This window comes from Streptosporangium sp. 'caverna' (assembly GCF_003203775.1).
Taxonomy (GTDB): Bacteria; Actinomycetota; Actinomycetes; order Streptosporangiales; family Streptosporangiaceae; genus Streptosporangium; species Streptosporangium subroseum.
On sequence record NZ_CP029711.1, the window covers coordinates 8874708 to 8932378 of the forward strand.

A 57671-nucleotide genomic window follows, 5' to 3' on the forward strand; every position below is an offset into this window, starting at 1 on the left:
GGTGGCTCTGTGGATGCTCCGAGCCGCGGAGCGGTCGATCGCGGCCTTGACCACGCCGAAGATCGCACCTTGGATGGCCGAGGCGACCAGTACCTCGCCCCAGCCGTACTCATCGGATGTCGCCTGGGGCGCGTCGTCCTTGCCCGCTGCGAACTTCCAGACCTGCTTGAAGATGGCTCCGGCGATGGCACCACCGAGCATTCCGCTCACGGCGCTCGCCCCTCGGGATACGACCCTGCTCAACGTTCCATCCTCCATTCGCATCTGTCTGTGGGGCCCGCCTACCCGTCGCGGCCGGACCCTAACGGACCTGTCCGCGACAAAACCATCAGGCGGTGCCTGCGAAAGACGCCCATGAAGGCTCTCTCGCCGGGAGATGAGCCCGGGTCACACGACCGGGGGGTCGGTGGGGCGACGCTCCTCGTACACACGACGCTGGGTCACCGGGTCCTCGATGATGGTCGTGGTGGGCGCGACGGCTCGGCGGGCGACGCTGATGCGGTAAATGCCGAACAGCAGTCCCGCGAGACCGCCGAGCATCAGGATGACGCCGACGACGTTGATGTCGAGGCCTGCGATGTCGAACTCGACCGCCCAGGTAAGAATTGCCCCGAGCATGATGAGAATGATTCCGCCTGCAATGGTCATGAGATTCCCTCCTTCGAGCCAACGTTTCACCATCTATCCCTCACACAGTTCTCAAACGTCGTCGCGTGAAGGTCATGGTGAGGCGCGTCCGTCGTATCGGGGAATCCCAGCTCACGGCGGTTCCCGTTCGGCCCGTGGCCGGCCGTTCCCGGCGACGTGGGCGGCAGGCCGTCCTTGCGACGTGGGCGGCAGACCGGCGGGAGTCATCGCGAGGAGGCCGTACGCGGCCCGAACACGCCGTCCGGCCGCGAGAGTGGAGCGAGGCGAGATCGGGCTCAGGTCCCGGACGGATCCGTCACTGACCGAGAAGCGCCAGCATCTGCTTGATCTGTGCCGTACGCGAGGCGTCGATCCGCCCGGCCAGCTCCTTGACCTGGGGGTTCAGGCCGGTGGCCGTCTCCACCCTGGCCATCTGGATGGCGTCGTCCTGCTCGGCGATCATCATGTTGAGGAGCTTCTCCTCGAAGTCGGCCGGTGCGGCGTTCGCGACGGCGGCGATCTCCTTCTCGCTCGCCCCCGGCATCCCGCCGTGGGCGGCGTGCTCGTCGGGCGCGGCGGTCGCGGGCTGCTTCCACTCACTCAGCCAGGCGGACATCGACGCCGCCTCCGTCTCCTGGGTGGCGGCGATCGCCGCGGCCAGCGTCTTGACCTCCTGGCGGGTGGCCCGATCCGCCGCCAGCCGTGCCAGCTCAACGCCCTGGTTGTTGTGGGGCGCCATCATCTGCAGGAACATCACGTCGGCGGGATTGAAATCCGCGCCGATCGCGCCGACCGCTGCACCGGGCACGGCAGACGCGGCGCCGTGTCCCATGTGGCCGCCGCCATTGAGCTCCTGGATGCTGTGGGCGCCGCAGCCGGTGAGAAGGAAGACGCCCAGGAGGATCGGGACCGCGCGCTTCATGGGGGAACTCCTTTGGGGGGTGGTGCTCGGGCCGGGGCGGTGGTGACCGCCCCGGCCCTGCCGGATCAGACGCGCCGCTCCCGCCGGATCGGATGCGCTCGCTCTCACTGGATCGAACGCACATGCTCCCGCCGGACCGGTCACGCTTGGTTCCGCCGGTTCAGACGCGCCGCTCCCACCGGATCGGACGCGTCTGCTCCCGCCGGGTCAGACGCGCTGCCACAACGCGGGGACGTTCGGCGGCTCCCAGCCCGTTATCGCGGTGTGCGGCTGCAGGCATCGGTAGGTCAGGCCGCCGTAGGTCACCTGCGAGCCGGCCGTATAAGCGGTGCCCGCCTTCCAGGTCCCGCCCGGCTGGGCCGTCGGGGTGGGCGTCGGGGTCGGCCTGGGGGTCGGCGTCACGGTGGGGGTGGGCGTCGGAGTCGGGTTGGGGTTGGTGGTGCCGCCGCCGAAGTCCACGTCTGAGCAGGTGTAGAAGGCCTCCGTGCTGCCCACTATGCGCTGCCAGATCGAGTAGATGAGCTGGCGCCCGCTCCGCTGCGGGATGTTGATCGTCCAGTTGGTGAACGTGGTGGGGTTCTGGTTGTTGAAGGTCTTGATGAGCTCCAGGTCCGACCAGCGCAGCGGCTGGCTCGGGTTCCAGCTCTGCTTCGTGATGTAGAACTCGAAGTTGCTGTTCGCGTGGGGTGCGGTCGCGTGGTAGGTCACCGTCAGCGGTCCCGGGGAGATCCGCGTGGCGGGCCAGTCGGTCCTGGCGAGGTCGAGCCCGCGATACTTGTCCCGCCCGGCACTGCACAGCTTGCCGTCCGGGATGATCTGGCGGTGCTGCCCGCCCGCATCGAGCCGGGACACCTCGTTCCAGTCGTAGAACGCCTGGGTGCCACCGGCCGCGACAGCCGCCTTGCAGGCCGCCGACGTGGGGTTCTCCGGGTTCTCGTTCTTGCAGACGTAGACGCGGCTGGGGGGATTCGACAGGGTTCCGTGAGAGATCGCCGGAGTGGACGGCAGCAGAGCCAGCAATGACCCGACCATGAGCGTGGCGGCCGTGGCGGCCACCTTGTGTCGCATGTGCACGTGGACTCCTCCTGATGGGGGGAAAGGGAGGTGGTACTGTCCAACGGCCGACGGATAGCACGTTATTAATAGGAAACCTTACTAAGAATTCGCTCGCTGAGGCCATACATACCGAGACATATTCGGATCCAGGCCCCGAGAGGCATGGCGTCGCCCTCCGCCGGGGTCCCGGTAGTAATGGCGCGGGATCCAACGGATATGCCTTTCACCTGCGCTTATGCAGAGGTCTCAGGCTGATGGGCCGGACCTGATCCCTGTTGTCTATGGCAGGCCAGAGGCATATCTGGTGGATTTCCGGCCAAAGCTACGGGGACCCCTACGTGATCAGCCCAGTCACTGGGTGTCAACTTCCTCGTTCGCCGACGCGGGTGCGCCCTCTGCGGTGTTCGCGCCGGCGTCCTGCTCCCCGGCGATCGTGGTCACGTCCGAGCTGGCCTTCGCCGCATCCGGCGCGGCCCTCCGCAGCACCCCACCGCCCTGCCCGTCCGGGTTGGCCGACGGGCTGCTCGGTGGTCGGCGCGGCCGCGGTGGGCAGTACCTTCGTCGCCCGCGCCAGGCTGTCCTTTCTGGTCGAACCGCTCGGCGACGTCAACGGCACGGTAAAATACGCGGTCAACGCCGTGATACTCGGCGATGTCGCCGTCCTTCTCCTCGTGGCCGCCTGCCGCCTGAACCGACGGGAGCCGAGCGCATGCTGACCGTCCGCGGCATCTCTTACCTCATCAGTGAGACGAGCACCGATGAGGTGCGGCGGGACCTGGAGGTCATCGCCCGGGACCTGCACTGCACCACCGTGATGCTCATCGGCAGCGACAGGGGACGGTTGATCGATGCCGCCCACACCGCCCTGAACACCGGTCTCGACGTCTACATCCGGCCCCACGTTCCCGAGCTGCGTCAGCCCAGGCTGCTGGAGCATCTGGACGCCGTCGCCGAGGCGGCCGAAGGGCTTCGCCGCGAGTACCCGGACCGGGTGACGCTCTTGGTCGGCAGCGAGTTCTCCCACACCGCGCCCGGCATCGTCCCCGGACCTCGATCGTTCCTGCGCCTGAAGCTCATCCTGCGGTTCCACCGCGTGCTGCGGCGCCGGATCGACCGGCGGCTCCAACGGCTGCTCACCGCCGCCGTGACCACCGCGCGCCGCCGTTTCCATGGGCCGCTGACCTATGCCATGGCGGGATGGGAGAACGTCGACTGGTCGCTGTTCGACGTGGTCGGTGTCAGCCTCTACCGCTCCCGGCGCAATCACGCCGCCTACGAGGACCGCCTGCGCGGCCTGGTTCGCGACCACGACAAGCCCGTCGTCATCACCGAGTTCGGGTGTGGTGCCTTCACCGGAGCCGACCAGCGGGGAGCCGGTTCCTTTCAGATCGTCAACTGGTTCGCCGAACCGCCACACATCCCCGGCGACCACCCCCGCGACGAGGCGGTCCAGGCCCGTTACCTCGGTGAACTCATCGACCAGTACAACGCGGAAGGAGTGCACGGCTGCTTCGTGTTCACCTTCGCCATGCCCGGCTTCCCGCGTCACGACGATCCCCGTCTCGATCTCGACAAGGCCGGCTTCGGGATTCTGGCGGTGAGCGGCGACGGCACACGCGCCCCCAAGGAGGCGTTCCACGAGGTCGCGCGCCGCTACGGCGACATGGCGACATGGCGACTACGCCGCGGACACCGAAGGTGAACTGCTATGCCGAGCGCTAAATTCGAACGGTGCGAGCCGGGAAGGCCGGGCGCCATGGGTGTGACGCCCGGCCTCCGTGACGGGTTCAGCCGATCGGGTACGGGATCTAACCGATCAGATGCTTCATGATCTTCTTGATGGTCGCGGCCCGCTCGGCCGCACTGGCCACCTGTTCCAGGCCGAAGCCGAGGAACACGCTGTCCTTCGTCGACACGGCGGCCGTCTTGTCGGCCTGCGCCCTGGCGAAGTCACCGGCGCCCGCCGGGCTGCCCGTGGGCGGTCCGGGGATCGCCCAGACGCCGAGGCCGGATTCGAAGCCCTCCGCATCGGGCGCGCCGCCGGTGGTGGTGACCCTGGTGTCGTCGACGAACGCGCCGACGCCGCCGGTGCCAGGGTCGGTCACGTAGCTGATCGACACCTCGACCCGCTGGCCCGCGTACGCGGACAGGTCGAAGGCCACCTGCTGCCAGCCGCCGGAGTTACCGGTGAAGCTGTTCCACGAACCACTGGTTCCGGTCGCCGCGCAGGTGGCGCCCGGCGTCAGGTAGTGCAGCAGCCACGGGTGCTCCTCCAGCAGGAACCCGGCCTCGCACTCGGCCGGAACCGTGGTGCCGGTCCCGCCGTTCAGGTCGGGCAGCGTCGTCCAGTTGTCCTGGCCGGCCGTGTGCGCCTCGACGATGACGTTGTCGTATCCCTCCTCGGTGTCATAGGAGAGCTGGAATTCCAGCCTGGGCCGCTGGGCGGCGGGCACCGCGGCCAGGTCGACCGTACGCGTCAGCCTCATGTAGGCGTCGTCGGTGTGCCCTCCGGCGACGTACCAGTTGCCCTCGACCGGGTCGAACGGCCCGTTCCCTCCGACGTAGGTGGCCGAGGCCGAGCTCTTGAACTGCGGGAATCTCGCCGGTGGCAGGGTGTCGCTGGTCACCTGGAGGCTTCCGGCCTCGTCCAGCGGGTTGGCGACGGTCGCCGGGCCGCCGAAGGTCCCGCTCGCGCCGTTCAGCCCGGTGCCGGTGCCGGCGAATCCGGTCGGCCCGCTGCGCGGGTTGCGGCCGTTGACGCCGAGATAGTACTGGGCGAAGTCGTCGGCGAGGATCAGGCACTCCTCGAAGAAGCCGTCCTGGCTGGTGATGACGCAGTCGGCGTCCGGCGCGCCGTCCAGGCCGTAGTAGATGCCGCCGAGCGAGGTGCCGAAGAAACCGTAGTACGCGGCGGTCTCCCCGGTGTGCAGCAGCTTGCCGCCCTCGTTGAGATAGTCGCGGACCGCGATGGTCAGGTCCTGCTGCGACCGCTTGACGTCCATGTCCGGCAGCGGGCCGAAGGGGGTCTGGGTGACCACGTCCTGCGCGTCCATCGCGAGCCGGTCGTCACCGAGATACCAGGCCACCGCCTTGAAGTGGCCGAGCACCCCGAGGTGGTGCGGCACGCCCTGGGCGTCGACGTCCCACGTCTCGGAGGAGTAGCCGGCGCTCTGCAGCGCCTGCCTGTACTGCGCGGCGTACTTCGGCGCGGTCACCGACGCCGGGTAGTCGGGGTTGAAGCCCGTGTAGTCCTCGTTCGCGACCACCAGCACCTTGGCGTTGGACTTCTTCTCCAGTTTGTACGTGAAGTGCTTGCTCTCCACGGTGCCGGTGCCGCTCTTGAACCCGGCGAACCAGACCTCGACCCTGTCCCCCGGCCTGGCGCCCTCCACCTTGGCGCGGTACTCGGCGAAGTACTCGTCGTTCTCGTCGCCGTAGCGCTCGCCGCCGTTCCACTCGGTGAGCCCGCGGAGCCGTACGGGACCCCCGTTGATACGGAAGCGCATCTGCTTGGTCGACAGGGACCGCCGGGCGACCACGGCCACCGGCTGCGGGTCACCGTAGGAGACGGTGAAGGTGTCGGGTTTGAAATCGGGGACGGTACGGCCCACCGGGGAGACCGGGTTCTCGGGGGTCTTCACCGACTTGGCCAGGTCGATCGCGAGCGGGATGTTCTTGGCGAACTCCGCCTGGATCAGCGCCTCGCTGTCGGGGAAGGTGAAGCCCGAGCCGCCCGCGCAGTCGGCCTGCGTCCACTCGTCGTCCGGGACGCTCGCCACCGCGGACTCGCAGGTGCCCATCTCCGGAGTGATCGCCAGGGTGCCGTACTTCTTGCTCATGTGGCCGTCGGTCTCACCGTTGGTGGTGTAGAGCTCGGCCGAGATGTCGGGGTCATAACCGGGTACGGCGGGCGTCGCGTCGTCGCCGAGCAGCGCCTCGAAGATCAGATCGTCGGGAGAAGGGGTCGCCTGCTGCCAGCCGACGCCGTAGAGCAGGAGCTGGGCGGCCGAGTGGTAGTTGAGCAGGTAGGTGAACTTCACCTTCTTGGCGAGGTTGTCGACCGCCCTGGTCTCGGGCTCCGACTGGGGGCTCGCCCCGCGGTAGGTCTCGCTCGCCGGGTTGTCCGAGGAGCCCTCGTTGTCGTAGCCCCACTTGTGCTCGAAGTTACGGTTCAGGTCGACGCCGTCGCCGGAGGTGATCTGACCGTCGCCGTTGTTGTCGCGCATGTTCTTGCGCCAGAGCCGGTTGTCCCCGGTGAAGGTGTGGTCGTAGCCGTCAGGGTTGGACACGGGGATGAACCACAGCTCGGTCGTGTTCACCAGCTGGGTGATCTCGGGGTTGGTGCCGTAGCCGTTGAGGAAGTGGAGCAGGAGCCTGCGGGTCATCTCCGGGGTGATCCACTCGCGGGCGTGCTGGGCGGCCATGTAGAGCACCGCCTTGCGCGTCCCGTCCCTGAGCTGCCGGGCGTCCTTGGTGACCTTGATCGCAGTGAGGGGCTGACCGCCGACGGTCGTGCCGATGTCCACGACCTTCGCGATGCCCGGCTTGCCGTTCGCCGCCTTGACGATCTGCTCGCGGATCCCGCCCGCGCCGCTGTACGGCTTGTAGACGCCGTCCCCCTTGGCCGCGACCCTCTTGTCCTTGTCGGCGGCGAGCGGTTGTTCCTTCAGGCCGAGGCCGGCCTTGCGGAGCTCCTCGGCCTGGGCCTCGCCGAGGATCGCCTCGACCACGACCTTCTTGCCGTCGGCGGACTTGCCGAGCCGCATCTCCTCCCGGTCGACGCCCGACTTCAGCAGGGTGTCCATCTGCTGCGACGTGAGCTCACCGGTGTAGACGTGTACGCCGTCATTCCCGCCCGGCGGGCTCGGCACCGCCGCCGCGGGGGGAGCCACGATCGTGCCCAATACCAGTGCCGTGATAGCGAGAATGGCCCATCTCGCACGTTTCATTGCAACCTCCGCCTAGTCCCCCGAAAAACAGGAACGTCCGAAATCTGCGCGGCTGCCTGATCGGTGTCAACGCCAATCGTCGCTGCTGTCACGCCGTGGCCACATGTGGTCAGAGCGACCTTTGGGTCTTCACGACTGCTGCCGGACGTGCAGGCGTGCGTCGCCTGAGAACGGACCGAAACCGGCTCCGCCACCGCTCACGGCTTCAGCGTGAACCTCTTCCTCGACGCGCCCGGGAACACGACGACCAGGTGCTCCTCCCCCGCATCGCCGACTCGTACGTAGATACGGAGCCGGTAGCGGCCCTTCCCCGCGATCGCCAGGTTCGGCATCGGGGCACCCGCGCCGACATCCCCGCCGTCCATCTCCGGCACGGTGAGCCGGCCGCTGCGGCTGACGATCGGTACCTCGTTGACCTGCTGCCACCCGGCCGTCCGCTGCGGCGGCGCGGTGCGGAAGGCCTTCACCGTGAGGCACAGATCGATGACGTCCTCGACGTGCCCGATGAGCACCGAGGTGCGGGTCACCCCGATGAGGGTGCCGTCGTCGTACATCTTGTCGATCGCCTGCTCCGACGCCTCCTCGGTCACTTCGGCCTCGGGGTCGTGGACCAGATAGCCGTGATCGCCGTCGGCGAAAAGGAAGTAGTTGGCCGTGGCCTGGACGACACCCTTCGTCCGGGGCCACGGGTCGCGGCACTGCGCGTTCTTCTCGGCGATGTAGGCGGTGTTCGCCGCCTTCGTCTCCGTGGCCGACCGCAGCAGCTCGGGATGGGTCGCGCCGACGATCTCCGGACAGACGTAGACGAGGTCCCACGGGTCCGCGCCCCAGGCGGGCCGCGCGCTCCCGGCCCGCGTCAGGATCGCCTCCTGCTCCTCGCGGTCCTTCGTACGACACAGCGCCCGCCCGGACGCAAGGATCTGCTGGTCCGACAGGCTGTCCGGGAACATGGGCGGGACACCGCCATCTGTGCTCCGCGCCCGGCACAGGAACGCGGCGTCGCGTTCCGCGGGTTTCAGGTCACCGAAGCTGGGCCGGTCGTAGCAGTCCATCGACCAGCCGGTGTAGGTGAGGTGCGGGGTCTGCTCCGGGTGGATGAGTGCGATGATCGGCAGTACGGCCACGGCCGCCACCGCGACGCGGGTCACGCGCCGCCGGGCGGGCGGAAGGTCCGCCGGGCGGTCCTCGGTGGGCAGTTCACGGGCGGTCGCCGCGAGCCACACGAGGTTGATGAGCCCCACCGCGTCCATCATGACCAGTATCGCCAGACTGCCGCTGGAGATCCATCCGAGGAGAATGTCGAGCGGGATCACCAGCGCGTAGACGCTCACCGACAACCACCCGGCGACCTGCGTGCCGCGGCTCCACCGGCCGTCGCGCCGCTGCCCGACGATCGTGATGATGGTCGCCGCCACCCCGGCCAGCATCAAGCCCAGTGCGACGATGCCGCCCGATCCAAGCTCTGCGAGGTCGAGTTCGTCGAGCAGTTCGCCGGCCATCCCGGCCAGCCCGACCGCGAACATCGCTCCGGCCGCCGCGCGCAGCATGCGGGACCGCCAGCGGATGACGAGCAGGTAGAGGATGTCGATCGCGGCCCACAGCGCGAGCTGCAATGCCGCGTCGACCGCGTCGGGGAGCAGCGCGATCGGGTACCACAGCACGAGGGTGTACGCCACCGCCAGATACAGCAGTCGGCGCAGCGCCTTCGCCCGGCGGTCCAGCGGTCCCGGCGCGGGGGCACGCAGGATCAGCCACAGGAGCGCGACCTTCACCAGGGCGGCCACGAGCAGCGCCACAGTCGTCAGGGTGTCGAACCCGTCGGGCGCGTAGAACTCCACATAGGCCGGCGGCGACCATTCGACGGCCACCCAGAGCCAGGCGTCGTCGAGCACCAGGCCCGCGATCGCCGCCGCAAGAATCAGGCCTACTAATCCGGTCCTGATAATTCGCCAGAAACCATCCGAAAGCACGGGACGTGATCTTAGTGCGGCACCGCCGTACAGGCGGACACAGCGGAACAAGCGGTCCCGCCCCGCCGATCGGACTCCAGCCGCTGAAAAGAACGCGAAAACAATTTCTTCAGCGGCTGCCGGATTCGCCATTGGCGAGCAACCGGCGTACGGCGTCCACGACCGTATATCTGCGGCGGTCGCGATCAACCGGGGCGTTCACCCCCAGTTCGGGGGTCATCGACGCCCAGGCCGTGGATATCGACAGGACCAGCGTCAGGAGCTCGACCGGGGTGTAGTGGCCCGGCAGAACGCCCTCTCGCTGGGCGTGCTCCAGCTTCTCCAGTTTCCCCTGGTTGGACGAGACGACGGCCTGCAGGGAGGCTCCCCGCGGTCGCTCCAGCCGATACCAGGTGGCCAGGCGCAGGGTCTCGGGATGATCCTCGTAGCGATCGAACAGCCGTCCGGCGTAACCCGGCAGGTCGGGGGCGTCGAACGGTACCTCGTCGATGAAGGCCGCGACGTGCGCGCTGAAGACCGCGTCGAACAGCTGATCCTTGTTTCCGAAGTAGGCGTAGATCATCGCCTTGTTGCATCCGGCGGCCTCGGCGATGCGATCCACCCGGGCTCCCGCGATGCCCAGCGCGGAGAACTCCACGCCCGCGGCCTCCAGTAGTCGCTTCCTGGTCCGATCCGCGTCCCGTGCCATCTCCCCACCCTACTCGCAACCAACCGGTCAGTTGACACGAACCACGCGGGGGTGTTCCATGAGAAACGTTGCAACCAACCAGTCAGTTAATTCGGGTCGACAGAGATCGACCGGGCAAGCAGAGAGAGAACCACAGTGATCGTCTACGACAGGCTCTTCATCGGCGGCCGGTGGGCCGAGCCCGCCACGACCGAGTTGCTCGACATCCGCTCGCCCCACGACCGGTCACTGGTCGGGCGTGCCGCCCAGGCCTCCCCCGCCGACGTCGACCGGGCGGTCGCCGCCGCCAGGGAGGCCTTCGACCGCGGGCCCTGGCCCAGGATGACCCCGGGCGAGCGCCAGGCCGTCATCGCCCGGTTCGGCGAACTGCACGCGGCGCGGACCGAGGAACTCGCCGCCCTGGTCACCTCGGAGAACGGCTCCGCGATCTGGTTCACCCGCTGGACGCACACCGCTCTCGCCGAGCAGACCGCCGCCTATCTGCGGGCCGCCGAGTCCTTCGGATGGGAGGAACGCCTGGACCCCTCCGGTGCGTCCGGCACCGTGGTGCGCCGCGAACCGGTCGGCGTGGTCGCCGCGGTCATTCCGTGGAACGCCCCGCACCAGTCGGCCCTGGTGAAGATGGTCCCGGCGCTGCTCGCGGGCTGCACCGTCGTCCTCAAGGCGTCGCCCGAGACCGCGCTGGACGCGCTGGTGCTGGGTGAGATCTTCGCCGAGGCGGGGTTCCCCGACGGCGTGGTCAGCATCCTGCCCGCGGACCGGGAGACCAGCGAGTATCTCGTGTCACACCCCGGCGTCGACAAGATCGCCTTCACCGGGTCGACGGCCGTCGGGCGCCGCATCGCGTCGCTCGCGGGGCAGCAGCTCAAGCGAGTGAGCCTGGAGCTGGGTGGCAAGTCCGCCTCGATCATCCTTGAGGACGCGGATCTCCCTGCGGTGGTCGAGGGACTGAAATGGGCGTCTTTCGCCAACAACGGGGAGAGCTGCGTCGCCCACACCCGCATCCTCGCCCCGCGGAGCCGTTACGACGAGGTCGTCGCGGCGTTGAAGACCATGGTCGAGGGACTCAAGGTGGGAGATCCCTCGGACGCGTCGACGTTCGTCGGGCCGATGGTCAGGGCCGACCAGCAGGAGCGGGTCCGGTCCTACATCGAGCTCGGCGTCAAGGAAGGCGCCCGCCTCGTCACCGGCGGCTCCGACGTCCCGGAGGGACTGGAGGGGGGCTTCTACGTGCGGCCCACGCTGTTCGCCGACGTCGACAACGCCATGCGCATCGCTCAGGAGGAGATCTTCGGGCCGGTGCTCGTCGTCATCCCCTTCGAGGACGAGGAGGACGCGGTACGGATCGCCAACGACTCCCCGTACGGCCTCGGCGGCGGAGTGTGGACCACCGACCCCGAGCACGGCCTGGAGGTCGCCCGCCGCATCCGCGCCGGTTTCTGCACGGTGAACAACGCCGATCCCGGATTCGAGGGGCCCTTCGGGGGCTACAAGGCCAGCGGCATCGGCCGCGAGTTCGGGGCCGTGGGCCTGGCCCAGTACGTCGAGCACAAGACGATCGCGGTCTGAGGGAAGATCACGGCCAGTAACGGGGTGGCCGGCGGCCTTCGACAAGTGGGCCATCGGCACGCCCGGGGATCGGACGAGATGGCCCGCGGCCTTCACGTAAGCGGGCTGCCCGCATGCCCCGAGGATCGAACGAGATGCCCGACGGCTCTCACGCAAGCGGACCACCGGCACGCCCGAAGGCGGACGATGGAGATCAAGACTCGATGCACTCCCTTTAAAGTGTCGACACTTTTAGGGCGATCGCGGCGATCAGCGCCACCCGCTTCCCGGGAGAATCACCCGGCCATACCGATCCTGACCAGGATTGGGAGGATCGCCATCCGATACAGATCCGACCTTTGCCTACCATTTCTGGACATCGAAATCAAGTGCTGTTTCAATGGAAGTGTCGACACTTTGCGGTGGATCACAGTGAATGCATCCCGATGAGGCGCCTGTGAGCCCCTTCCGCACGTGAGGCCGGCACGGGGCCGGACGGTCCCGAAACGATGAGGAGGTAAGAGGGGGTAAGGGATGTGGCATCCCTTGAAGAGGTCAACGACCTTCGCAGCTGGCTCGACCTCGCGGGCGAACTCGGCGAAGTCAGGACCGTCACCGGCGCCCACTGGGACGAGGAGATCGGCGCCGCTTCCGAGGTGAACTACAGGCGCCCGTCACCGCCGGCCCTGCTGTTCGACGACATCGTGGGCTACAAACGGGGACAGCGTGTCCTCACGGCCAGTATGGCGAATGCCCGCAGGCTGGGCATGACCCTCCGGCTGGGCACCTCGCTCGACGACCGCGGGCTGGTCGAGGCGCTGCGCACCCGCCCGAACGAATGGGTGGCGAACGCGGCCGGATACCCCGTCCGGGAGGTCGGTTCCGGCCCGATCTGCGAGAACGTCCTCGTCGCGGGTGACGCGAACCTGCTCGACTTCCCCGTACCGAAATGGCACGAGGCGGACGGCGGCCGCTACGTCGGCACCGGGTGCGCCGTGTTCACGACCGACCCGGCCACCGGAACGCTCAACGCGGGCACCTACCGGATGCAGGTGCAGAGCGACGGGCGGGCCGCGAGCGTCAACATCGAGGCGGGCAAGCACGGGGCCGCGCACCTCCGGGACTGGTTCGCCAGGGAGGGGCGCGCTCCCGTCACCGCGTCGTTCGGGCACGATCCGCTGCTGCTCGTCGTCGCCGGCACCGAGGTGCCGACCGGCCTGTCGGAGCTCGAGTACGCCGGTGCGGTGATGGGGCGGCCGTTCGAGGTGATCCGCGGCGAGGTGACCGGGCTGCCGATCCCCGCGCGCGGCGAGCTCGCGGTCGAGGGCTGGCTGTATCCGGACCGGCGGGAGCCGGAGGGTCCCTTCGGGGAGTGGACCGGCTACTACAGCGGCGGGACCGAGGCGGTGCTCACCATGGACGTCGAGCGGCTGTACCACCGCGATGATCCGATACAGCTCGGCGCCCCTCCCGGCAAGCCGCCGCACGACTACTCCTACATGCGCAGCGTGATGAAGTCGGCGATGATCCAGGACGCGCTCGTCAGGTCGGGGCTGCCGGGTGTGGAGGGGGTGTGGGCGCACGAGGCCGGAGGCGGCCGCCAGCTGCTCGCGGTGGCCATCCACCAGCAGTACGCGGGCCACGCGCGCCAGGCCGCGTACCTCACCTCGCAACTGCCGTCCGCCGCCTACATGAACAAGTTCGTGGTCGTCGTGGACGCCGACATCGACTTCCGCAGCCTCAACGACGTGATGTGGGCCGTCTGCACCCGCGCCGATCCGGCCGAGGACATCGAGATCATGCGCCGGACGTGGGGCAGCCGGGTCGACCCGCTCCGCGCGCCCGGCCTCCCGCCGTTCAACACGCGTGCCGTGATCGACGCGTGCCGCCCCTGGACCCGCCTGCCGGATTTCCCCCGCGTGGCCGAGGCGGGCCGGGACCTGGTCGACCGCGTCGTCCGGCGCTGGCCCGACCTGCTCGGCGGCTCCCGATGACGGCGAACCCCAGGTCACGTTCCGTACGCCCCCCGGCCGGCGACGCCACCCGACGGCCCGAACCGATGAGGATGCGGAGAGCGAGATCATGACGGTCTGCCTGCGCTTCAGGCTCAATCACGAGGACGTGGAGATCCACGTCCGGGATCCGGCCTCGACGCTGCTCGACGTGCTGCGCGACGACCTCGGCCTCACGGGTACGAAGTCGGGCTGCGCCATCGGCTACTGCGGGGCCTGCACGGTCATCGTCGACGGTGAGGCCGTCCCGGCCTGCCTGCGGATGGTCGGCCTGCTCGAAGGCCGTGAGGTGCGGACGATCGAGGACCTGAGCGGCCCGGAAGGTCTCGACCCGGTCCAGGCCGCGTTCGTGAAGTGTGCGGGCCTGCAGTGCGGCTTCTGCACTCCGGGCCACGTGATGGCGCTCCGGGCGCTGCTCGACGAGGAGCCGGAACCTGACGACGAACGGATCCGGCAGACCGTCGACGGCAACTACTGCCGCTGCACCGGATACGTGAAGATCCTCGACGCGGCGCGGGAGGCCGTGGCACTCCAGAAGGCCGCAACCGTCCGGAACTCGCGAGCCGAAGCGGCGACGTCCCGGAAGGAGAAGGCACCAACCGGAGCGGGAACGCCCCAGAAGACACAGACCGGAGCCGCGACGCCCCGGAAGGAGAGGGCACGGACCGGAGTGAGAACGTCCCAGGGGGCGCGGGCCGGAGCGGCGACGTCCCCCGAGGGGAGGCGTTAATGACGGCCGATCTCAACCGGGGGCGGGTGCCGACGACGGCCGGCCTCAGGGAGAGGGCTCCGATGCCGGTCGACGTCGCCCGCGAGGTGCTGACACCGGCCAGGGAGCTTCCCGCCACCGATCTGCCGTCCGGACGTGTCCTGCCGCCGTTGATCGGAAGCGCGGTCGAGCGGATCGACGCGGCGGAGAAGGTCTCCGGCGAGGCCGTCTACGCCGGTGACGTGCGGCTGCCCCGGATGCTTCACGGGGCCGTGCTCCGTTCGCCGCACGCGAGTGCCCGGGTCGTGCGGATCGACACCTCGCGCGCCGAGCGCCTGCCCGGCGTCCACGCCGTCATCACGGGCGCCGACACCGCGCGGATCAGGTGGGGGGCGTTCCGCCCGGACCTCTACCCGCTGGCGATCGACCGGGTCCGCTACGTCGGCGACGAGGTCGCGGCCGTCGCGGCGACCGATGCCGAGACCGCCCGGCGCGCGGCCGAACTCATCTCCGTGGAGTACGAGGTGCTGCCCGCCGTACTCGGCCTGGACGAGGCGCTCGCCGAGGGCGCGCCGCTCGTCCACGACGACGCGCCGGGCAACGTCGCGCACGAGTTCGCGTTCGACCGGGGCGGAGCCGACGAGTGGTTCGAGCGCAGCGACGTGATCGTCGAGGGCGTCTGGCAGAGCGCTCGCCAGTGGCACGGATCGATCGAGACGATCGGCTGCACCGCCGAATGGTCGCGGGACCGGGTCACCCTGTGGGTGAACACCCAGACGCCGTTCCTCGCCCGCCGGCGCTACGCGACCGCGCTCGGCCTGCCGTCGCGCAGCGTGCGCGTCATCCAGACCGAGGTCGGCGGAGGCTTCGGCGGCAAGTCGGGCGACGACAACACCTCGGTGATCTGCGCGATCCTGGCGAGGAGGGCGGGCCGCCCGGTACAGCTCCTCAACACCCGCGAGGAGGAGTTTCTCGCGAGCCGTCCCCGCACGCCGATGCGCTGCCGGGTCCGTCTCGGGTTCACCTCGGACGGTCTGGTGACCGCGAAGGACATCGACCTCATCGCCGACAACGGCGCCTACACCGGCAAGTCGCAGGCCGTCCTCGGCGCGGCGACCGTACGGCACGACGCGCTCTTCGCCTACCGCGCGGTGCGGGCGCGCTCGCGGCTGGTCTACACCAACCTCGTTCCCACGGGCGCGTTCCGGGGCTTCGGCAACCCCTCAGCGGACTGGGCCGTCGGCCAGGCGTGGGACCTCGCGGCGGCCAGGCTCGGCATCGAGATGCCCGACCTGCTCCTGCTCAACGCCGTCGAGGAGGGCGGCGTCTCCCTCCACAACCACAGGATCGGCAGCTGCGAGCTCAAGCAGTGCATCCGCAAGGCGGCCACGGCGATCGGCTGGTACGAGAAACGGTCCAACCCCACGCCCCACCGCGGCCTCGCGATGGGGGTCAGCGTCCACGTCTCCGGCCGGCGCAGTTTCGGTGACTACGACGGAAGCTCGGCGATCGTCCGGCTGACCGAGGACGGGCGCGCCGTCGTCATCACCGGTGAGGGCGAGATCGGCACGGGAGCGCGCACCACCCTCGCGCAGATCGCGGCCGCGGAGCTCGGGCTCGCGGTCGCGGACGTCACGGTCACGCGCCCCGACACCGACCTGACGACGCACGCGCTGGGCGCACTGGCGAGCCGCGTGACGTACGTCGCCGGCAACGCGGTGAAGCGCGCCGCCGCGCAGGCGTGCGAGCGGCTGCTGGCCGCCGCGTCGCGACAGCTCGGGCGGCCGGTGTCGGAGCTCCGGGTCGAGGACGGCCTCGTGCACGCTCCGCCCGCGCCGGGCGAGGACGGACCCGTCCGGCTACCGGTCGGGGTGGTCGTGCGCGCCGAGCTCTACCGGCCGAACGGCGAACCGATCATCGGCCTCGGCTCGTTCGACAACCCGTCGGAGTTTCCCGACGGGGTCAGGTACGGCAACGAGTCCGGTGCCTACAACTTCGCCGCCGAGGCCGCCGAGGTCGAGGTCGATCCCGCCACCGGCGCCGTGACCGTGCTGGAGCTCGCCGCGGTGGTCGACTGCGGGACCGTCCTCAACCCGCCCCTCGCCGAGGGTCAGGTCGAGGGCGCGATCGCCCAGGGAATCGGGATGGCTCTCACCGAACGCTTCGACTGGGCCGGCGGCGCGCCGACGCGCCCGAACTTCGTCGACTACAAGCTGCCGACCTCGCAGATCATGCCGAGGCTCCACGTCGAGTTCGCCGACTCGTACGAGCCGACGGGACCGTTCGGCGCGAAGGGCGTCGGCGAGATCGCCCTGGACCCGGTCGCGTCGATCGTGGCGAGCGCCGTGGCCGACGCCGTGGGGGTGCGCGTCCACGAGCTCCCGATCACCGCCGAGAAGATCTTCTGGGGCATCCAGGCCGCTCACGGACAAGGAGATCCGCCAGGGGCGTTCAGCCCGCCGACGAACGAGGACGTCCGGGACGGTCGGTCCGCTCACGAACGAGAAGACCGAGACCACCCACGCGAGGAAATCCGGGGCCTTCGATCCGCTCACGGCCGGGGGAGGCCGCCGGACCCTCCGTTCCGCACGGACCGGCGGGACGGTGATCGGCGATGACGATCCTCGACCGTGGCCTTCCGTCCCCCGGGGTCTCCCCCGATCCGGTGGCCCTGCTGACGCCGCGCTCCCTCGACGAGGCGCTCCACCTGCTCGCCGCCGAGGGCGCGGCCGTGCTCGGCGGGGGTGTGGGGCACACGCTGCGCCGCCACGACCGGCATCGCCGCGACCCGGCCTCGTCCGGCGCATCTCACGAAAGCGACGCGACCTCGTCCGATTCGCCCTCCGAGCGCGACGCGACCTCGCTGGTCTCGGTCGGTTCGCTTACCGAGCTCCGTACGATCTCGTGGTCCGGCGAGCACGTCACGATCGGCGCCGGCGTCCGGCTCGGCGAGATCGAGGCCGACGACCGGCTCGCCCGGACGTGGCCGATCGTGACGGAGGCGGCCGGCTCGGTGGCGACGGGCCGGATCCGGAGGCTGGTCACGCTCGGCGGAAACGTCGCCGCCGGCGACGACAGTCACGATCTTCCCGTGGCGCTCGCCGCCGCGGGCGCCGTCCTGACGGTGCGGAGCGTCTCCTCGACGAGGACCCTCCGCATCGGGGAGGTGAACGACCTGGGCGGGGACGAGCTCATCCAGGAGGTCCGGCTCCCGATCCCCTCGGGTCGTGCCGGCTCGGCGTACGAGAAGTTCCTGTCGCGCGGCGTGTGGGAGTACGCCTGCGTGAACGTGGGGGCGGTCGTCCGGCTCGACGACGCCGGAGCGGCGCGGCGGCTCTCGCTCGCCGTCGGATCGGTGACGGGCGGGCCGGTCGTGGTCGATCCGGCCGACCTGCGGGGTGCGGTGGCCGGCGGTGCGCTCATCGACGAGGTCGCCCGGCGCGCGGCGGCCTCCACCCACCCGTACGGCGACGTCAAGGGCTCCGCGGAGTACAAGTCACGCATGATCGCCGAGTTCGCGCGCCGCGCCATGACCAGGGCGGTTCGCCGCGCCGAAGGGACACCGCGTTCGGGAGGAGAGAGCACATGAGCGATCCACGGTGAGGCACGCATACGGGACGGCGTCACGCTGTCGTTCACGAGGTATTCCGGAGGAAAGAGCACATGACCACGGAAGCGATTCACGGTGAGGCACGCACGCGGGACGGCGTCACGCTGTCGTTCACGAGGTATCCGGCCGGGAAGGGGACCCCTCGGATCGTCTTCGTGCACAGTCTGGCCCTGGACCGGTCACTGTGGTCCCGTGTGACCGAGGCGCTCGACGGGCGTGCCGACATGGTCGCCTACGACTGCCGCGGGCACGGACGGTCGGGCCGTCCCCGCGGACCGTACACGACCGCGCAGTTCGCCGACGACCTCGCCGACCTGCTCGACCACCTCGGCTGGGCGGACGCCGCCGTCGTCGGGTGCTCGATGGGCGGCTGCGTCGCGCAGGCCTTCGCCTCCCGGCACCGTGGTCGTACGTGTGCGGCGCTGTTCGTGGACACGACGGCGTGGTACGGCGCCGCCGCCGCGCAGAACTGGGCCACCCGCGTCGTGGCGGCGCGGGAGAAGGATCTGCGGTCGCTGGTCCCCTCCCAGCTGGCCCGCTGGTTCGGGGACACGTTCCGCGAGGCCAATCCGGAGCTGATGAGCCGGCTGGCCGACATCTTCGTCGCCAACGACCTCGACTGCTACGACGCGGCGTGCAAGATGCTCGGCGCCGCGGACCTGCGGCGGGCCGCGTCCACGATCGCCCACCCCGCGGCCGTCCTGGTCGGGGAGGACGATCAGGCGACGCCACCGGCGATGGCGAAGGACCTCGCGGAACGCATCGGGGACGGCGCCGCCGTCGTCGTGCCCCACACCAGGCACCTCACCCCCCTGGAGAATCCCGGGGCCGTGGTCGGTGCGCTGACAGATCTGCTGGAACGGGCGGCCGAGAGGAGCCACTCATGAGCACCGGAACCGTCGACGTCCACGCCCACCACGTGGGCGCGGACGCCATCGAGCGCATACGCGACGAGGGCGCCGATCACGGCGTCCGGCTCGTCACCCATGAGGCGGACACCCGGATCGAGGTGGCCGGGCGGCTGAGCGGGCAGCCGCTGTTCTCCCGGCTCGGCGACGTGCGGGCCCGGCTGTCCTGGATGGATGCCGAGGGGATCGACGTCCAGCTGGTCTCGTCGTGGATGGACCTGTCGGGCTACGATCTCGACGGCCCGTCCGGACGATGGCTCGCCGGCATCCAGAACGACTCCGTGTCCGCGCTGGCGGCGGCCCATCCCGACCGGTTCCGGGCGGCCGCGGCGGTGCCGTTGCAGCAGCCCGACCTGGCCGTGCGCGAGCTGCGCCGGGCCGTCACCGACCTCGGCCACGAGGCGGTGCAGATCGGCGCGCGCGTCAACGATCTGGGGCTCGACGACAGCAGCCTGGAGGTCTTCTGGGATGCCGTCGAGGGGTTCGACATCCCGGTGATCGTGCACCCCGCCGGGCTCGACGTGCCCGAGCGCATCAGGCGTCTGTTCCTCTACAACCTCGTCGGCAATCCGTCGGAGACGACGTTCGCGGCGGCGGCCCTCCTGCTCGGAGGGGTCCTGGAACGCCATCCGCGCCTGCGCGTGCTGCTGGTCCACGGGGGAGGTTTCATCCCGTACCAGATCGGCAGGCTCGACCGGGGGTTCGTCGCGGCCCCGCCGGCGATTCGCCCGCGCGGCACCCGCGGTCCCCGCCAACTCCTGGACCAGCTCTACTTCGACTCGGTGCTGCACGACGCCGGCGCCCTGCGCCACCTCGTGAACTTCGCGGGCGCCGGGCATGTCCTGCTGGGGAGCGACTATCCGTTCGCGATGGGCCTCGATCACCCGGTCGAGGCACTCGACGCCGCGGAGCCTGACCGATCGGAGCGCGAGACCATCCTCGGCGGGGCCGGCCCGTTCGGCGGGGTCAGCCTGGCGAACCGGTCCACCCGGAGCGCTCCACCGCGGCGAGTCCCCGGCGAACGATGGACCGCGTGAGGGCGGCCGCCAGCTCGGCCTCTCCCTCGGCGTACGCCCGGACCAGCCGGCGGTGGTCGTCGACCGACCTGTCGATCCTTCCGGGCAGGGAGAGGCTGAAATGGCGCAGCTGGAGGGTGCGGATGCCGAGGGAGTCGAGGACGTTGCGGACGGTCTCGTTCCCGGCGAGCCGTGCCTCCGCGTTGCGGAACTCGACGACGAGCCAGAAGTATCGGTCCAGGTCCCCGGAGGCCGCGGCCTCCTCAAGCCGGCTCTGGATCCGGCCGAGCACCTCGAGGTCCCCCGCCGTGCACCGGGCGACGATCCGCCGGCTCACCAGGCCGTACAACTCCGATCGCAGCTCGTATATCTCACGGACCTCGGCGATCTCCAGGCGACGCACCCGGGGCCGCCTGCGGGCCGCGATCTCGACCAGGCCCTCGCGTTCGAGGGTCATGAGCGCCTCGCGGACGGGGGTGCGGCTGCTGTTGAACCGTCGTGCGAGCTCGACCGAGTTGAGATCGTCTCCGGGCTTCAGCCGGCCTTCGACGATCGCGGTGCCGACCGAGACGAGGATCTGCGCGCCGACGCTGCCGACGTCCTCGGCCCGCCCGAGCACCCTCAGGATCTCGCGTTCGCCCGCGGTCGGCGACGATCCGGCCCGTGGCCGGAGGGCCTGGTCATTCCTCTTGATCGTCATTGCCGCTCACCGCCCCGTCGCTCCCTGAAGGGTCCCGTCATGAATCACCAAATCACACCCCGGGTGCCGTGGGTCGTCGGAATCACCGGAGCCAGCGGGACACCGTACGCGGCGGCGGTCCTCCGGGCGTTGCTCGACGCGGGAGAGGCGATCGACCTCGTCGTCAGCAAGGCCGCTCGCCTGACGATGCTCGACGAGACCGGCCTGTCCTTCCGGGAGGCGCGGTGGCAGACCGACGTGAAGGCGTTCCTCGGGCGGAACCCGGGCGACATGATCGTATGGAAGGCCGCCGACTTCGCCGCGGGACCGGCGAGCGGCACGTACCCGACCCGCGGGATGATCATCGTGCCCGCGACGACCGCCGTCGTCGCCGGCGTCGCGACCGGCATGAGCAAGGATCTGATCCAGCGCGCGGCGGACGTCACGCTGAAGGAACGCCGTCCGCTCGTGCTCGTACCGCGCGAGACGCCCCTGCGGCGCGTCGCGCTGCAGCAGATGGCCAACCTCGCGGGCGAGGGGGCGGTGATCCTGCCCGCGTCACCGGGCTTCTACGCGGGAGCGCGCGACGTCCAGCAACTGATCGACTTCGTGGCCGGGAAGGTCCTCGACGTGATCGGCGTCCCGCACACGCTGTCCGAGCGGTGGAGCGGCCGGCTCGGGTCAGGTCGCACGGCCGAACCCTGAGCGGGGCCGGTGACCTTCACGGAAGAACCGGCTCCGATCTCTCACCCGGTGCCCTTCGACGCGCCGCCTCGGCTCGTACGGTGCCCTGACCCACCCCGGATCGGCAGCGGATCGCAGCGAGGCGAATACTTTGAGTAGCCGGTTCTGCGTCATCCACGCGGACGGGCGGCGATCATCCATCACGGGCAAGGAGGAACCGGTATGCGACCAGCGGTCATCACCGCGGCGGCGGTACTCAGCGCCGCGATCAGCGGCACCGGGGCTCCGGCGGGCGTACGGACGGCATCCCCGGAGACGAGCGAGCACCCCGGCCTCGGACGGCAGGTCGCGCAGCCGTCCGGGCTCGGCCTTCCGGCCGAGGCGAATCGGGACGCCCCCGCCGAACGGCCCGGCTTCGAGATGCCGTTTCCCTGCGGGGAGACGTGGCAGGCGGCGACGAGGCCGGGGCACAGACCGCTGTTCGCCGTCGACTTCAACCAGGGCACCGGAGATGACGACTGGCACCGGCCCGTGGTCGCGAGCTGGGGTGGCACGGTGTCGGTCAAGTACGCCCGCAAGGGCTACGGCAACTATGTGATCATCTCGCACGGTGACGGCTGGTCCACGCTCTACGCCCATCTGGACAAGGTCCAGGTCAGCGCCGGGCAGTCGGTCGAGATGGGCCGGCCGATCGGCACGGTGGGCAAAAGCGGCAGACAGCGCAACCCACACCTGCACTACGAACAGCGCCTCGACGGTGACGATGTGCGCGCCGTACTGCACGGCCAGGAGGTGCCCTACTACGCGAGATTCGATCTCACCAGCCACAACTGCGGCAAGCCGGATCTCGCGGGTCATGACGATCGAACCCGCGCGGAGCCGAATGACGATCACCCGGGAATCACCAAAGCCCAGACCGGATAACCGGCCTGGGCTTTGAGTTGTGCGCCGCCAGGGACTCGAACCCCGGACCCGCTGATTAAGAGTCAGCTGCTCTAACCAACTGAGCTAGCGGCGCTTGCAACGAAGGAAACTCTAGCAGCAGCGCCAGTGCCCTCGCACATCAGATAATCCCCCGGATACGGACTCGGGGCCGGACAGTCTCTCAACTGTCCGGCCCCGGCGTCTTCACGTAATCCCTTGAACACGGACTCGGGGCCGGACAGTCCCCCAACTGTCCGGCCCCGGCCTCTTCACGGGCCTCTCCATCGTCTCCCCCAAGACTCCGGCGGCACCGCTCAGGGACGCGATCCCCCTCGCGTCCTGTATCCGGTGAAAAGTCTCTGCAATGCTCCCCCCGGGCTTCGCAGACCCCCTTGACCTGCCTCAACATTACCGAGCCAAATGTAACGAGCAGCCCATACAACGGTTGATTTTGCGCCTACACCCAAGGTTCGCCCGGTATCACCGAACCGGTCCGGCAAGACCGTCAGATGTCCCCGGCGGCCGGAAGCTCAGGGTAGCTCGAGATTGACCTCGGTCGTCTCCCGCAGCGCCCGGCTCACCGTGCAGTATTTCTCCTCCACCCGCTGAGCCACCGCGCGGAGGACCTCCGCGGCCTTCTCGTCGCCTTCCGGCAGCTCCACGTCATAGGTGATGGTGATCGGCCCGAGCTTCGACGTTTCGACCTTCTCCGCCTGGACGGTCATCGCCAGGCGGACCATCCGATGACCGCGCTGGGCCGTCAGCGGCTCCACCGTGACGATGTTGCAGCCTCCCAGCGCCACGAGCAGCAGCTCCACCGGCGTGAACACGCCCTGCTCGTCACCGGTCCCCATGAGGACCTCGGCTCCACGGTCGTTACGGCCCACAAAACCGTCCTCGGTCCGCTCCACTCTCACCGACGCCATGACATTCCTCCCGTAGTTGTGCCGATCACCCTATCGAGGCAATCGGAACAGGGACGGAACGTGCTCAGGGCGGTGGTCAGAGCGGAGCGGGACCTCAGGCCTCGGGATGTTTGGACAGATAGCGGATGTAGAACGGGCGCAGGGCCTCACCCAGCTCGCCCTGACCCGACGCCATCGCGTCACTGAGCAGAGCCGACAGCCGGCTGAGGTCGTTCGCCGTCTCGTCCTCGTTTCCGCTGGACGCCTGCGCCGGGGGGATCATGCTGAGCAACTCCCACAGGAAGCCGAAGTCCGCGTGGTGCACGGCATAGTGGACTGCACGCTCATGTAGTTCCTGGGCCGACAGCGCCTCAAGATCATCCGTTTCCAACTGACCCACCCCCTCAGGCCCCTTCTGCCCCGAGATTACGTCGATCATGCGCGATCAGGGAGCCAACCGGACGATCATCTTCCCCACGTTGGCCCCGCGGAGCATGTCGATGAAGGCCGCCGGGGCGTTCTCCAGGCCGTCGACGACGGTCTCCTCGAAGGTGATCTTTCCCTCACGCAGGCCCTCTCCCACCTCGGCGATCATGTCGGGCCTGCGCGCGGCATGGTCGGTCACGATGAAACCGCGCAGGGTGAGACGCTCGCCGACGGCCCGGCCCAGGTTCCGCGGGCCGGGCACGGGGGAGGTGGCGTTGTAGGTGGAGATCGATCCGCACATCGCGACCCGGCCGTATCTCCTGAGCGCGCCGATGGCCGCCTCCAGGTGATCGCCGCCGACATTGTCGAAGTAGACGTCGATCCCGTCGGGAGCCGCCTTCGCGAGCTGCTCGTGGACCGGGCCCTTCCTGTAGTTGAAGGCGGCGTCGAAGCCGAGCTCCCCGGTCAGGTGGGCGACCTTCTCGTCCGATCCGGCGCTGCCCACGACCCGGGAGGCGCCCCTCAGCCGGGCGAGCTGCCCGACCAGGCTGCCGACGGCCCCGGCCGCGCCCGACACGAACACCGCCTCGCCCTCCTTGAACGCGGCGATGTCGAGCAGGCCCACGTAGGCGGTGAGACCGGGCATGCCGAGCACTCCGAGATAGGCCGAGAGCGAGACGCCGGGGATCTCCTCGACCGTGCGGGCCTCGCTCGCGTCGAGGACCGCGCGCTCGCGCCAGCCGTGCCCGTGCAGAACGAGATCACCGGCGGCGAGATCGGGGGAACGCGACTCGACGACCCTGCCGATCGCCCGTCCTTCGAGGGGCTTGCCGAGTTCGAAGGGCGGGTTGTACGCCTTGACGTCGTTCATGCGTCCCCGCATGTAGGGGTCGACGCTCATGAAGAGGTTCTGGACGAGGACCTGCCCCTCCCGGGGGTCGGGCAGTTCCACCGCCGCCGGCTCGAAGTTCTCCGGCGTCGGCCATCCGTCGGGCCGTGAGACGAGCCGGATCTCCCGTGTTCTCGTACGGCCTGCGGATCCAGCGTGGTCAGACATGGCAAACCCTCTCAGACGGTGCGCGCTCCCGGAAGGAGCCGTTTCCCTCAGTCGAATCTTCCTCGCCGGAGGCCGCGGGCGCTTGGCTCCTCACCCGCGGACGGCGGCAGGCATCTGGGATCCTCCCCACAAGAGCCGGCGGGCATCGCCCGCGCCTCCTATGGTTTGGGGCTGCGCGACCACCACCCGTCCGGGTCGGGCGCCCCCGGTTTCGGCAGGTAGCCGCCCCGATCGCCCCCAGAGTGATTAGTGTCCGTATATACCTTCTATATCCGCTCTTGGGAGCGGATCTATCGCCCGTCCGACCATCCATGCGAGGATGCCGAAACGTGAAAATCATCATTAAAATCCTGGTTGTGGCAGCCGCCCTGTGGGCGGCGACACAGCTCGTGGACGGCATCACCGTCTCCGCCGCGACCACCACCGAGCAGATCGTCACCCTTGTCGCGGTCGCCTTCGTGTTCGGAATCGTCAACGCGGTCCTCAAGCCGATCATCATGACGCTCGGCTGCGCGTTCTACATCCTCACCCTCGGGCTGTTCGCCCTGGTGGTGAACGCCGGCCTGCTGCTCCTGACCAGCTGGATCGCCGCCCAGCTCCACCTGTCCTTCCACGTGGAGGGCTTCTGGGCCGCGTTCTGGGGCGCGATCATCGTCGGTGTGATCAGCTGGCTGCTCGACCTGGTGCTCGGCGACTGACCCGATGATCGTTGTCCTTGACGGCGCCCATCTGACCTGCGAGCAGGTCCACCGGGCGGCACACGGCTCCGGGATCCTGATGGGCTCCACCCAGCATGCCGAGGTCGCCTGGCGGACGGCCGGTTCGCTCACCGGACCGGTGTACGGCCAGACCACCGGCGTGGGCGCCAACAAGGACGTACCGGTCGAGGCCTCCGGGCTCGACCTGCTCCGCAGCCACGCGGGCGGCGCCGGACCGCTGATCGAGGAGTCCCGCGCCCGCGCCACCCTCGTCGTCCGCCTCAACCAGCTCCTCACCGGCGGCTCCGGGCTCGACCCCGCCCTCCTCCCCGCCCTCGCGAGCGCCGTCAACCGGGGTCTCACTCCCCCGATCCGCACCTACGGCGCCATCGGCACCGGCGACCTCACCGCCCTGGCCACCACCGCCCTCTGCCTCCTCGGCGAGCTGCCCTGGACCCCGGCCTCCGGCGAGGGGCACGCGCGGAGCGCGGACGCCGCGCCCCGGCTCACGCCGGCCTCCGGCGACGTGCCCCGGTCCGAGCCGGTCTCCGGTGACGCACCCTGGTTCGCGCCGATCTCCGATGACGCGCCCCGATTCGCCCTGGCCTCCGGCGACGCGCTGCCCTTCATCAGTTCGGGCGCGGCGACCCTCGCGGACGCGGCCCTGGCCTGCCACCGCCTGAGACTTCTCCTGACCGCCGCCACGGCCGTCGCGGCCCACTCCTTCCGGGCGGTCGACGCCTCGCTCGAACCGCTGGCGCAGGCCGTACAGCGCAGGCCGAACCAGGCCGCGGTCGCGGCCGGGCTGCGTGCCCAGGTCGGCGCCACCAGCCCGCGGCACATCCAGGACCCCTACGGCTACCGCGCCTTCCCGCAGGTCCACGGCGCCGTCCTCGACGCCCTGGACTACGCGGAACAGGCCGTCACCGAGGATCTCAACACGGCCCCCGAGAACCCGCTGATCGCGGACGGCCGGGCCTGGCACAACGGCAACTTCCACTCCGCGCGGGTGGCCCTCGCCCTCGACGCCCTCCGGGCCGCGCTCGTCCAGACCGCGACGCTGAGCGCCACCAGGCTGACCACCCTGACCGACCCCGCCCACACGGGCCTGCTCCCGTTTCTGGCCGAGCGCCCAGGACTGTCCGGGGTGATGATCCTCGAATACGTCGCCCATTCCGCCCTGGCCGCCCTGCGTCAGCTGGCCGTGCCCGTCACCCTCGGCACCGGCGTGCTCTCCCTCGGAACCGAGGACCACGCGAGCTTCACCCCCCAGGCGGCCCGCTCCACCCTCGCCGCGACGGAACCGTTCGAGATCATCCTGGCCTGCGAGCTGGTCGCCGCCGTGCGGGCTCTGCGCCAGCGCGGGCTCCCCTGCGACATCCCCCTCGACCCCGCCATGGCCGACCGCCCCCTGGACGGCGACATCGACGCGGCACGCGGGCTGCTGCCCGGACTCGCGCTCCATCGCCCGCCGCGCCCCCGGGTGGAGGCCGTGGAGATCGCGGCCGGATCAGCCGACCGAACCGCGCGCGCGGAGCTGCGGAGCCTGGACGATACGGCGGCGGCGGGTGTTGCCGTCGGCCGCGGCCACGACCATCCGGACGGCGGCGCGGACGATGCCGTCGATGTCCCAGTCGACCGTGGTGAGCCCGGGGGTGAGCAGACCCGACATGGGATGGTTGTCGTAGCCCATCACGGACACGTCGGCGGGGATCCGGAGGCCCTGCTCGTCCGCCGCCGCGTACACCCCGTAGGCGATCGAGTCGCTGAAGCAGAAGAAGGCCCGGTGCCCGTCGCCGAGCATCCGGCGGGCGACCTCCGTGGCGGCCGTCAGCGCCTGGGGAGCGGTGACCACCTCGATGTCCAGCCCCAGCCGCCCGCCCTCGGCGAGGACGTGCACGTCCGCGGGCCGGTCGGGAGTGCTGGCCAGGGTCGAGGTGAGTAGGACGAGACGCCGGTGTCCCCGGTCGCGCAGGTGCTCCAGTGCCAGGGTCACGCCGGACCGGTTGTCGAACACGACCTCTCCCGCCGTGCGCGCCCCGGCCAGCCCGTCGCCGATCGACACCACCGGCAGGCTCTCGCACAGCTCGGCCCAGAACGGCGCCGCCGGGTTCACCGGCTGCACGATCAGGGCGTCCACCCGCTGGTCACGGAGCTGGCGGGCCATCGTGTGCTCCCGGGCCGGGTCACCGGCGGCGTCCAGGATCAGCGCGTAGCGGTCGTTGTCCTTGAGCGCCCGTCCGATGCCGACGCCCAGGGCCTGCTGCCAGAGATCTTCGAGGGAGCCGCAGAGCAGACCGATCATGCCGGTCCGGCCGCTGGCCAGCGCGCGGGCGATGGGATCGGCCTCGTAGCCGAGCTCATCGGCGGCCTGGCGCACGCGTTCGATGGTCTCCTCGGACACCTGCAGGCCGCGCAGAGCGTACGAGACCGCTGCCGGAGAGAGACCGGTGGCCTTCGCCACCTCACGAATCGTCGCTCGTTTCCTGGGCTGAGGCATCCAACCAGCCTATGGCTCCGGTCTGTCAAGAGTGTGATCTCCGCCTGATCAACGGAATAAGACGCATTGACACATCTGGTGTGAAGCGGTTCACTGAAACGGTTCACTGAACCGTGTCACTCGGAAGTGTTACATGGTCAGGGGTTTTACCTATATTCTAGGTAGGAAATACACCGAAGGGATCGGGCCGTAATGCCGCGAAGGGAGAGACGGGAGATGGCCATCGATGTGCACCAGCATCTGTGGGCGCCCGCGTTCGTGGACGCGCTGCGGCGGCGCACGGCCTCACCCCGCCTTGACGGCTGGACCCTCCACCTGGACGGCGAGCCTCCCTACGAGGTGAATCCCGGCGACCACGACCTCACCGGGCGGCTCGCGCTGAACGAGGGGCTCGATCTGGCCCTGGTGTCGCTGTCCAGCCCGCTCGGCATCGAGTCACTACCGCCCGAGGACGCCTGGCCGATCATCGACGCCTACCACGAGGACGCCCGCGCCCTGCCCGCACCGTTCGGCGCCTGGGCGGCGACCTGCCTCAGCGCCGTCGACCCGGCCCGACTCGCAAGGACCCTCGACGAGGGATTCGCCGGGCTCCAGCTCCCCGCCACGGCTCTGCGCAACGCGGAGGACCTCGCGCGAATCGCCCCGCTGCTCGACGTACTCACCGAACGCGACCTGCCGCTCTTTGTGCACCCCGGCCCGGCCACCGACCCGGAGGGACCCGGCTGGTGGCCCGCCGTCGTGCCGTACGTGCAGCAGATGCACGCCTCCTGGTTCGCCTTCGCCGCCTTCGGCCGCGCCCGCCACCCCGAGCTCAGCGTCTGCTTCTCGCTGCTGGCCGGGCTGGCCCCGCTCCACTCCGAGCGCCTGAAGAACCGGGGCGGCGACAGCCGGGGGTCGGTGGACTCCGGCATGTTCCTGGAGACCTCCTCCTACGGTCCGCGCGCCATCGACACGATCGTCCGCGAGCTCGGCATCGACGTCGTGGTCAACGGTTCTGACCTGCCCTACGCCACCGCCCCGGATCCCGCGCTCGGCGACGCCGCCTGGCACGCCGTCGCGGTCACCAATCCCAGCCGTCTGCTGAACCGAAAGGAGTCGCGAAAGTGAACCAGTCCAAGGGCCGCGAGAGCTGTGCGCCTCCGGGAGGCCGGCCTGCGAGCGAACGAGACAAGCCGCTTACCGTGCTCACCGCGCGGGCGAACGCGGGTTCCCGACCCGCCGGTTGGGAGATTTCATGAGTTACGAGACCCTGCCCGCCCGCGCCCTCGACCGGCGTGAGCTGCTCGACCTGGTCAACGAGCTGGCCGCCGACCCGTCCCGCTGGGCGGACCAGGTGGACTTCCCCGAGGACGGGGACCGCCACTACGCCTCCCTCTACCGGGACTCCTACGTCGACGTCTGGCTCCTGTGCTGGCGGCCCGAGGACGACACCGGCTGGCACGACCACGACATCTCCTCCGGCGCGGTCCGGGTGGTGGCCGGAACGCTGCTGGAGTGCAACCCGCGCATCGGCGGCGAGCACCTGGAATCCGTGATCACGAAGGACGAGTCCTTCTCCTTCGGCCCCGACCACATTCACCGGCTGAGCGGCGTCGAGCACGGCAGCGTCTCGATCCACGCCTACTCGCCGCCGCTATGGCGTCTCGGCCAGTACTCGATCAGCGACACCGGCGTGATGCGCCGCATCTCGGTCAGCTACGCCGACGAACTGCGTCCCGTGGACGAGATCCCGGAGATGGAAGAGGTCGCCTGAGAACGATCGGGCCGGTCTCCGTCGCGTACGGCTCCCGCCGCAAGCGGGAGCCGTACCGTTTGGCCCGGTCGACAGGGGTGATCGCCCAGGGGGCGCCCGCCGTACGGTACGGCGGGCGCCCCCTTTCGAGCGCTTGACCTTCCGGCCAGGACGTCCCTACTGGAACACGCGCTCCCTGACCGCGTTGGCCATGCCCGGGTCGTCGGCGAAGACGCCGTCGAGGCCGAGCCCGTAGAGCTTCTCCAGCCAGCCCATCACGTTGCCCGTGGCACGCGGGAAGGCGGGATTGGCCGTGTTGCCGAGCCGGAAGTCCACCGGGAGCTGGGAGTTCTCGTTCCTGATGGTCCAGGTGTGAACCTTCAGACCGGCCCGGTGTGCGTCCTGGATGAGCGTGGTGGGGGCCGCCGTGCGGCCGTCGGGGCCGAGGGGGACGATCCGCTTGGTGTCGACGCCGACGCCGTACGCGTAGCTCGCCACATCGCGCAATCCCTCGCGGGTGACCATGGTGTCGTAGGTGCGCGGGTCTCCGGCGGCCGCCCAGTCGTACGGCGCGCCGGTGGCGTTGATCAGCTGCATCAGCGGCAGGCGGGTCTTCTTGCTGAGCTCGCGCAGGTTGCCGCTCTCGAACGACTGGATGAAGACCGGGTCGTTCCGTCCGCTCCAGCCGTTCTTGCGGAGCACCTCCAGCAGGGGCTCCTCCAGGGAGAGCCCGATGGAGTCGAAGTAGCTCGGGTGCTTGGTCTCGGGGTAGACGCCGACGCCGCTCCGCCGGGCGAGCTTGACGACCTCGTCGAAGGTCGGGATCTGGGCGAGGCCGTTGAAGGCGGTGTTGTCAGGACGCAGGTCAGGGATGCGCTCCTCGGCCCTGAGCGTCCGCAGCTCGGCGAGGGTGAAGTCCTCGGTGAACCAGCCGGTGATCGCGAGGCCGTCGATGGTCTTGGTCGTACGGCGGGCCGCGAACTCGGGGTGGCTCTCGACGTCGGTGGTGCCGGAGATCTCGTTCTCGTGCCGGGCGACCAGCACGCGGTCCTTGGTCGAGACCAGATCGGGCTCGATGTAGTCGGCGCCGAGCGCGATCGCCGTCTCGTAGGAGAGCAGCGTGTGCTCGGGCCGGTGGGCGCTGGCGCCCCGGTGCCCGACGACGATGGGGGCGGAACCACGGCGGTCGGCGGTCGCGGGTTCGGGTTGCTGCAGCACAACGGCGACGGTGCCGGTCGCGAGGACGGCCAGCGTCACGCTCAGGAGCTTACGGATCATGTCAAGAACCGTAGGAGTCATAGGTAACCGTCAGGTGCCCGGCACACGACGGGCACCGCACACCCAGGTGTCCGAGGCATTGACCCGAGGGCCCCGCGCAAAAGAGGGGCAGCGCCCGCGGGGTGCGGGCGCTGCCGGGGGATGCGAGGTTGTGAAGGTCAGCCGGCGTGAACGGGGCGGCCGGTCCGGGTGATCGGCAGCTTCTTCGCCAGGTCCGTCGCGGCGGGCGGCTGGGTCAGGTATTCGGGGGCGCAACTGGTGCCGCGCGGCGGTGTCCTGAGCTCGATCAGGTATTTCGCGATCTTGTCGTGCGCGCAGACGCTGTTGCGGAACTGGCCGTGCCCGACACCCTCGTACTCAAGCACCACCGATCGCGGGATCTGCTGCGCGGCCGCGTGGTTCCACGCCGCCGGGGTGCCGACGTCATGGCGGGCCGTGACCACCAGAACGGGCGGGTTTCCACTGATCTTGAGCCGGTGCTGCGGGTTGGACACGGGGCCCTGCCAGTTGAGGCAGCTCGTCACGTCGGACCAGAACGGCGAGAGCTTCGTGTGCGGGGCGACCTTTTCGAGCTGCCGCCTGTACTGGTCGAGCTGGGAGAAGCTCCTGACGTCCCACGTCCAGTCGGAGCACCAGATGGCGGGGTAGGGGTTGCCGACCACCTCCGCCTTGGTGATGGCCGCCCTCGCCGAGGGCGAGCCGTCGGCGAGATCCCTCAGCCAGCCGGCGGCGTCGAACCAGGTGCTCGGGTCGTACATGTAGTCGAACAGCCCCAGCCGCAGTTCCTCGGCGGAGATCGGGGTGCCGTCGGCGTCCGTCAGGTCGCCGGCCGTCGCCTTCGCGTGCAACCCGTCCCACACGTCGACGACGTTCCGGCCGTACAGCGGGCAGGCCGCGGTCTCACCGCACCATTTGGCGAATTCGAGGAAGCTGCCCTCGAAGTCCTCCGTCGTGGTCTTCAGGTACTGCCACGCGGAGGTGATGCTGTGGTCCATGTTGGAGTCGATCGCCATCGCGCGGAGGTTCCCCGGGAACAGCTCGGCGTACTGCTGGCCGACCTGCGTGCCGTAGGAGATCGCGAAAAAGCTGATCTTGCGCTCGCCGAGCGCCACCCGGATCGCGTCGATGTCGCGGGCCGCACTGGTGGTGTCCACGTGGTCGAACAGCGGGCCGGTCTGCTCGCGGCAGTCCTTCGACAGGTCCGCGTTGAACTGCAGGAGCGCCCGGTATTCGGCCTCGTCTGCCGGATAGGTGGTCGGCGTGCGGTTGACCAGGTCCTCGCTGCACACCGCCTGGGTGCTGCGGCCGACGCCGCGTGGGTCGAGGCTGACGAGGTCGAAGTACTGCCGGATCGGATCGCTCTCCGGGATGGCCCCGTTGAGGATGAACGGACTGATCCCCGAGCCGCCGGGGCCGCCCGGGTGGACGACCAGCACGCCGATCCGCTTGGCCGGGTCCAGTGCCTTGAGCCGGCCGATCGCCAGGTCAAGGGTCGGCCCGCCCGGCTTCTTCCAGTCGATCGGCACCTTCAGGGTCGCGCACTCGCCCTTGGTGGTGCCGCACTCCGCCCACTGGATCGGCGCGGAGGAGCGCCCTTCCGAGGCCGCGGCCTGCTCGACAGTCGGCTCTGCGAGGACCGGCTGGGAGAGCGAGGACGTCAGCGCGAGCGCCGTGAGAACAACGGTGAATAACCGCCTCTTCATGCGTTCCTTTCACAGTCACGTGCCGCGTGCGAGGGGGCGGCGATGAATCAGGAACACACGTGAATGGCTCCGGCCGTCGCCGGCGGGGCAGATGCCGCATCGCCGGTCGAGGGAGGGATCCGCCTGAACCCGCCTCGCATGCATTCCCTTCTGGAGAGGGTGCTCCGTGATTCTTACCGGTAGATAAGACCAAAAATCGTAATATCGACCGGCAAAAATGATCATAGCGACGAGGCGGGACCGATGTTGATGTTCAGCAATATCGGATGACAGGAGGCGTCATCCCAGAGGAAGCGGGTCCGCCACGGGGCGGGCCTTCTCCTCCTTCTCCGCGGGAGGCGTCGGACGCCCGGCCAGGAACCCGGCGGGCAGCTGGAGCACGCACACGCCCAGCCCGACCAGCAGCGGAAGCGTCCAGCCGCCCGAGCTCTGGTAGAGCGCGCCGATCACGAGCGGCCCCAGCGCCGCCAGCGTGTATCCGACGGACTGGGCGACGGCCGACAGCGCGGTGACCGAGGCGGGATCGGGGGCGCGGAGCGCGACGATCAGCAGGGCCAGCGCGACCGAGCCGCCCTGTCCCAGGCCAAGGATGATCATCCACAGGGAGGGGGAGGCCGCGGGGGCGAGCAGGATGCCGACGTATCCGGCGATGGTGAGCACGCTCGCGACCGTCATGTACGGCACCTGCGACCGGGCCCTTCCCGCGAAGAGCGGGACCGTGAGCGTGGCGGCCATCTGTGCCAGATGCGTCAGCCCGAGCATGTATCCCGCCTGGTCGGCGGGGAGCCCGGCGTCCTGGAAGATCGTCGGCACCCAGGCCAGCATGATGTAGAAGGTCAGCGACTGCAGGCCCATGTAGGCGGTCACGAACCAGGTCACCCGGCTGCGCAGCATCACGCGGAACGGCCTGGGCACCGCGCTCTGCGCCACGGGGCGTCGCAGCGCCTGCGGCAGCCAGAGCACCATCGCCACGACGGCCGGGATCGCGGCCATCGCCGTCACCTCGCGCCAGCCGTAACCGGTGGCACGCTCCAGCGGCACCACCAGTCCGGACATGGTGGCGGCGCCGAGCACGAGGCCCGAGACGTAGACCGAGGTGAACAGGCCGATCCGGGAGGGGAAGTGCTGCTTGACGACGCCGGGCATCGCCACGTTCATGATGCCGATCGCCGTACCGGCGATCGCCGCGCCGATGTAGAGCGCGGGGACGCTGCCCGCGCTGCGCAGCACCACCCCGGCGGCCAGGATCAGCAGTCCGGCCATGACCGTGCGGTCCAGGCCGAACCGGCGGGCCAGGAGCGGGGCGAGCGGGCCCAGCACGCCCAGGCAGATCACCATGACCGTGGTGATCGCCCCGCCCCCGGCCGCGCTCAGTCCGAGGTCGCCCATGACCTCGTCGAGCACCGGCGACATCCCGGCCAGCGCCGGTCTCAGGTTGAGCGAGGCGAGCACGAATCCCACGATCAACAGAACCCGCGACAAACTGACTCTTCGCTCAGACATTGCCCAACCTTCCCACACCCCCGAAACCGCCCAGCACCCCCATAAGAGGGTCAGAAGGGGTATCTCGCGATGTCTCCCTGCATCGTCACCCACTGGGTCTCGGTGAAGGCCTCGATGTTGGCCCGGCCCCCGCCGAAACGAGAGCCGGTGCCCGAGGCGCCCACCCCGCCGAACGGAGCCGTCGCCTCGTCGTCCACGGTCTGGTCGTTGATGTGGACGATCCCGGTGGGGATGAGGTCGGCCAGCGCGAGGCCCTTCATCACATCGCGGGTGAGGATGCCCAGGGACAGTCCGTACTCGCTGTCGGACGCCAGCGCGGCGGCCTCCTCGACCGTGGAGAACGGCATGACCGGGGCCACCGGGCCGAACACCTCCTGGGTGTAGGCGGGAGCGCCCGCGGGAAGGTCGGCCAGCACCGTGGGCCGGTAGAACAGCCCCTCGTAGGTGCCGCCCGCGGCGAGCCGCGCCCCGGCCTCGACGCTCGCGGTGACGAGGCCGTGGACCTTGTCCCGCTGACCGGCGTCGATCAGGGGGCCGAGCGCGACCTGCCCGCCCATCGGGTCGCCGACCGGCAGGTGGTCGGCCTTCTCCGCGAGCCGGGCGACATACTCCTCCACGATCGAGGCGTGCACCAGGTGCCGGCCCGTCGTCATGCAGATCTGCCCCTGGTGCAGGAACGAGCCCCAGGCTCCCGCCGAGACCGCGAGATCCAGGTCGACGTCGTCCAGCACGATCAGCGCGCTGTTGCCGCCGAGCTCCAGGTGCGCCCGCTTGAGCAGGCGCCCGCACGCCTCCCCCACCGCCCGGCCGGCGGCGGTCGAGCCGGTGAAGGAGATCACCCGCACCAGCGGGTCACCGACCAGTGCCTGCCCGGTCTCGGCTCCGCCGGGGAGCACGTGCAGCAGGCCCGGAGGCAGCCCCGCCTCCTCGAAGACGCGGGCGATCGCGACGCCGCCGGAGACGGCGGTGCGCGGGTCGGGCTTGAGGATCACCGCGTTGCCCACGGCGAGCGCCGGGGCGACCGAGCGGATGGCGAGAATCAGCGGGAAGTTGAACGGAGCGATCACCCCGACGACCCCCACCGGGACGCGGCGGGCCAGGCTGAGCCGCTTCTTGGAAGTCGGCAGGATCTCTCCCAGCGGCTGGGAGACCAGCGCCGCGGCCTCGTAGCACTCCTGTGCGGCGATGTGAGTCTCGAGCTCCGCCTTGGGACGGACCGCTCCGGTCTCACGGACCACCCAGTCGTCGATCTCCGCCGCGTGTTCCTCGAACAACCTCCCCGCCCGCCGCAGCACGGCCGCCCGCTCCTCGAACGAGGCCGCCGCCCACTCCCTCTGTGCCCGTACGGCCCGCACCGCCGCCGCTGCCACGTCCTCGGGCCCGGCGATGCCGACCCGGCCGAGCTCCGCGCCGGTGGCCGGCTCGACGACGGCCGCGTCACCGGCCCGCGAGGTGTTCCAGCCGTCGCCGAAGACCTGGCCGGTCCACGTCTTGGCATCCATGAGCGTCATAACGGTTCCTTCTCTCAATCTGTCAGGGTTGAAAATCCGTGTCGGGAACGACCGCCACGTCGAGCAGCAGGGGCTCACCTCGCTCCGCGAGCCCCGGGATCACCTCGTCGAGCACGTCGACCGGTTCGGGGTAGGCCTCCACCCGTCGCGCCGGGCAACCCGGCGATCGCGAATCCGAGCCCGCCCATCGCCGCCGAGAGGAAGCCCAGGGGGCGTCGCGCCGGGGTCAGGCGGTGTGGGTCCGGCCGAGAGGACGGGGCCTCCTCCACGACCACGGTCTCGGGCGCGAGCCGTACGGCCGGCTCGCGCAGGACGTGCACGGCCCGCGGCGCCTCCCCCGGCGCCGGCGGGACGGGCGGCGCGTGCGGGAAGGCGCGGCACGGCGGTGGAACGGGCGGGCAGCGTGACGGCGAGGCGGGCGCGGACGGCGGCGGGGGAAGCGACGAAGGCCAGGTCGACGGAGCTGCGGTGAACCTCGGCCGGGTCGTCGGCGACGAGCGCCACGGCGGTGGGCCGGACAATCCGCGGCGGCGCGGCGGGCACGGCGGCATCCGTGCCGTCCATGACACCCGCGGCATCGGCGCCATCCGTGTCACCCGCGATATCCGCGCGCCCCTCCCTGCCACTCGGTGGGGCGGTTATGGGACGACGCACAGGACCTCCCGGGGGAGACGTTAGGGAGTTGTGTTCGTCATACGCACAATGATTCTTCGAACGAACGACATGTAACGCGGAAGTTACGCCGCGAATATCGGGTATGTCAAGGAATCATGATCAAAAAGTTGACCGCCCGGACGATGAGTAAGTATGTTCGTTCAAAGAACGTTCGTTCGCATGACGAACACATGGGAAGGGAGCCCGATGGCCACGGTGGTTCCACTCGCCGAAGCGGTGGCCGAGCTCGTGCACGACGGTGACAGCGTGGCGATGGAGGGTTTCACCCACCTGATCCCGTACGCGGCCGGACACGAGATCATCCGGCAGGGCCGCCGCGACCTCACCCTGATCAGGATGACCCCGGATCTGCTCTACGACCAGATGATCGGAATGGGCTGCGCCCGGAAACTGGTCTTCTCCTGGGGCGGAAACCCCGGGGTGGGCTCGCTGCACCGCTTCCGTGACGCGGTGCAGAACAGCTGGCCCGCTCCGCTGGAGATCGAGGAGCACAGCCACGCGGGCATCGCCAACGCCTACGTCGCCGGAGCCTCGGGACTGCCCTTCGCGGTGCTGCGCGGCTACCGGGGCACCGACCTGCCCGCGCACACCCCCAACATCAAGCCGATCACCTGCCCGTTCACCGGCGAGGAGCTCACCGCCGTCCCCGCGATCAACCCCGACGTCGCCGTCGTGCACGCGCAACGCGCCGACCGGCGGGGCAACGTGCAGCTCTGGGGGATCACCGGCGTGCAGAAGGAGGCCGTTCTGTCGGCCCGGCGCTCGCTGGTCACCGTGGAGGAGCTGGTCGAGGAGCTGGAGCCCCGCCCCGGCGCGATCGTGCTGCCCGGCTGGGCGATCACGCACGTGTCCGAGGCCCCCGGAGGTTCCCATCCCTCCTACAGCGCCGGTTACTCCACGCGTGACAACGACTTCTATCTCGCCTGGGACGAGATCGGCCGCGACCGCGAGACCTTCGTGGCCTGGATGAAGGAGAACGTGCTGTGACGACCGACCTCGGCACCGGCTACACCTCCGACGAGATGATGACGGTGGCGGCGGCCAGGCGGCTGCGCGACGGCCAGTCGTGTTTTGTCGGCATCGGCCTGCCCAGCACGGCGGCCAACCTCGCCCGCCGTACGAACGCCCCCGACCTCGTCCTCATCTACGAGTCCGGGACCATCGGCGCCAAGCCCGACCAGCCGCCCCTGTCGATCGGGGACGGCGTGCTGGCCGAGACCGCCGACGCCGTCGTCAGCGTGCCGGAGATCTTCAACTACTGGCTCCAGCCGGGCCGCATCGACGTCGGCTTCCTCGGCGCCGCCCAGATCGACCGGTTCGGCAACATCAACACGACCGTGATCGGCCCGTACGACGACCCGAAGGTCCGCCTGCCCGGCGCGGGCGGGGCTCCCGAGATCGCCGCCTCCTGCCGCGAGGTGACGGTGATCGTACGGCAGAGCCGCCGCGCGTTCGTCGAGCGCGTGGACTTCGTCACCTCGGTCGGCTTCGGCTCCGGACCGGGCGACAGGGAACGCCTCGGCCTGCGGGGCAGCGGCCCCCGTACGGTCATCACCGACCTGGGGATCCTGGAGCCCGACCCGGTCGGCTGCGAGCTGGTCCTCACCCACCTGCATCCCGGCGTCACCCTCGACCAGGCCCGCGCCGCCACCGGCTGGGAGCTGGCCGCCGCCCCCGACCTGCGCGAGACCGAGCCCCCGACCCCCGACGAGCTCGCCGCCCTGCGCAAGCTTACCGGGAAATGACCATGGAACGGCCTCACCCCGAAGCCATCGTGCGACCTCGCTCCAAGGTGACCCTCATCCGGTCGAATCCCGAAGCGACCACGGAACGGCCTCGTCCCGAAGCGACCGTGAGACGGCGCCCCGTCTTTCTCACGGCCTCTCTCCCGGTCACGAGGTTCGCGAGACACCGGCACCCGTCGGACAGGAGTTTCAGATCATGAACGACGTCTTCGTCCTCGACGCGGTCCGCACGCCCATCGGCCGGTACGGCGGGGCGCTGTCGGGCGTCCGCCCCGACGACCTGGCCGCGCACGTGGTCCGCGCGCTGGCGGACCGCTCCCCCGATCTCGACCCCGCCGCGATCGAGGACGTGTTCTTCGGCGCGGCCAACGGCGCGGGCGAGGACAACCGCGACGTCGCGCGGATGGCCGTCCTGCTCGCCGGGCTGCCGGTGACGGTGCCGGGCACGACCGTCAACCGGCTCTGCGGTTCCGGCCTGGAGGCGGCGATCGCCGCCTCGCGCGCCGTGGCCGTGGGAGACGCGTCCCTGGTGATCGCCGGCGGTTCGGAGTCGATGAGCCGGGCGCCCTGGGTGATGCCCAAACCGGCGCGCGGCTTCGACCGGGGACCGCAGACCCTGCACGACACGTCCCTCGGCTGGCGCATGGTCAATCCCCGCATGCCCGCCGAGTGGACGATCCCCCTGGGCGAGTGCGCGGAGATCCTGGCGGAACGCTACGAGATCAGCCGCGAGGCCCAGGACCGGTTCGCCCTGCGCAGCCATCGGCTCGCGGCCGCGGCCTGGGAGCGCGGCGTCTTCGGCGACGAGGTGGTCCCGCTCGACGCCCTCGACCACGACGAGTCCGTCAGGGCCGACTCCAGCGCGGAGTCCCTCGCCAAGCTGAAGCCGGTCTTCCGTTCCGGTGGCACCGTCACCGCGGGCAACTCCTCCCCGCTCAACGACGGCGCCAGTGCCCTGCTCATCGGCGACGAGGCGGGCGCCGCCCGGTCCGGCCACGCTCCTCTGGCCAGGATCGTGGCCCGCGCGGTGGTCGGCATCGAGCCGCAGCTGTTCGGCATCGGACCGGTCGAAGCCGCCCGCACGGCGCTCAAGCGCGCGGGCATCACCTGGTCCGACCTGCGCGCGGTCGAGCTCAACGAGGCCTTCGCCGCCCAGTCCCTGGCCTGCCTGGCCGAGTGGCCCGACCTCGATCCCGAGATCGTCAACGTCAACGGCGGCGCGATCGCCCTCGGCCATCCGCTCGGCTCCTCGGGCGCGCGCATCCTGGGCGCCCTCGCCCACGAGCTGCGCCGCAGGGGCGGCGGGTACGGACTGGCCGCCATCTGCATCGGGGTGGGCCAGGGACTCGCGGTCGTCCTTGAGGGAACCGGGTCCTGATCGCGTGACAGGCTGTCCTCCTTGGAAAACGCGAGCTATTCGGAGATGAGCATGGCCGCTTCGACGACCGGTGGGCTGTTCTCCGGGACGTTCGCCAGGGGTGGGGCCGCGCCCGAGATGTCGGACGCGGCGTGGCTGGCCGCGATGCTGGACGTCGAGGCCGCGCTGGCAGGCGCCCAGGCGGCGATCGGCCTGGTCCCCGCCGAGGTGGCCGCCGAGGTGAAGGACGCCTGCCGGCCCGAGTCCTTCGACATCGCGGAGCTGGGCGGCGCCGCGGCTCAGTCGGGAAACCCCGTGATCCCCCTCGTCGCCGCCCTGCGCGAGCGGGTCAAGCCCGAGCTTCGGCGGTTCGTGCACTACGGCGCCACCAGTCAGGACATCAACGACACGGCGTCGATGCTGATCGCCCGCCGCGCCCTGGTGCCGATCCTGGCCGACCTGTCCGCCTGCGCCGACGCGTGCGCGCGGCTGGCCGGCGAGCACCGCGGCACCGTCATGGCCGGGCGCACGGTCCTGCAGCACGCCGTGCCCGTCACCTTCGGGCTCAAGGCCGCGGGCTGGATGAGCGCGCTGGACCACGCGCGGGCCGGCCTGTCGGAGTTGCGGCTGCCCGTCCAGTACGGCGGAGCGGCGGGCACCCTGTCCGTCCTGGGCGACCGGGGCCACGAGGTCCTCCCGCGCCTCGCGGCCGAGCTCGGCCTGGCCGACCCGGTCATCCCCTGGCACACCGACAGGACTCCGGTGGCCCGGCTGGCCTGCGCCCTCGGCATGGCCTCCGGGACGCTCGGCAAGATCGCGACCGATGTGAAGCTGCTGGCCCAGACCGAGGTGGGAGAGGCGGCCGAGCCCACGGCGCCCGGCCGCGGCAACTCCAGCGCCATGCCGCACAAGCGCAATCCGGTGGGCGCGATGTCCGTGCTCGCCTGCGTCCAGCGCGTCCCCGGGCTGGTGGCCTCGGTGCTCGGCGGCATGCTCCAGGAGCACGAACGCGCGGCCGGCCCCTGGCAGGCCGAGTGGGAGACGCTGGGCGAGCTGCTCCGGCTCACGGGCAGCGCCGCCTCCTGGCTCCGCGAGGTGCTGGAGGGCCTGACCGTGGACGCCTCGCGGATGCGCGCCAACCTCGACGCGACGCGAGGGCTGATGATGGCCGAGCACGTCGTGGCCCGGCTCGGCGGCACGTCACAGGCCCGGGGGCTGGTGGACGCCGTCTGCGCCCGCGCGGCCGACGAGGGCCTGCCGCTGCGGGAGACCCTGCTCGCGGACCCCGGCGTGGACCTGACCCCGGAGGAGATCGACGCCGCCCTGGACCCGGCGGCCTACCTCGGCTCCGCCCTGACCTTCGTCGACCGAGCGCTCGACGCCCACCCGAACGCAACAAGGAGCTGAAAGATGGACGTGTGGAAGGCCGGAGACGCGACGCGCCGGGCCGTACTGAGCGATGAGCACGTGGACCGCGCCGCCGCGGGCGCCACGCCGTTCACCGCGGACTTCCAGGAGTTCATCACCAAATACGCCTGGGGGGAGATCTGGACCCGCCCCGGCCTGGACCGGCGGACCCGCAGCTGCATCACCCTCGCCATGCTGGCCGCGCTCGGGCACGAACACGAGCTGGCCATGCACGTGCGGGCGGCACGCCGCATCGGCCTCACCGAGGACGAGATCAAGGAGGTGCTGCTGCAGACCGCGATCTACGCGGGCGTGCCGGCGGCCAATCGGGCGTTCGCGGTGGCGCAGGCGGCGCTAGAGTTCGACCGGAATGAGGAGGACCGGAATGGTCGAACCGGTTGATCGTGGCTCCGACCACGTGCAGTCCCTGGCCCGCGGGCTCTCCGTCATCAGGGCGTTCAGCGCGACCAGCCCCGAACTCACGCTCAGCGAGGTCGCCCGCGCGACCGATCTGACCCGCGCGGCGGCCCGGCGGTTCCTGCTGACGCTCGTCGACCTCGGCTACGTCAGGACCGACGGGCGGCTGTTCGCGCTCTCCCCGCGCGTGCTGGACCTGGGTTACGCCTACCTGTCCAGCCTCTCCCTGCCCGAGGTCGCCGAGCCGCATCTCGAACGGCTCGTCGCCGAGGTGCACGAGTCGGCGTCCGTGGCCGTGCTCGACGGCGAGGACGTCGTCTACGTGGCCCGGGTGGCCACCAGCCGGATCATGCGGGTGACCATCAACATCGGCACCCGCTTCCCGGCCCACTGCACCTCGATGGGCAGGGTGCTGCTGGCCTGGATGCCCTCGGACGACCTCGACGCCTACCTGGAACACGCCGAGCTGCGCAGGCTGACCTCCCACACCGTCACGTCGCCCTCCGTCCTCCGGACCGAGCTCGACAGGATCCGCTCCCAGGGCTGGGCGATGGTCGACCAGGAGCTGGAAGAGGGACTGCGCTCGATCGCCGTGCCCCTGCGGGAGCGTTCGGGGCGGGTGACCGCCGCGATGAACATCTCCTCCCACGCGAGCCGTACGACCGTCGAGTCGGCCCGCCGCGACCTGCTGCCGCCGCTGCTCGCCGCGGCCGCGCGGGTGGAGGCGGACCTCCATTCGATGGGTACGGCCGGCACCGCGCTCTCCCGTTGACGCACCGGAATGATGACAACGTTGTCGACGAGCCGATACTGAGAAATGATCGACCCGTGACAGACAGTGCGCGCGGGCGTCCCACCATGAAGGACGTCGCGGCGGCGGCCGAGGTGGCGCTCAAGACCGTCTCCCGGGTCGTCAACGAGGAGCCGGGAGTCAACGCCGCCACGGCCGCGCGGGTCGTGGCCGCCATCGAACGGCTCGGCTACCGGCGCAACGAGAGTGCCCGGGTGCTCCGCAAGGGCCGGACGGCGAGCATCGGCCTGGTGATCGAGGACGTGGCCGACCCGTTCTACTCCGGGATCAGCCGCGCGGTCGAGGACGTGGCACTCCGGCACGGTTCCCTGGTGCTGAGCGGCTCCACGGGAAAGGAGCCCGAGCGCGAGCGGGGGCTGGTCCTGACCTTCTGCTCCCGGCGGGTGGACGGTCTGATCATCGTGCCGACCGGGTCCGACCACGAATACCTGCTGCCCGAACTCGACGCGGGCATCGCCGCCGTCTTCGCCGACCGGCCCGGCGGGCTGGACGTGGACACCGTGCTGTCCGACAACTCCGGCGGCGCGCGCACGGGGGTGACCCACCTGATCCGGCACGGCCACCGGCGCATCGCCTACGTCGGCGACAGCGCGTCCATCTTCACCGCCACCGAGCGCCTGTACGGCTACCGCCACGCCCTCCGGGACGCGGGTCTCCCCTACGACGAGTCCCTGGTCGCCACGGGTCCCGCGGAGCAGGCCGGAACCGCGCTGACCGGGATGCTCTCCCTCGACGACCCGCCCACAGCGGTGTTCACCGGCAACAGCCGGATCACCGTGGCCGTGCTGCGCACGGGACACCGCCTGGCCATGGTCGCCTTCGACGACTTCGAACTGGCCGACCTGCTGGTGCCCGCCGTGACCGTGGTGGCCCAGGACCCGGTGAGACTCGGCAGCACCGCGGCCGAGCTGCTCTTCCGCCGCCTCGCCGGTGAGCTGGGCACCCCCGAGCGCATCGAGCTGCCGACCCGTCTCATCCCCCGCGGATCGGGAGAGCTCCGGCCTTCGTGAGCACGGCGCGAGGTCCCGGCGCCTCCGGCTCCGCGGCGATCACGATCGTACGACGTGAGACTTCAGGTGGCCGGGAAGGATCCGGCGAGGAGAGCCGGCAGGGAGGTGCCCACGACCGGCGATCCAGAGCCTCGGGGCGTTTCTCCCATATATTCACTTAAGTGATTCCTGACGTCCTTTCCACGATCGCGATCGCCTTTCTCGTCCTCTACGCGATATGGATGATCGTTGCGAACCTGCCCCGCAGGGGCCGGTCCAGAACGTCGCTCACGCAGGCGGATCGCGAAGGCGTGGTCATTTACTGGCGGCCCGGCTGCAAGTACTGCATGAGGCTGCGCACACGTCTGCGCTTCACGCGGCTGCAGTACGTCGAGGTGAACATCTGGAGAGATGCCGAGGCCGCGGCGTTCGTCCGCTCGGTCGCGGGCGGGAACGAGACCGTGCCGACCGTGACCGTGGCCGGAAACGCCATGGTGAACCCGTCGAAGAGTCAGCTGCTGGAAGCGGTTGAGACGCATGCCTCGCGCCTACCACCGCCGACCGAAGCCGGGGATAGATGATCGTTTCCTGGAGAGTCTCCAGGGGATGAGAGTCGGCACCACCCTGTCCAGGGTCGTCCGTGACAGCGAAAGGCACTCTTCATGCGCATCGAAACCTTCGGAGTCATCGGCGCCGGAGCCATCGCCCAGGCCGTCGCCCGGCACGCGCTCAATGTCGGCCACAAGGTCACCCTCAGCAACAGTCGCGGGCCCGAGACGCTTGAGCCGCTCATCCACGAGCTCGGCCCCGGCGCGTCCGCCGGCACCATCGCCGAGGCGGCCCAGGCCGACGCCGTGCTGCTCGCCGTACCGTGGCCGCACATCCCGCAGGCCCTGTCCGGCCTGCCGCCGTGGGACGGCCGCATCCTCATCGACGCCACCAACCACTTCCTCACCGGACCGCCCGAGTTCGAGGTCGCCGACCTGGGCGGCCAGACCGGCAGCGAGGTCGTGGCCGGTCTGGCCCCCGGCGCCCATGTGATCAAGGCGTTCAACACGCTCTACGCCCAGCACATCGCGGCCGACCCCCGGCACGAGGCGGGCCGCCGGGTGCTGTTCCTGGCCGGTGACGACGCCGCCGCGGCGGCCGCCTTCGCGGAGTGGGCGGACGGGCTGGGATTCGCCCCGGTCAACGTGGGCGACCTGCGCACCGGCGGACGCCTGATGCAGCTGGGCGGTTCCCTGTCGTCTCTGCACCTGCTCAAGCAGGGCTGACGGCGCCCCTCAGGATCCGAGGGCCGACTCTCAGCACGCGCAGGGCCCTCTCATCCTGGCCGGTGTCGCCGGCATCGGCCAGGGCCACACCGCCTTGCCGGCCCACCGGGGAGCCTCGACGGCCACGACCGCCCGACAGAGCGCGCGGCGAATCGCATGCCGTCGGGCGGTCGAGGAGCCCGTCAGGAGGGCTCCGGCCGTAGAGATCTGTGCAGGGCGAGGGAGCAGAGAATGATCGCGACGCCTGCGAGGACTATCGCCATGTGCGGGGAGGTCAGCTCGGCGGCCCCGCCCACCAGGGCCGCGCCCAGCGCCTGGCCCGTCATCATCCCCGCCGAGGACAGGCCGAAGGCCTGGCCCCTGAACGGCTCGGCCACCGCCTCCACGAACCTTCGCTGCAACCCGAGCTCGTAGGAACTCCCCGCCGTCGCGAGCAGCATGAGCAGCGCGGCCCCCCAGAACACCGGTTGGACGACGAACACGAGCAGGGGAACGCCCGCCGCCACCGCGAGCGGCAACGCCAGCCGCTCCCTGCCGGCGGGCGAGACCAACCGGCCGACGGCGAGGTTTCCGGCCGCCAGGCCCACGGACGAGGCGGCGAGCGCGATCCCCGCGGTGCCTCCCAGATAGGGGACCAGCATCGCCTCGGCGCCCGTCACGAACGATATCGGCAGCCACTGTGCGAGGAGCAGGCCGCGCACCCGCGCGTCCACCATCAGGGTCCGGTTGACTCTCAGGGTCTCCCGTACGGCACCGCCTCCCACGACCCGGGCGGGAGAGCCCTCAGTCTCCACGCTTCCGGCGGAAAGGCCTTCCCCCGCACCCGGGACGGGGAAGTCACCGGCCTTCGCGCTCCGGGCGGGGAAGTCGGGCAGGCCGAAGCGCAGCACCACGACGGCCACCGCGGACAGCGCGGCGGTGACGGTCAGCGCCCCCGCGGGACCGGCGGCGGCGAGAATGCCGCCGCCCACGGCCAGCCCGCCGATCTGCGACCCGGCGGCCGTCATGGACAGCACGGACCTGCCCAGCACGAACGCGTCACCCGGCAGCAGATCGGGCAGGAGGGCGCTGCGGGCCGCCCCGAAGACCGGTGAGAACAGCCCGGTGACCAGAACCAGCGCGAGCAGCGCCCAGACGGGCAACCCGGCGAAGGCCATCAGCAGGCAGGTCACCACCCTGAGCAGCTCACCGACGATCATCAGTATGCGCGGCCGGATCCGGTCGGCCAGCGAGAGCAGGAACGTCCCGCCGACGATGTAGGGCAGGAAGCCCAGCGTGTACGTCGCCGCCGACAGGCCCGGCGAGCCGGTCCGCGCGTAGACCAGTGCCGACAGGGCCAGCATCTTGACCTGGTCACCGGCCACGAGAAGGGCGAAGCTTCCGAACAGGACCCGGAACTCCCGGTTCGCGAAGACCTCCGTGTAGGTCGCACCGCGCTCTTGTGTGGTCATGAGCACGATGCTGGAGGCGCCCGGAACGGCTGGCTAAGCTTTCGGATATATCCGAAAGGTCGTCAGATGGTCTACCGCATCGAGGTCACTCCGCAGGACGTCATGGCCAGCAGGTTCGCCATCTCCCCGCTCATCGTGACCAAGCACGCGCTCTGGATCCTGTCCGGGAAGAAGGAGGCCGGAGAGTGGCAGGCGTGGGCGGGCCGGATGCGGGGACCGTACGAGAGGCTGCTGCTCACGCACCCGGGGCTGGGTGCCCTGGTGACGCTGTTCCGTGACAGGCACTACAACGCCGACTTCCCCGCGCCGCCGCCGATCGGGGTGAACAGCCCGTTCGAGACGGAACTCGCGGTGGTGCGCGCCACTCCGGTGGCGCAGGCACACGACGAGATCGCCAAAAACCTGGAGGGGATGCCGCGTCCCAGTGAGTCCGTCAGGGACGTGCTGTTCTCCCCCGACGTCGTGGAGCTGTTCGCCGAGGCCATCAGGGCGATGTGGGAGGAGATCGTCGCCCCCGCGTGGCCGCGCTTCCACGCCATCCTGGAGCGGGACGTGGTTCACCGGGCGGGCCGCCTGGCGACCTACGGCTGGGCGGCGGCGCTCGACGATCTCAACCCGCGGATCCGGTGGCGTCCCGACGGCGTCATCGAGGTGCGTGCGAAGAGTCCGGACGAGACCCATCGGCTCGACGGACGCGGGCTGCTCTTCGTGCCGACCGTGTTCCCCGCGGGGGTGGGCTCCTATCTGGAGGACCGCTGGCCGTACGCGATCAGCTATCCGGCCCGGGGCACCGGCATTCCCCACGAGACGCCGGACGGCCTGGCCGGGCTGATCGGCAGGACCAGGACCCTGGTCCTGCTGGAGCTGGCGACCCCGGCGACCACCACCCAGCTCGTCAGCCTGCTTGAGCTGGGTCTCGGGACCGTGGGCGGCCACATCTCCGCCCTGCGCAGAGCGGGTCTGGTCACCGGGAGCCGCACCGGTCGCGGTGTCCTGTATCACCGCACGGCACTGGGCGACTCCCTGGTCGACCCCTCGGGACTCCGGCCATGAGACCGCGTGCGTCGACGCCCGCACATGCGGGGTGAAGCCGTCGGACGGAGCCCTGACGGGGATGCCGGAGGGGCTCCGGCCATGAGACCCCGTGTGTCGACGCCCATACGCGCTGGATGGAGCCGTCGGACAGGGCCATGACGGTGATGCCGAAGGGGCTCCGGCCATGAGACCCCGTGTCTCGACGCCTACACGCGCTGGATGGAGCCGTCGGACAGAGCCATGACGGTGATGCCGAAGAGGCTCCGGCCATGAGACCCCGTGTCTCGGTGCCTACACGCGCTGGATGGAGCCGTCGGACAGAGCCATGACGGTGATGCCGAAGTCCTGGATGGTCGCCGACAGCTCGGCGGGCGAGAGGCCGGGGGCCACGACGACCAGGGCGCCGTGCATCAGCGCCAGCCCGATCAGGGTCGTCATGGCGAGGCTGCACACCAGGGGCCAGGTCACCAGGAGGACGTCCGACTTCTCCAGCGCGGCGAGCCTGTCGAGGGCGTGCATCCGCATGATCAGATCCTGGTGGGTGAGCACGCCCCCGTCCTCGGTCAGCAGCGCGGGCTGAACGGCCGGGTCGAGGAGCGGCAGCGGGACGGATTCGAGCAGCAGCAGGTCGGCGAAGTCGACGGTGTCACGGGCCGGTCCGAACGCGATCACCTGCCGGACCCGGGAGTCCTCGGCGGCCTGCAGTGACGACTCCGCGAGGCGAGGAGTGGTGATGAGCAGCCGCGCGTCCCACTCGACCAGCAGCTCGGCCATCTCACCGCTCTCGGGGACGATGGGCGCCGCCACGCCGCCCGCCGCGATGACGGTGTGCACCGCCAGGGTCTGGGCGGCGGCGTTGTCCACGTGGATTCCCGCCACCTGGCGCCGCCTTGCCCCCCGTCTGACCAGGCCGGAGGCCCCCCGCGTCACCTCGCCGGCCAGCCGGCGATAGCCGTACACCACTCCGGCGCCGAGATCGATCAGCGCGGGCCGATCACCCCGCCCGTGTGCGCAACCGAACACCGCCTCGGTCACAGTGCACTGGATGGACTGGGGGGTCGGTCTCATTTCGCTGACAGTAGAGTCAGCCTCTTCTCTCGGGCATCGACAAATGTATGTAGATGACTGTGTATTCAAGGTCGTACCTCCAGGTAGCGCGACCTTTCGGGGGAGGCATGGGTTTCGAGAAGGGACCGCGCTTTGCGGAGAATCGGATTCTAGGCAGAAATCTTCGAAGAGAGAGGGTTTAAAGACATTCAAGGAGTGGGTTTCACACAACGCGAGTTCCAGGCAGGAATGGGCTCGGGGATGAGGGGTTCCGGGCAAATACAGGGTTTCAGGGAACGACGCCCAGGGGACGGGCGGGCTCGAGCCCTGCGCGGCTCGAGCCCGCTGTCGCGTGGCCCATGGCCCCAAGTCCCCACCCCTCCGAGGAGACCTCGGCCGTCAGGAGGGACACGCGACGCTCCCTCATGCTCGGCCGAGACACCCGGGATGGTGTGAGCCCTCATACGGACCACCTTCATGGTCGGCAGTCCGCGGAGGGCTGGACGTCATCGGTCGAACACCAGGAAAACGTATGGCCAGCGGTGGGCCCGGCACATGCTCCGGACTGCGTATACCGAGATGTATCTCCGTGACCGCCGATATGTAGTTCCGATGTGTAGACGTTCCCTGCCCCAGGCGCGTCCTCTCCGCCCGGGCGGTACGCCTTCCATCGCGCCGGCGACCGTTCGATCCCCTTTCGGCCCTCTTTCGCGCCGAACCCGTACCGCAGGCACGTACGGCGAGCGCATACGCCGGACCCGTACGGCGGGCACGCACGGCGCGGCCGCGGAAGGCGGATGCGCGGGGCGGACGGCCGGGACGTCTCAGGAGCGGTTCTGCTCGATGACCCAGGTGGCGACCTGGGTGCGGGAGGAGAAGCCGAGCTTGGCGAGGATGTTGGCCACATGCCGGGCCGCGGTCGCGGGACTGATCACCAGATCGTCGGCGATGGCCTTGTTGCTCATGCCTCTGGCGATCAGCTCGGCGATCTCCCACTCGCGGCAGGTCAGCGTGGTGAGCGGGGCGACGACCGGGTTCCTGCCGAGCAGCAGGGACGTCTCGGACGGCTCGTCGAACTGCAGCGCGTAACGGACCGCCTGCTCCTGGGACATCTCCTGGCCGTGCGCCCACAGCTGGGCGACCAGCGCCTCGCCGAGCCGTACGCGGGCGGGCTGGAGCAGCTCCTCCATCCGCGCGCCGAAACCGGGCGGCAGCACGGCGCCGCTCATCGCGCTCCTGATCGCCGCGGAGGCCCCCGCCAGGCGCACCGCCCGGCGGTCGTCCTCCTCGGCCAGCGCGAGCTGCGCGAGTGTCTCGATCCGCCGGGCCACGCCGAGTCGCTGGCCCGTGCCCAGGCAGAGCCTCAGACTTTCGATCAGCCTGACGCGGGCGGTGGCGAGGTCACCCTGGACCAGGGCGATCCTCCCCAGACCTGACAGGCACGTGATGGCCTGCCAGTGGGCCGTGATGTCCTGGAGCAGGTCGAGGGCCCGCTCGTAGTGGGCGCGCGCCTCCACGAGGTCGCCCCGGAGCCAGGCGACCTGGGCCAGCCCGATGAGCGCGACCGGGGCGGCCCAGTGGTTGTCGAGCTCGTGGGCGATGGCCAGCGCGGCCTCGAAGGAGCGCTGGGACTCCTTGGCCCGCCCCTCCGACAGCGCGAACGTCCCCTCCATGGAGCGGATCACCGTCTCGTGCCACGGATCGTCGACCGTGCGCACGGCCTCCAGCGCCTCGTCCAGGAGAGACCTGGCCCTCTCCGGCCGGCGCTGGTAGATGGCCACCCAGGCCAGGATGGCCAGCGCCCCGCTCAGCGGTCCGTTCAGGCCGGTCTTGCGGCAGAGCTCGACGGCGGCCGTGCAGGCGACCTGCGCGGTGTCGGGATCGCCCTGCCCGAAGGCCACCTGCCCGCGCAGCGCGAGGGCGTCACCGCGCACCCGCGGGGTCAGCTCCGTCGGCTCCACGTCGAGCAGCCGGTCAAGCCACTCGTCGGCCGGGGTGAACCTGCCACCGGCGATGATCGGCCAGCGCAGCAGGACGAGGAGGCGCAGCGCGTTCTCCGGGTCGTCCGCCTCGGCCGACCAGCGCACCGCCGCCCAGACGTTGGAGTGCAGCTCGTCCAGCAGGACCAGCATCGGGCAGATCTCCGGCCAGGTCGGGCGGGGCCGCCGGACGATCATCTGATGGATCCGGGCGGCGACGTCGATCATGTGATCCCGGTGCCGTCGCCGGAACTCGGGCTCCTCGCCGGAGACGTCGAGCTGCTCGGCCGCGTATTCGCGGATCGTCTCCAGCATCCGGTAACGCGTCTCGCCCGCCACCTCCGCGTCGGCCAGGACCAGGGACTTGTCGACCAGGTCGCAGAGCACCCCCAGGACGTCTTCGGCCCACAGGCCGTTGCCCGCGCAGACCTGCTCGGCCATGTCGAGCGTCCATCCTCCGGTGAACACCGCCAGCCGCCGCAGCAGGATCCGCTCGGGCTCCTTGAGCTGCTGATAGCTCCAGTCGACGGTCGCCCTGAGCGTCTGCTGCCTGGCCGGGGCCGTCCTGTCACCCGCCGACAGAAGCCGGAACCGGTCCCTGATGCGGGCGTTGATCTGCTCCACGGTCAGCACCCTGCACAGCGCGGCGGCGAGCTCGATGGCGAGCGGCATCCCGTCGAGCGCCTCGCACAGGCCGACGACGTCGCCGGCGTTCTGCTCGGTGACGACAAAACCTCGCGAGGCCGCGGTGGCGCGGTCGACGAAGAGCCGCACCGCCTCGCTGGTGCCGAGATCCTGGCCACCGCTCCTGGGCAGGGAGAGCGGCGGCACCCGCCACACGGTCTCCCCCGCCACCCGCAGCGGCTCCCGGCTGGTGGTGAGCACGCGCACCTGCGGGCAGACGGTGAGCAGCGTCCGGCAGAACAGGGCGGACTCCTCGATGAGGGACTCGCAGTTGTCGATGACCAGCAGCAGACGCCGGTCGCCGAGCGCGTCGATCAGTGTGTCGGCCAGCGCGCGCGACGGCTCGGGCTTCACCCCGAGAACGGCGGCCACCCGGGGTGCGATCAGGTCACCGCGCACCGCCTCCGCCAGCTCCACCAGCCAGACGCCCTCGGGAAACTCCTCCGCCACCTGGGAGGCCACCCGGACGGCCAGCCTGCTCTTGCCGATGCCGCCCGCTCCGCACAGGGTCACCACCCGAGCCACACTCAGCAGCTCGATGAGTTCTTCCACGTCGGCTTCCCGCCCCACGAAAGCGTTGGGTTCGAGGGGGAGGTTGCCGGGGGCAACGGAAGCGTGTGTGGTGTCCTGGGTCATCGGCTCTTAAATAGGTCGAGGGTAGAACCGTCACAGAAAGTGTGACATCAATTACCGAAGCATGCCCGGGCTTGGACCTATTTTTTAATGCGGAGATCATCTCGGCCTCCGGTATACCTTCGTGATAGTCCCCATGCGGACCCGTCCCGACCATCCCCGCCCTTACAGAAAGACCGGTGCCGGGGATCTCCGGACCCCGCGATAACCCGCACGGAAACCAGCTCCACCATCCCCAGTCCTCGCGATACCGCACCCGGAATTCGGCTCCGGCTCGCGGCAATCCGCGCCGACGGGCCCGCTCTGTCCGTCCCCGGCCATCCGATGGCGGATTGTCGGTACGGCGATTCACACTGCTCCTATGCCCGACACTCCCCCGAAAGCCCCCTCCAAGCCCCCCGAACCCTCCGAACCCCCTGGACCTTCCGAGCCCCCGGAGCCCGCTCCCGAGCTCGGCGAGCTCAGCCTCTCCGAGTGGCACGCCCACGTCGGCAAGATGACGGGGGTCAGCTTCCTGACCATCGCCCGGCGGCTGCCCGCGCTGGTGTCGCAGGCCGTACGGCTGGCGTGGCTGGCCGACCCCCGTGACACCACCATCACGATCAGTCTGAGCCTGATCTCCGGGGTGTTCACCGCGTTCGGACTGCTCGCCACCACCGGCGTGCTGTCGGCCCTGTTCGCGGCGGGGCCGACCCCGGAGCGGGTCATGGACGCCCTGCCCAGTCTGATCATGGTGGGCGTGGCCGCCACCCTGCGCACGCTGACCCAGGCAGGCGCGGGCTGGGCGCAGTCCCGGCTGGACCCGCAGGTCAGCCGGATCGCCGAGGAACGACTGTACGGGCTCACCAGCCAGGTCAGCCTGGCGGCCTTCGACGACCCCGACTTTCACGACGCGCTCCAGCGGGCCAGGGCGCGGGGGGTGGCCATGGCGGACGTGGTGGTCGGCACGACCATCAACGTGCTGACCGCGATCATCGGGATCGCCGCGGCGGCGGGCGTGCTCGGGGTGCTCCACCCCATCCTGCTGCCACTGCTGGTGCTGGCCGTGCTGCCCGACGCCTGGGCCGCGATCCGCTCGGCGCGGATGCGCTACACCACCATGTACGCGCTGATCCCCGCGATGCGCCGTAAGTGGATCATCGCGGAGCTGCTGGCGGAGCGCGAGGCGGCCGCCGAGGTGCGCTCGTTCACCATGCGGAGCTTCCTGATGCGGATGTACGACGTGGTGGCCACGGCGGAGCAGTCCATCCTGCTGAGCCTGGCGCGGCGGCAGACGTTCGTGAAGATCGCCGGGGAGGCGCTCGGCGGGATCGGCACGGCCGTCGTCTACGTCGCCCTGGGCGTGCTGCTGGCCGTGGGCGCGGTGCCGCTGGCCGTGGCGGGCACCGCCGTACTGGCCATCCGTTCGGGCCAGACCTACCTGGCCAACCTGATGTACGCCACCAACCGCCTCTACGAGGAGGGCCTCTACTTCACCGACTTCCTCGACTTCTGTGCCGACGCGGAGAGCCGGCTGGGCTCCGGGCGCCCGGAGAAGGCCCCAGAGACATTCGAGCGGATCACCGCCGAGGACGTCGTCTTCACCTACCCCGGCTCCAGCGCTCCCGCGCTCCAGGGGATGTCGATCACCATCGACCGGGGCGAGGTGATCGCTCTTGTCGGCGAGAACGGCTCGGGCAAGACCACGCTGGCCAAGATCCTTTCCGGGCTCTACGAACCGGACAGCGGGCGGGTCCTCTGGGACGAGACCGATCTGGCCGACGTCGACCCCGACCAGCTCCGCCGTCACATCGCGGTCATCGCCCAGGACCACACGCGCTGGCCGCTGAAAGCCAGGGACAACATCAGCATGGGCACCGACAAGGGCGAGAGCGCCCTGATCTCGGCGGCCGAGGTCGCGGGCGCCGACCAGGTCGTCGCCGAGCTGCCCCACGGCTACAACACCCTGCTCGACCGGCGCTTCAAGGACGGCCACGAGCTGTCCGGCGGCCAGTGGCAGCGGATCGCCGTCGCCCGCGGCTTCCACCGCGACGCCCCGCTGCTGATCTGTGACGAGCCCACGGCCGCCCTCGACGCCCGGGCCGAGGACGCCCTCTTCACCCGCATCCGGCAGCACGCCGACGGCCGTACCGTCCTGTTGATCACCCACCGGCTGGCCAGCGTCCGCTACGCGGACCGGATCTACGTCCTGGACCACGGCAAGGTCACCGAGCACGGCACCCATGACCAGCTCATAGAGCTCAACGGCCTCTACGCCGACCTCTACAACCTGCAGGCCGCCGCCTACTCCGCCTGATCATCCCGTACGGCCCGCATGAGGGCTTTTGCGATCCGCGGAGCCCGCCCTCCGCCTGATCGTCCGGCACGATCCGCATGATGGCCTTCGTGATCCGCGGAGCCCGCCCTACTCCGTCTGATCGTTCAGCACGGCTTCCATGATGGCCTTCGCTATGGGAGCCGCCACCTGCCCGCCCTGCCCGCCGCGCTCCACCAGGACCCCCACGGCCACCTGGGGATCGTACGCCGGGGCGAAACTGGTGAAGACCGCGTGGTCCTGCTGGGAGGCGACGTTCTCGGCGGTGCCGCTCTTCGCGGCGACCGTGGTTCCCGGGATGGCGGCGGCGGTGCCGGTGCCGCCCGGTTCGGTGACGGCGACCATCATCTGGGTGAGCCGCTCGGCCACGCTCGCGCTGAGCACCTGTCGATACTGCGACAGTTCGGTCTCGTCGATCACCCTGCCGTCGGAGAGCCGGACCTCCCGCACGAGGTGGGGACGCATCAGCACGCCGTCGTTGGCGACCGCCGCCGCCATCATCGCGATCATGAGCGGGGTGACCCGGTCGTTGAACTGGCCCAGCGCCGACAGCGCGGTCTGCGCCTCGTCCATCCCCGACGGATACACGCTTCTGGCGACCGGCATGGGAACGGCCAGGTCGTCTGTGCCGAACCCGAACGCCTCGGCCTGCTCGCGCAGCGCGTCCTGGCCGAGAGCAGTGCCGATCTTCGCGAACGGCGTGTTGCACGAGAGCTTGAACGCGTACAGCAGCGGGGGGTTGCCGTCACCGCAGGAGGCGCCCCCGAAGTTGCGCAGGTAGGTGTTCGTGCCGGGAAGGCGGAAGGAGGTGGGCGCACTGACAGGGGTGTTCGGATCGTACTTTCCCGAGCTGAGCGCCGCCGCCGAGGTGACGACTTTGAAGGTGGACCCGGGCGGATAGTTCTGCTGGATCGTCCGGTTCAGCAGCGGGTTGCCGGGATCGTCCTGCAATCGCTTGTCCACCCTGCCGAGCTTGACGGTGTTGAAGGTCGTGTAGGCGTTCGGGTCGTAGGAGGGGAAGGACACCATGGCCAGGATCTCGCCGGTCTTCGGGTCGATCGCGACGGCGGCGCCGGGCAGTCCCGTGTCGCGCAGTCCCTCGTAGGCGGCCCGCTGCGCCCGCCGGTCCACGGTGAGCCTGAGCGTGGCGCCGACCCGGGTGCCGTCCACCAGCCCGCGCACCTTCACCCGGGGGTCGCTCCCGGACAGCACGGCGTCCTCCGCCTGCTCGATGCCGCCGGCGCTGTAGAGCGAGACGTATCCGGTCACCGCCGCGTAGAGCGGGCCGTTGGGATAGAACCGCCGGTATCTGTACCTGCTGCCCCCGGCCACCCGGCTGGTCGCGATGACCGTGCCGTCGTGGAGCAGGATCTTGCCCCTGGGGCTCTCGAAGCGCGCGATCATCGTCCGCAGGTTGCGTGGATCCTCGTTGAGCCGCTCGGCGTCGATCCCCTGGAGGTAGGTCGTCTGAGCGAGCAGCACGAACAGCATCCCTCCGCACATCAGGGCGACGTGCCGCAGGGGGATGTTGATCCGGCGTGCGCGTGGTGCAACCATGGCCCCTCTCCCGATACCGGTTTAACAGCCGGACCGAAAAGGGGCTCTCGCCCACGGGCAAAGCAGCCGTACGGCTTCTAGTCGACCACCGAACGGTAGTATCCGATCTTGCTCCGGATCACCGCCTGTTTCTCGCGCAGGTTGTCGACCTGGGCCCGTACCCGCTGGTCATGGGCTTCGAGCAACGCGATCCGCTCGCGTACCGTGTGCTCGCCCGCACGGGTCAGCTCCGCGAACCGGATCATCTCCACGATCGGCATCCCGGTGTCGCGCAGGCAGCGGACCATGCCGAGCCAGCCGACGTCCTCCTGGGTGAACCGACGCTGTCCGGCCGAGTTGCGACCGATGGACTTCAGCAGGCCGATCCGCTCGTAGTAGCGCAGCGTGTCGAGGCTGAAGCCGGTCTCCTCCACTACCTGTCCTGGCGTGTACACACTCACATCTGGCAGCATCCCACCTGGAGTGCACTTCAGGTCAAGTCACGCGATTCCGGCAGTGCGCGAGCACACGCCCGGCACCGCCCTCCGGGCATTCGCCGTCATTCCGGGGACCGCCCGGCCCGCCATGGGACCGTAAGAGCCCGAGGCACTCACCGCCGTTCCGGGACCGCCCGGCCCACCATGGGACCGTAAGAGCCCGAGGCACCCGACGTCATTCCGGGGACAGATGCGCGGACAGGTAGCGGCGGACCAGGTGTTTGCACTCGGCGATCAACTCGGGGTCGCCGTCGAACCGGGAGCGGAAGGCGAGCTTGAGCACCGCGTCGGCGGCCTCGACCGCGACGACCAGCGCCCGGTCCAGATCCGGCCCGATCGGGACGCCGAGCATCTCCACCGTGATCCCGCGGAGCCGGTCGGCCACGATGACGTTGTTCTCCAGCGCGGCGTCGAGCATCCGCTCGGTTCCCTTGAGCGCCGGACCGCCCGGTGCGACGAGCACCTCTCCGAAGTCGACGACGGCGAATCCCGGCGTCGACCGCTTCATCGCGACGAACTCGTCGATCGAGAGATCCACCATCTCGGTCCAGTCCGACAGCTGCGTGCTCCCCAGCCTGCCGATGATCCGGTTGAGGAACGCCTCCAGGTTGCGTAACGCCAGCGCGCGCACCAGTCCGTGCTTGTCGGAGAAGAACTGGTAGAAGGTGCCGATGGGCACCTCTGCGCGGCGCGCGACCTCCTTGGTGGTCAGTGCCTCGTAGCCGACCTCGTCCAGCAGTCGCGCGCACTCGTCCAGCATGCGCTCAACCCGTTCAAGGCTGCGGCGCTGAGCGGGACGACGGCGCAGCGTTCCTCCGGAAGCGTTCGTCATCACTCCATCATCCACCACGCGGGCCTACCCGGGTTAACATGAGCCACACTCACGCATGTGGAGGTCGGGATGTTCCTGTGGGGTACGGCTACCGCGTCCTACCAGATCGAGGGTGCCGTCGCCGAGGACGGCCGGGGCGTCTCGATCTGGGACACCTTCACCCGCGAGCCCGGCAGGGTGCGCGGCGGGGACACCGGGGACGTGGCCTGCGATCACTACCACCGCTGGCCCGAGGACGTCGCGCTGATGAGCGATCTCGGGGTGAACTCCTACCGCTTCTCCATCGCCTGGCCGCGGATCCAGCCCGACGGCAGGGGCGAGGCCAACCCGGCGGGCCTGGACTTCTACGACCGGCTGACGGACGCGCTCTGCGAGAAGGGCATCACCGCCGCGGCCACGCTGTTCCACTGGGACCTGCCCCAGGCCCTGGAGGACGAGGGCGGCTGGTTGAACCGCGACACCTCCTACCGCTTCGCCGAGTACGCCGCCATCGTGGCCGACCGGCTCGCCGACCGGATCCCCATGTGGATCACGCTGAACGAACCCTTCATCCACATGGTGTACGGCTACGCGCTGGGCAACCACGCCCCCGGCAGGGCCCTGGTCCTGGACGCGCTTCCGGCGGCCCATCACCAGCTGCTCGGGCACGGCCTCGCCGTACGGGAACTCAGGGCGCGGGGCGCGGAGAAGGTGCTGATCACCAACAACTGCACGCCGGTCTGGCCCGCCTCCGCGGACCCCGCCGACCTGGCCGCCGCCGACGCCTACGACACCCTCCACAACCGCCTGTTCAACGATCCGGTACTTCTCGGCACTTATCCGGATTTATCGGCGTATGGGGTGAGCCTCGACTGCGTCAAGGACGGCGACCTCGACCTGATCGGCACCCGCCTCGACGGCATCGGCGTCAACTACTACAACCCCACCCGGATCACCGCCCCCACCGGCGAAGGCCTTCCCTTCGAGGACGCCGGTATCACCGGCTATCCCACCACCGCCTTCGGCTGGCCCGTCGTCCCCGACGGCCTGCGCGAACTTCTGGTCGGCCTCAAGGCGCGCTACGGCGACGCCCTCCCCCCGGTCTACGTCACCGAGAACGGCTGCTCCCAGCCCGACGACGTCGGCCCTGATGGAACGGTCGACGACCAGGCCAGGATCGCCTACCTCGACGGCCACATCAAGGCCGTGGAGAAAGCCGGGGCCGAGGGGGTCGACGTGCACGGCTACTACGTCTGGTCCCTGCTGGACAACTTCGAGTGGGCCGAGGGCTACAACCAGCGCTTCGGCCTGGTACACGTCGACTTCGCCACTGGGACACGCACCCCGAAGGCGTCCTATCACTGGCTCGCACAACGGATATCGCAAGGTTGAGA

At 70.1% G+C, this 57671-nt stretch carries 48 protein-coding genes, 1 tRNA gene and 1 pseudogene (1 of these 50 only partly in view); 27 read left to right on the forward strand and 23 right to left on the reverse strand.

The window, feature by feature from the left end:
• From DKM19_RS38105 to DKM19_RS38120, 4 genes are all read right to left on the reverse strand, one after another.
• Positions 1–243 carry the 5' portion of a DUF4235 domain-containing protein gene (locus DKM19_RS38105; protein WP_110702611.1) on the reverse strand. Its footprint begins 9 nt before the window's first position, so 243 of the gene's 252 nt are visible here — the first part of the coding sequence; it begins with the start codon at positions 241–243; its stop codon lies beyond the left edge, outside the window.
• A gap of 144 nt (positions 244–387) precedes the next feature.
• A complete protein-coding gene (locus DKM19_RS38110) occupies positions 388–648 on the reverse strand; it encodes a DUF6458 family protein (protein WP_110702612.1) in 261 nt (86 codons plus the stop codon).
• 295 nt (positions 649–943) lie between these two features.
• Complete coding sequence (locus DKM19_RS38115; RefSeq protein ID WP_110702613.1) at positions 944–1549, reverse strand: DUF305 domain-containing protein; 606 nt, start codon at positions 1547–1549, stop codon at positions 944–946.
• A 207-nt stretch (positions 1550–1756) separates the two neighbouring features.
• Positions 1757–2617: a lytic polysaccharide monooxygenase gene (locus DKM19_RS38120; protein WP_110702614.1), complete on the reverse strand. Its 861-nt coding sequence runs from the start codon at positions 2615–2617 to the stop codon at positions 1757–1759.
• A gap of 515 nt (positions 2618–3132) precedes the next feature.
• Here DKM19_RS38120 and DKM19_RS38125 point away from each other — a divergent pair.
• Both DKM19_RS38125 and DKM19_RS38130 read left to right on the forward strand, forming a co-directional pair.
• The gene (locus tag DKM19_RS38125; protein ID WP_110702615.1) at positions 3133–3321 is read left to right on the forward strand and encodes a hypothetical protein; all 189 of its coding nucleotides are present in this window, start codon (positions 3133–3135) and stop codon (positions 3319–3321) included.
• Entirely contained in the window at positions 3315–4307 is a 993-nt protein-coding gene (locus DKM19_RS38130) for a hypothetical protein (protein WP_110702616.1), read from the forward strand. Before DKM19_RS38125 ends, DKM19_RS38130 begins: the two co-directional genes overlap by 7 nt.
• A 106-nt stretch (positions 4308–4413) precedes the next feature.
• On the opposite strand, the gene DKM19_RS38135 is transcribed toward DKM19_RS38130, so the two are convergent.
• The 3 genes from DKM19_RS38135 to DKM19_RS38145 all read right to left on the reverse strand — a co-directional run bounded on the left by DKM19_RS38135 (position 4414) and on the right by DKM19_RS38145 (position 10212).
• Positions 4414–7554 carry a M14 family metallopeptidase gene (locus DKM19_RS38135; RefSeq protein WP_110702617.1) on the reverse strand — a complete coding sequence of 1047 codons (3141 nt, stop codon included), beginning with the start codon at positions 7552–7554 and terminating at the stop codon, positions 4414–4416.
• 197 nt (positions 7555–7751) lie between these two features.
• Entirely contained in the window at positions 7752–9446 is a 1695-nt protein-coding gene (locus DKM19_RS38140) for a hypothetical protein (protein WP_110702618.1), read from the reverse strand.
• Between the two features lie 187 nt (positions 9447–9633).
• Complete coding sequence (locus tag DKM19_RS38145; RefSeq protein WP_110702619.1) at positions 9634–10212, reverse strand: TetR family transcriptional regulator; 579 nt, start codon at positions 10210–10212, stop codon at positions 9634–9636.
• Positions 10213–10347: 135 nt separating this feature from the next.
• On the opposite strand from DKM19_RS38145, the gene DKM19_RS38150 reads away from it, so the two are divergent.
• From DKM19_RS38150 to DKM19_RS38180, 7 genes are all read left to right on the forward strand, one after another.
• Positions 10348–11781, forward strand: coding sequence for an aldehyde dehydrogenase (locus DKM19_RS38150; RefSeq protein WP_110702620.1), 1434 nt, complete (start codon positions 10348–10350; stop codon positions 11779–11781).
• Positions 11782–12296: 515 nt separating this feature from the next.
• Positions 12297–13754 carry a UbiD family decarboxylase gene (locus DKM19_RS38155; RefSeq protein WP_110702621.1) on the forward strand — a complete coding sequence of 486 codons (1458 nt, stop codon included), beginning with the start codon at positions 12297–12299 and terminating at the stop codon, positions 13752–13754.
• An 88-nt stretch (positions 13755–13842) separates the two neighbouring features.
• Complete coding sequence (locus DKM19_RS38160) at positions 13843–14502, forward strand: (2Fe-2S)-binding protein (protein ID WP_110702622.1); 660 nt, start codon at positions 13843–13845, stop codon at positions 14500–14502.
• The gene (locus DKM19_RS38165; RefSeq protein WP_110702623.1) at positions 14502–17099 is read left to right on the forward strand and encodes a xanthine dehydrogenase family protein molybdopterin-binding subunit; all 2598 of its coding nucleotides are present in this window, start codon (positions 14502–14504) and stop codon (positions 17097–17099) included. The genes DKM19_RS38160 and DKM19_RS38165 overlap by 1 nt, the downstream gene beginning before the upstream one ends.
• Complete coding sequence (locus DKM19_RS38170) at positions 17096–18070, forward strand: xanthine dehydrogenase family protein subunit M (RefSeq protein WP_110702624.1); 975 nt, start codon at positions 17096–17098, stop codon at positions 18068–18070. The genes DKM19_RS38165 and DKM19_RS38170 overlap by 4 nt, the downstream gene beginning before the upstream one ends.
• A 74-nt stretch (positions 18071–18144) precedes the next feature.
• Positions 18145–18978 carry an alpha/beta fold hydrolase gene (locus tag DKM19_RS38175; protein WP_110702625.1) on the forward strand — a complete coding sequence of 278 codons (834 nt, stop codon included), beginning with the start codon at positions 18145–18147 and terminating at the stop codon, positions 18976–18978.
• Positions 18975–20036, forward strand: a complete 1062-nt coding sequence (locus tag DKM19_RS38180; protein ID WP_110702626.1) for an amidohydrolase family protein — start codon at positions 18975–18977, stop codon at positions 20034–20036. Before DKM19_RS38175 ends, DKM19_RS38180 begins: the two co-directional genes overlap by 4 nt.
• On the opposite strand, the gene DKM19_RS38185 is transcribed toward DKM19_RS38180, so the two are convergent.
• Complete coding sequence (locus DKM19_RS38185; RefSeq protein ID WP_110702627.1) at positions 19966–20715, reverse strand: GntR family transcriptional regulator; 750 nt, start codon at positions 20713–20715, stop codon at positions 19966–19968. The two genes, DKM19_RS38180 and DKM19_RS38185, sit on opposite strands and share 71 nt — an antisense overlap.
• Positions 20716–20754: 39 nt before the next feature.
• On the opposite strand from DKM19_RS38185, the gene DKM19_RS38190 reads away from it, so the two are divergent.
• Both DKM19_RS38190 and DKM19_RS38195 read left to right on the forward strand, forming a co-directional pair.
• Positions 20755–21399 carry a UbiX family flavin prenyltransferase gene (locus DKM19_RS38190; RefSeq protein ID WP_110702628.1) on the forward strand — a complete coding sequence of 215 codons (645 nt, stop codon included), beginning with the start codon at positions 20755–20757 and terminating at the stop codon, positions 21397–21399.
• Between the two features lie 201 nt (positions 21400–21600).
• Positions 21601–22302: a M23 family metallopeptidase gene (locus DKM19_RS38195; RefSeq protein WP_110702629.1), complete on the forward strand. Its 702-nt coding sequence runs from the start codon at positions 21601–21603 to the stop codon at positions 22300–22302.
• Between the two features lie 20 nt (positions 22303–22322).
• On the opposite strand, the gene DKM19_RS38200 is transcribed toward DKM19_RS38195, so the two are convergent.
• From DKM19_RS38200 to DKM19_RS38215, 4 genes are all read right to left on the reverse strand, one after another.
• Positions 22323–22396 (reverse strand) — tRNA-Lys (locus tag DKM19_RS38200).
• 436 nt (positions 22397–22832) lie between these two features.
• Entirely contained in the window at positions 22833–23228 is a 396-nt protein-coding gene (locus tag DKM19_RS38205) for an OsmC family protein (protein ID WP_110702630.1), read from the reverse strand.
• A 94-nt stretch (positions 23229–23322) separates the two neighbouring features.
• On the reverse strand, positions 23323–23607 hold the full coding sequence (locus tag DKM19_RS38210; RefSeq protein ID WP_239513812.1) for a hypothetical protein: 285 nt from the start codon (positions 23605–23607) through the stop codon (positions 23323–23325).
• 45 nt (positions 23608–23652) lie between these two features.
• Entirely contained in the window at positions 23653–24690 is a 1038-nt protein-coding gene (locus DKM19_RS38215) for an NADP-dependent oxidoreductase (RefSeq protein ID WP_110702631.1), read from the reverse strand.
• A gap of 329 nt (positions 24691–25019) precedes the next feature.
• Here DKM19_RS38215 and DKM19_RS38220 point away from each other — a divergent pair, with 329 nt between their 5' ends.
• Both DKM19_RS38220 and DKM19_RS38225 read left to right on the forward strand, forming a co-directional pair.
• Positions 25020–25388, forward strand: coding sequence for a phage holin family protein (locus DKM19_RS38220; RefSeq protein WP_089208814.1), 369 nt, complete (start codon positions 25020–25022; stop codon positions 25386–25388).
• Positions 25389–25467: 79 nt separating this feature from the next.
• A pseudogene (locus DKM19_RS38225) lies at positions 25468–26742 on the forward strand (aromatic amino acid lyase); the annotation flags it as partial.
• 156 nt (positions 26743–26898) lie between these two features.
• Here DKM19_RS38225 and DKM19_RS38230 read toward each other — a convergent pair.
• Entirely contained in the window at positions 26899–27888 is a 990-nt protein-coding gene (locus tag DKM19_RS38230) for a LacI family DNA-binding transcriptional regulator (protein ID WP_110702632.1), read from the reverse strand.
• 216 nt (positions 27889–28104) lie between these two features.
• Here DKM19_RS38230 and DKM19_RS38235 point away from each other — a divergent pair, with 216 nt between their 5' ends.
• Positions 28105–28995: an amidohydrolase family protein gene (locus DKM19_RS38235; protein WP_110702633.1), complete on the forward strand. Its 891-nt coding sequence runs from the start codon at positions 28105–28107 to the stop codon at positions 28993–28995.
• Positions 28996–29122: 127 nt separating this feature from the next.
• Positions 29123–29641, forward strand: coding sequence for a cysteine dioxygenase family protein (locus DKM19_RS38240; protein WP_110702634.1), 519 nt, complete (start codon positions 29123–29125; stop codon positions 29639–29641).
• A gap of 156 nt (positions 29642–29797) precedes the next feature.
• Here DKM19_RS38240 and DKM19_RS38245 read toward each other — a convergent pair whose 3' ends face one another.
• The 4 genes from DKM19_RS38245 to DKM19_RS38260 all read right to left on the reverse strand — a co-directional run bounded on the left by DKM19_RS38245 (position 29798) and on the right by DKM19_RS38260 (position 35615).
• Positions 29798–30898 (reverse strand): glycerophosphodiester phosphodiesterase, encoded by a 1101-nt coding sequence (locus DKM19_RS38245; protein ID WP_110702635.1) that lies wholly within the window; start codon positions 30896–30898, stop codon positions 29798–29800.
• A 158-nt stretch (positions 30899–31056) separates the two neighbouring features.
• The gene (locus tag DKM19_RS38250; protein WP_110702636.1) at positions 31057–32601 is read right to left on the reverse strand and encodes an alpha/beta hydrolase; all 1545 of its coding nucleotides are present in this window, start codon (positions 32599–32601) and stop codon (positions 31057–31059) included.
• A 279-nt stretch (positions 32602–32880) separates the two neighbouring features.
• Positions 32881–34104: an MFS transporter gene (locus DKM19_RS38255; protein ID WP_110702637.1), complete on the reverse strand. Its 1224-nt coding sequence runs from the start codon at positions 34102–34104 to the stop codon at positions 32881–32883.
• A gap of 50 nt (positions 34105–34154) precedes the next feature.
• Positions 34155–35615: a benzaldehyde dehydrogenase gene (locus DKM19_RS38260; RefSeq protein ID WP_110702638.1), complete on the reverse strand. Its 1461-nt coding sequence runs from the start codon at positions 35613–35615 to the stop codon at positions 34155–34157.
• A gap of 834 nt (positions 35616–36449) precedes the next feature.
• Between DKM19_RS38260 and DKM19_RS38265 the strand changes: the two genes are divergently transcribed.
• The 9 genes from DKM19_RS38265 (at position 36450) to DKM19_RS38305 (ending at position 44290) form a co-directional block, all read left to right on the forward strand.
• On the forward strand, positions 36450–37277 hold the full coding sequence (locus tag DKM19_RS38265) for a CoA transferase subunit A (RefSeq protein WP_369986912.1): 828 nt from the start codon (positions 36450–36452) through the stop codon (positions 37275–37277).
• A 35-nt stretch (positions 37278–37312) separates the two neighbouring features.
• Positions 37313–38035 (forward strand): CoA-transferase subunit beta, encoded by a 723-nt coding sequence (locus DKM19_RS38270; protein ID WP_110706284.1) that lies wholly within the window; start codon positions 37313–37315, stop codon positions 38033–38035.
• A 196-nt stretch (positions 38036–38231) separates the two neighbouring features.
• Positions 38232–39413 (forward strand): thiolase family protein, encoded by a 1182-nt coding sequence (locus DKM19_RS38275; RefSeq protein ID WP_110702640.1) that lies wholly within the window; start codon positions 38232–38234, stop codon positions 39411–39413.
• Positions 39414–39464: 51 nt separating this feature from the next.
• Complete coding sequence (gene pcaB, locus DKM19_RS38280) at positions 39465–40799, forward strand: 3-carboxy-cis,cis-muconate cycloisomerase (RefSeq protein ID WP_110706285.1); 1335 nt, start codon at positions 39465–39467, stop codon at positions 40797–40799.
• A 3-nt stretch (positions 40800–40802) separates the two neighbouring features.
• The gene (gene pcaC, locus DKM19_RS38285; RefSeq protein WP_089208803.1) at positions 40803–41201 is read left to right on the forward strand and encodes a 4-carboxymuconolactone decarboxylase; all 399 of its coding nucleotides are present in this window, start codon (positions 40803–40805) and stop codon (positions 41199–41201) included.
• The gene (locus tag DKM19_RS38290; RefSeq protein WP_110702641.1) at positions 41185–41988 is read left to right on the forward strand and encodes an IclR family transcriptional regulator C-terminal domain-containing protein; all 804 of its coding nucleotides are present in this window, start codon (positions 41185–41187) and stop codon (positions 41986–41988) included. Before pcaC ends, DKM19_RS38290 begins: the two co-directional genes overlap by 17 nt.
• A gap of 56 nt (positions 41989–42044) precedes the next feature.
• The gene (locus tag DKM19_RS38295; protein WP_239513813.1) at positions 42045–43037 is read left to right on the forward strand and encodes a LacI family DNA-binding transcriptional regulator; all 993 of its coding nucleotides are present in this window, start codon (positions 42045–42047) and stop codon (positions 43035–43037) included.
• 161 nt (positions 43038–43198) lie between these two features.
• Positions 43199–43597, forward strand: a complete 399-nt coding sequence (locus DKM19_RS38300) for a glutaredoxin domain-containing protein (protein ID WP_239513814.1) — start codon at positions 43199–43201, stop codon at positions 43595–43597.
• An 81-nt stretch (positions 43598–43678) separates the two neighbouring features.
• Positions 43679–44290: an NADPH-dependent F420 reductase gene (locus DKM19_RS38305; protein WP_110702643.1), complete on the forward strand. Its 612-nt coding sequence runs from the start codon at positions 43679–43681 to the stop codon at positions 44288–44290.
• Between the two features lie 182 nt (positions 44291–44472).
• Here the strand turns inward: DKM19_RS38305 and DKM19_RS38310 are convergent, their stop codons facing one another.
• On the reverse strand, positions 44473–45741 hold the full coding sequence (locus tag DKM19_RS38310) for an MFS transporter (RefSeq protein ID WP_110706287.1): 1269 nt from the start codon (positions 45739–45741) through the stop codon (positions 44473–44475).
• A gap of 66 nt (positions 45742–45807) precedes the next feature.
• On the opposite strand from DKM19_RS38310, the gene DKM19_RS38315 reads away from it, so the two are divergent.
• Positions 45808–46794: a winged helix-turn-helix domain-containing protein gene (locus DKM19_RS38315; RefSeq protein WP_110702644.1), complete on the forward strand. Its 987-nt coding sequence runs from the start codon at positions 45808–45810 to the stop codon at positions 46792–46794.
• 273 nt (positions 46795–47067) lie between these two features.
• Here DKM19_RS38315 and DKM19_RS38320 read toward each other — a convergent pair whose 3' ends face one another.
• Together DKM19_RS38320 and DKM19_RS38325 are read right to left on the reverse strand one after the other, a co-directional pair.
• Positions 47068–47844: an AMP-binding protein gene (locus DKM19_RS38320; RefSeq protein WP_110702645.1), complete on the reverse strand. Its 777-nt coding sequence runs from the start codon at positions 47842–47844 to the stop codon at positions 47068–47070.
• Between the two features lie 803 nt (positions 47845–48647).
• Positions 48648–51122 (reverse strand): tetratricopeptide repeat protein, encoded by a 2475-nt coding sequence (locus DKM19_RS38325; RefSeq protein ID WP_110702646.1) that lies wholly within the window; start codon positions 51120–51122, stop codon positions 48648–48650.
• A 358-nt stretch (positions 51123–51480) separates the two neighbouring features.
• Between DKM19_RS38325 and DKM19_RS38330 the strand changes: the two genes are divergently transcribed.
• Positions 51481–53415 (forward strand): ABC transporter ATP-binding protein, encoded by a 1935-nt coding sequence (locus DKM19_RS38330; RefSeq protein WP_110702647.1) that lies wholly within the window; start codon positions 51481–51483, stop codon positions 53413–53415.
• Between the two features lie 108 nt (positions 53416–53523).
• On the opposite strand, the gene DKM19_RS38335 is transcribed toward DKM19_RS38330, so the two are convergent.
• The 3 genes from DKM19_RS38335 to DKM19_RS38345 form a co-directional block, all read right to left on the reverse strand.
• Positions 53524–54990: a penicillin-binding protein 2 gene (locus DKM19_RS38335; RefSeq protein WP_110702648.1), complete on the reverse strand. Its 1467-nt coding sequence runs from the start codon at positions 54988–54990 to the stop codon at positions 53524–53526.
• 77 nt (positions 54991–55067) lie between these two features.
• The gene (locus tag DKM19_RS38340) at positions 55068–55424 is read right to left on the reverse strand and encodes a MerR family transcriptional regulator (RefSeq protein WP_239513815.1); all 357 of its coding nucleotides are present in this window, start codon (positions 55422–55424) and stop codon (positions 55068–55070) included.
• A gap of 217 nt (positions 55425–55641) precedes the next feature.
• Complete coding sequence (locus DKM19_RS38345; protein ID WP_110702650.1) at positions 55642–56298, reverse strand: TetR/AcrR family transcriptional regulator; 657 nt, start codon at positions 56296–56298, stop codon at positions 55642–55644.
• Between the two features lie 69 nt (positions 56299–56367).
• On the opposite strand from DKM19_RS38345, the gene DKM19_RS38350 reads away from it, so the two are divergent.
• Positions 56368–57669 carry a GH1 family beta-glucosidase gene (locus DKM19_RS38350; protein WP_110706288.1) on the forward strand — a complete coding sequence of 434 codons (1302 nt, stop codon included), beginning with the start codon at positions 56368–56370 and terminating at the stop codon, positions 57667–57669.
• The last annotated feature ends 2 nt before the right edge of the window (positions 57670–57671 follow it).

Coding starts and splice junctions, on each gene's coding strand:
- DKM19_RS38110 (WP_110702612.1), bottom strand. CDS start 648: ATGACCATTGCAGGCGGAATCATTCTCATCATGCTCGGGGCAATTCTT.
- DKM19_RS38115 (WP_110702613.1), bottom strand. CDS start 1,549: ATGAAGCGCGCGGTCCCGATCCTCCTGGGCGTCTTCCTTCTCACCGGC.
- DKM19_RS38120 (WP_110702614.1), bottom strand. CDS start 2,617: ATGCGACACAAGGTGGCCGCCACGGCCGCCACGCTCATGGTCGGGTCA.
- DKM19_RS38130 (WP_110702616.1), top strand. CDS start 3,315: ATGCTGACCGTCCGCGGCATCTCTTACCTCATCAGTGAGACGAGCACC.
- DKM19_RS38135 (WP_110702617.1), bottom strand. CDS start 7,554: ATGAAACGTGCGAGATGGGCCATTCTCGCTATCACGGCACTGGTATTG.
- DKM19_RS38145 (WP_110702619.1), bottom strand. CDS start 10,212: ATGGCACGGGACGCGGATCGGACCAGGAAGCGACTACTGGAGGCCGCG.
- DKM19_RS38160 (WP_110702622.1), top strand. CDS start 13,843: ATGACGGTCTGCCTGCGCTTCAGGCTCAATCACGAGGACGTGGAGATC.
- DKM19_RS38165 (WP_110702623.1), top strand. CDS start 14,502: ATGACGGCCGATCTCAACCGGGGGCGGGTGCCGACGACGGCCGGCCTC.
- DKM19_RS38170 (WP_110702624.1), top strand. CDS start 17,096: ATGACGATCCTCGACCGTGGCCTTCCGTCCCCCGGGGTCTCCCCCGAT.
- DKM19_RS38175 (WP_110702625.1), top strand. CDS start 18,145: ATGACCACGGAAGCGATTCACGGTGAGGCACGCACGCGGGACGGCGTC.
- DKM19_RS38180 (WP_110702626.1), top strand. CDS start 18,975: ATGAGCACCGGAACCGTCGACGTCCACGCCCACCACGTGGGCGCGGAC.
- DKM19_RS38185 (WP_110702627.1), bottom strand. CDS start 20,715: ATGACGATCAAGAGGAATGACCAGGCCCTCCGGCCACGGGCCGGATCG.
- DKM19_RS38190 (WP_110702628.1), top strand. CDS start 20,755: ATGAATCACCAAATCACACCCCGGGTGCCGTGGGTCGTCGGAATCACC.
- DKM19_RS38195 (WP_110702629.1), top strand. CDS start 21,601: ATGCGACCAGCGGTCATCACCGCGGCGGCGGTACTCAGCGCCGCGATC.
- DKM19_RS38205 (WP_110702630.1), bottom strand. CDS start 23,228: ATGGCGTCGGTGAGAGTGGAGCGGACCGAGGACGGTTTTGTGGGCCGT.
- DKM19_RS38215 (WP_110702631.1), bottom strand. CDS start 24,690: ATGTCTGACCACGCTGGATCCGCAGGCCGTACGAGAACACGGGAGATC.
- DKM19_RS38230 (WP_110702632.1), bottom strand. CDS start 27,888: ATGCCTCAGCCCAGGAAACGAGCGACGATTCGTGAGGTGGCGAAGGCC.
- DKM19_RS38235 (WP_110702633.1), top strand. CDS start 28,105: ATGGCCATCGATGTGCACCAGCATCTGTGGGCGCCCGCGTTCGTGGAC.
- DKM19_RS38240 (WP_110702634.1), top strand. CDS start 29,123: ATGAGTTACGAGACCCTGCCCGCCCGCGCCCTCGACCGGCGTGAGCTG.
- DKM19_RS38245 (WP_110702635.1), bottom strand. CDS start 30,898: ATGATCCGTAAGCTCCTGAGCGTGACGCTGGCCGTCCTCGCGACCGGC.
- DKM19_RS38250 (WP_110702636.1), bottom strand. CDS start 32,601: ATGAAGAGGCGGTTATTCACCGTTGTTCTCACGGCGCTCGCGCTGACG.
- DKM19_RS38255 (WP_110702637.1), bottom strand. CDS start 34,104: ATGTCTGAGCGAAGAGTCAGTTTGTCGCGGGTTCTGTTGATCGTGGGA.
- DKM19_RS38260 (WP_110702638.1), bottom strand. CDS start 35,615: ATGACGCTCATGGATGCCAAGACGTGGACCGGCCAGGTCTTCGGCGAC.
- DKM19_RS38265 (WP_369986912.1), top strand. CDS start 36,450: ATGACGAACACATGGGAAGGGAGCCCGATGGCCACGGTGGTTCCACTC.
- DKM19_RS38270 (WP_110706284.1), top strand. CDS start 37,313: ATGATGACGGTGGCGGCGGCCAGGCGGCTGCGCGACGGCCAGTCGTGT.
- DKM19_RS38275 (WP_110702640.1), top strand. CDS start 38,232: ATGAACGACGTCTTCGTCCTCGACGCGGTCCGCACGCCCATCGGCCGG.
- pcaB (WP_110706285.1), top strand. CDS start 39,465: ATGGCCGCTTCGACGACCGGTGGGCTGTTCTCCGGGACGTTCGCCAGG.
- pcaC (WP_089208803.1), top strand. CDS start 40,803: ATGGACGTGTGGAAGGCCGGAGACGCGACGCGCCGGGCCGTACTGAGC.
- DKM19_RS38290 (WP_110702641.1), top strand. CDS start 41,185: ATGGTCGAACCGGTTGATCGTGGCTCCGACCACGTGCAGTCCCTGGCC.
- DKM19_RS38305 (WP_110702643.1), top strand. CDS start 43,679: ATGCGCATCGAAACCTTCGGAGTCATCGGCGCCGGAGCCATCGCCCAG.
- DKM19_RS38310 (WP_110706287.1), bottom strand. CDS start 45,741: ATGACCACACAAGAGCGCGGTGCGACCTACACGGAGGTCTTCGCGAAC.
- DKM19_RS38315 (WP_110702644.1), top strand. CDS start 45,808: ATGGTCTACCGCATCGAGGTCACTCCGCAGGACGTCATGGCCAGCAGG.
- DKM19_RS38320 (WP_110702645.1), bottom strand. CDS start 47,844: ATGAGACCGACCCCCCAGTCCATCCAGTGCACTGTGACCGAGGCGGTG.
- DKM19_RS38325 (WP_110702646.1), bottom strand. CDS start 51,122: ATGACCCAGGACACCACACACGCTTCCGTTGCCCCCGGCAACCTCCCC.
- DKM19_RS38330 (WP_110702647.1), top strand. CDS start 51,481: ATGCCCGACACTCCCCCGAAAGCCCCCTCCAAGCCCCCCGAACCCTCC.
- DKM19_RS38335 (WP_110702648.1), bottom strand. CDS start 54,990: ATGGTTGCACCACGCGCACGCCGGATCAACATCCCCCTGCGGCACGTC.
- DKM19_RS38345 (WP_110702650.1), bottom strand. CDS start 56,298: ATGACGAACGCTTCCGGAGGAACGCTGCGCCGTCGTCCCGCTCAGCGC.
- DKM19_RS38350 (WP_110706288.1), top strand. CDS start 56,368: ATGTTCCTGTGGGGTACGGCTACCGCGTCCTACCAGATCGAGGGTGCC.